At 63.7% G+C, this 49,016-nt stretch carries 59 protein-coding genes and 1 tRNA gene; 40 read left to right on the forward strand and 20 right to left on the reverse strand.

The annotated features are described in order from the left end of the window. Positions 1 to 43 precede the first annotated feature (43 nt). The 13 genes from AC1RQG_RS25640 to AC1RQG_RS25700 form a co-directional block, all read right to left on the reverse strand. Positions 44 to 529 carry a TadE/TadG family type IV pilus assembly protein gene (locus AC1RQG_RS25640; RefSeq protein WP_493135880.1) on the reverse strand — a complete coding sequence of 162 codons (486 nt, stop codon included), beginning with the start codon at positions 527 to 529 and terminating at the stop codon, positions 44 to 46. Continuing rightward, entirely contained in the window at positions 526 to 2,016 is a 1,491-nt protein-coding gene (locus AC1RQG_RS25645) for a pilus assembly protein TadG-related protein (RefSeq protein WP_493135882.1), read from the reverse strand. Before AC1RQG_RS25645 ends, AC1RQG_RS25640 begins: the two co-directional genes overlap by 4 nt. Positions 2,017 to 2,601: 585 nt before the next feature. Then, positions 2,602 to 3,711, reverse strand: a complete 1,110-nt coding sequence (locus tag AC1RQG_RS25650; RefSeq protein ID WP_493135884.1) for a tyrosine-type recombinase/integrase — start codon at positions 3,709 to 3,711, stop codon at positions 2,602 to 2,604. A 1-nt stretch (position 3,712) separates the two neighbouring features. Continuing rightward, a complete protein-coding gene (locus AC1RQG_RS25655) occupies positions 3,713 to 3,937 on the reverse strand; it encodes a DUF4224 domain-containing protein (protein ID WP_493135886.1) in 225 nt (74 codons plus the stop codon). Between the two features lie 24 nt (positions 3,938 to 3,961). Continuing rightward, complete coding sequence (locus AC1RQG_RS25660; RefSeq protein ID WP_493135888.1) at positions 3,962 to 4,174, reverse strand: hypothetical protein; 213 nt, start codon at positions 4,172 to 4,174, stop codon at positions 3,962 to 3,964. Next, a complete protein-coding gene (locus AC1RQG_RS25665) occupies positions 4,171 to 6,054 on the reverse strand; it encodes a DNA cytosine methyltransferase (protein WP_493135890.1) in 1,884 nt (627 codons plus the stop codon). Before AC1RQG_RS25665 ends, AC1RQG_RS25660 begins: the two co-directional genes overlap by 4 nt. Then, positions 6,051 to 6,947: a recombination-associated protein RdgC gene (locus AC1RQG_RS25670; protein ID WP_493135892.1), complete on the reverse strand. Its 897-nt coding sequence runs from the start codon at positions 6,945 to 6,947 to the stop codon at positions 6,051 to 6,053. The genes AC1RQG_RS25665 and AC1RQG_RS25670 overlap by 4 nt, the downstream gene beginning before the upstream one ends. A 15-nt stretch (positions 6,948 to 6,962) precedes the next feature. Next, positions 6,963 to 7,217, reverse strand: coding sequence for a hypothetical protein (locus AC1RQG_RS25675; protein ID WP_493135894.1), 255 nt, complete (start codon positions 7,215 to 7,217; stop codon positions 6,963 to 6,965). Positions 7,218 to 7,289: 72 nt separating this feature from the next. After that, the gene (locus AC1RQG_RS25680) at positions 7,290 to 7,499 is read right to left on the reverse strand and encodes a hypothetical protein (RefSeq protein WP_493135895.1); all 210 of its coding nucleotides are present in this window, start codon (positions 7,497 to 7,499) and stop codon (positions 7,290 to 7,292) included. Then, a complete protein-coding gene (locus AC1RQG_RS25685; protein ID WP_493135897.1) occupies positions 7,496 to 7,627 on the reverse strand; it encodes a hypothetical protein in 132 nt (43 codons plus the stop codon). Before AC1RQG_RS25685 ends, AC1RQG_RS25680 begins: the two co-directional genes overlap by 4 nt. Continuing rightward, a complete protein-coding gene (locus AC1RQG_RS25690) occupies positions 7,624 to 7,947 on the reverse strand; it encodes a hypothetical protein (RefSeq protein ID WP_493135899.1) in 324 nt (107 codons plus the stop codon). Before AC1RQG_RS25690 ends, AC1RQG_RS25685 begins: the two co-directional genes overlap by 4 nt. Before the next feature lie 160 nt (positions 7,948 to 8,107). Further along, the gene (locus tag AC1RQG_RS25695; RefSeq protein ID WP_493135901.1) at positions 8,108 to 8,506 is read right to left on the reverse strand and encodes a hypothetical protein; all 399 of its coding nucleotides are present in this window, start codon (positions 8,504 to 8,506) and stop codon (positions 8,108 to 8,110) included. A 10-nt stretch (positions 8,507 to 8,516) separates the two neighbouring features. Next, positions 8,517 to 9,212, reverse strand: coding sequence for a S24 family peptidase (locus AC1RQG_RS25700; protein WP_493135903.1), 696 nt, complete (start codon positions 9,210 to 9,212; stop codon positions 8,517 to 8,519). A gap of 83 nt (positions 9,213 to 9,295) precedes the next feature. On the opposite strand from AC1RQG_RS25700, the gene AC1RQG_RS25705 reads away from it, so the two are divergent. From AC1RQG_RS25705 to AC1RQG_RS25895, 39 genes are all read left to right on the forward strand, one after another. Beyond that, positions 9,296 to 9,538 carry a transcriptional regulator gene (locus tag AC1RQG_RS25705; RefSeq protein ID WP_493135905.1) on the forward strand — a complete coding sequence of 81 codons (243 nt, stop codon included), beginning with the start codon at positions 9,296 to 9,298 and terminating at the stop codon, positions 9,536 to 9,538. Positions 9,539 to 9,580: 42 nt separating this feature from the next. Continuing rightward, complete coding sequence (locus AC1RQG_RS25710) at positions 9,581 to 10,210, forward strand: toxin YdaT family protein (RefSeq protein WP_493135907.1); 630 nt, start codon at positions 9,581 to 9,583, stop codon at positions 10,208 to 10,210. A gap of 47 nt (positions 10,211 to 10,257) precedes the next feature. Beyond that, positions 10,258 to 10,413, forward strand: coding sequence for a hypothetical protein (locus AC1RQG_RS25715; protein ID WP_493135908.1), 156 nt, complete (start codon positions 10,258 to 10,260; stop codon positions 10,411 to 10,413). Positions 10,414 to 10,425: 12 nt separating this feature from the next. Next, complete coding sequence (locus AC1RQG_RS25720; RefSeq protein WP_493135910.1) at positions 10,426 to 10,812, forward strand: Gp49 family protein; 387 nt, start codon at positions 10,426 to 10,428, stop codon at positions 10,810 to 10,812. Positions 10,813 to 10,991: 179 nt separating this feature from the next. Then, the gene (locus AC1RQG_RS25725) at positions 10,992 to 11,357 is read left to right on the forward strand and encodes a hypothetical protein (protein WP_493135912.1); all 366 of its coding nucleotides are present in this window, start codon (positions 10,992 to 10,994) and stop codon (positions 11,355 to 11,357) included. A 1-nt stretch (position 11,358) separates the two neighbouring features. Then, positions 11,359 to 11,709 carry a hypothetical protein gene (locus AC1RQG_RS25730; RefSeq protein ID WP_493135914.1) on the forward strand — a complete coding sequence of 117 codons (351 nt, stop codon included), beginning with the start codon at positions 11,359 to 11,361 and terminating at the stop codon, positions 11,707 to 11,709. Beyond that, positions 11,709 to 12,002 carry a DUF4406 domain-containing protein gene (locus AC1RQG_RS25735; protein ID WP_493135916.1) on the forward strand — a complete coding sequence of 98 codons (294 nt, stop codon included), beginning with the start codon at positions 11,709 to 11,711 and terminating at the stop codon, positions 12,000 to 12,002. Before AC1RQG_RS25730 ends, AC1RQG_RS25735 begins: the two co-directional genes overlap by 1 nt. Further along, entirely contained in the window at positions 11,999 to 12,790 is a 792-nt protein-coding gene (locus AC1RQG_RS25740; RefSeq protein WP_493135918.1) for a helix-turn-helix domain-containing protein, read from the forward strand. Before AC1RQG_RS25735 ends, AC1RQG_RS25740 begins: the two co-directional genes overlap by 4 nt. A gap of 9 nt (positions 12,791 to 12,799) precedes the next feature. Continuing rightward, on the forward strand, positions 12,800 to 13,570 hold the full coding sequence (locus AC1RQG_RS25745) for an ATP-binding protein (RefSeq protein ID WP_493135920.1): 771 nt from the start codon (positions 12,800 to 12,802) through the stop codon (positions 13,568 to 13,570). Beyond that, positions 13,567 to 14,643, forward strand: coding sequence for a tyrosine-type recombinase/integrase (locus AC1RQG_RS25750; RefSeq protein ID WP_493135922.1), 1,077 nt, complete (start codon positions 13,567 to 13,569; stop codon positions 14,641 to 14,643). Before AC1RQG_RS25745 ends, AC1RQG_RS25750 begins: the two co-directional genes overlap by 4 nt. A gap of 51 nt (positions 14,644 to 14,694) precedes the next feature. Then, entirely contained in the window at positions 14,695 to 15,387 is a 693-nt protein-coding gene (locus AC1RQG_RS25755) for a hypothetical protein (RefSeq protein ID WP_493135924.1), read from the forward strand. Between the two features lie 14 nt (positions 15,388 to 15,401). After that, the gene (locus AC1RQG_RS25760; RefSeq protein WP_493135926.1) at positions 15,402 to 15,611 is read left to right on the forward strand and encodes a hypothetical protein; all 210 of its coding nucleotides are present in this window, start codon (positions 15,402 to 15,404) and stop codon (positions 15,609 to 15,611) included. A 138-nt stretch (positions 15,612 to 15,749) separates the two neighbouring features. Further along, positions 15,750 to 15,956 carry a hypothetical protein gene (locus AC1RQG_RS25765; RefSeq protein ID WP_493135927.1) on the forward strand — a complete coding sequence of 69 codons (207 nt, stop codon included), beginning with the start codon at positions 15,750 to 15,752 and terminating at the stop codon, positions 15,954 to 15,956. Positions 15,957 to 15,983: 27 nt separating this feature from the next. After that, positions 15,984 to 16,454, forward strand: coding sequence for a terminase small subunit-like protein (locus AC1RQG_RS25770; RefSeq protein ID WP_493135929.1), 471 nt, complete (start codon positions 15,984 to 15,986; stop codon positions 16,452 to 16,454). Continuing rightward, complete coding sequence (locus AC1RQG_RS25775; RefSeq protein WP_493135931.1) at positions 16,447 to 18,036, forward strand: terminase; 1,590 nt, start codon at positions 16,447 to 16,449, stop codon at positions 18,034 to 18,036. The genes AC1RQG_RS25770 and AC1RQG_RS25775 overlap by 8 nt, the downstream gene beginning before the upstream one ends. Positions 18,037 to 18,087: 51 nt before the next feature. Further along, positions 18,088 to 18,330, forward strand: coding sequence for a hypothetical protein (locus tag AC1RQG_RS25780; protein ID WP_493135933.1), 243 nt, complete (start codon positions 18,088 to 18,090; stop codon positions 18,328 to 18,330). 18 nt (positions 18,331 to 18,348) lie between these two features. Next, positions 18,349 to 18,747, forward strand: a complete 399-nt coding sequence (locus tag AC1RQG_RS25785) for a hypothetical protein (protein ID WP_493135935.1) — start codon at positions 18,349 to 18,351, stop codon at positions 18,745 to 18,747. After that, positions 18,737 to 19,474: a hypothetical protein gene (locus AC1RQG_RS25790; protein ID WP_493135937.1), complete on the forward strand. Its 738-nt coding sequence runs from the start codon at positions 18,737 to 18,739 to the stop codon at positions 19,472 to 19,474. The genes AC1RQG_RS25785 and AC1RQG_RS25790 overlap by 11 nt, the downstream gene beginning before the upstream one ends. After that, positions 19,474 to 21,153: a portal protein gene (locus AC1RQG_RS25795; RefSeq protein ID WP_493135939.1), complete on the forward strand. Its 1,680-nt coding sequence runs from the start codon at positions 19,474 to 19,476 to the stop codon at positions 21,151 to 21,153. The genes AC1RQG_RS25790 and AC1RQG_RS25795 overlap by 1 nt, the downstream gene beginning before the upstream one ends. A 1-nt stretch (position 21,154) precedes the next feature. Further along, positions 21,155 to 21,919 (forward strand): hypothetical protein, encoded by a 765-nt coding sequence (locus AC1RQG_RS25800; RefSeq protein ID WP_493135941.1) that lies wholly within the window; start codon positions 21,155 to 21,157, stop codon positions 21,917 to 21,919. A 4-nt stretch (positions 21,920 to 21,923) separates the two neighbouring features. Then, positions 21,924 to 22,247, forward strand: a complete 324-nt coding sequence (gene gp10, locus AC1RQG_RS25805; protein WP_493135943.1) for a capsid staple protein — start codon at positions 21,924 to 21,926, stop codon at positions 22,245 to 22,247. Between the two features lie 40 nt (positions 22,248 to 22,287). Beyond that, entirely contained in the window at positions 22,288 to 22,632 is a 345-nt protein-coding gene (locus tag AC1RQG_RS25810; protein WP_493135945.1) for a Bbp19 family protein, read from the forward strand. Beyond that, positions 22,586 to 23,266 (forward strand): protease, encoded by a 681-nt coding sequence (locus tag AC1RQG_RS25815; protein ID WP_493135947.1) that lies wholly within the window; start codon positions 22,586 to 22,588, stop codon positions 23,264 to 23,266. The genes AC1RQG_RS25810 and AC1RQG_RS25815 overlap by 47 nt, the downstream gene beginning before the upstream one ends. Positions 23,267 to 23,269: 3 nt before the next feature. Next, complete coding sequence (locus AC1RQG_RS25820; protein WP_493135949.1) at positions 23,270 to 24,292, forward strand: major capsid protein; 1,023 nt, start codon at positions 23,270 to 23,272, stop codon at positions 24,290 to 24,292. A 26-nt stretch (positions 24,293 to 24,318) separates the two neighbouring features. Beyond that, positions 24,319 to 24,786, forward strand: a complete 468-nt coding sequence (locus AC1RQG_RS25825) for a Bbp16 family capsid cement protein (protein ID WP_493135951.1) — start codon at positions 24,319 to 24,321, stop codon at positions 24,784 to 24,786. A gap of 12 nt (positions 24,787 to 24,798) precedes the next feature. Next, entirely contained in the window at positions 24,799 to 25,065 is a 267-nt protein-coding gene (locus AC1RQG_RS25830; RefSeq protein ID WP_493135953.1) for a hypothetical protein, read from the forward strand. Between the two features lie 64 nt (positions 25,066 to 25,129). Then, positions 25,130 to 25,780 (forward strand): phage connector family protein, encoded by a 651-nt coding sequence (locus AC1RQG_RS25835; RefSeq protein ID WP_493135955.1) that lies wholly within the window; start codon positions 25,130 to 25,132, stop codon positions 25,778 to 25,780. After that, positions 25,777 to 27,951 carry a phage tail protein gene (locus AC1RQG_RS25840; RefSeq protein ID WP_493135957.1) on the forward strand — a complete coding sequence of 725 codons (2,175 nt, stop codon included), beginning with the start codon at positions 25,777 to 25,779 and terminating at the stop codon, positions 27,949 to 27,951. The genes AC1RQG_RS25835 and AC1RQG_RS25840 overlap by 4 nt, the downstream gene beginning before the upstream one ends. Positions 27,952 to 27,953: 2 nt before the next feature. Further along, positions 27,954 to 29,111 carry a hypothetical protein gene (locus AC1RQG_RS25845; protein ID WP_493135959.1) on the forward strand — a complete coding sequence of 386 codons (1,158 nt, stop codon included), beginning with the start codon at positions 27,954 to 27,956 and terminating at the stop codon, positions 29,109 to 29,111. 6 nt (positions 29,112 to 29,117) lie between these two features. Beyond that, positions 29,118 to 31,292, forward strand: a complete 2,175-nt coding sequence (locus AC1RQG_RS25850; protein WP_493135961.1) for a transglycosylase SLT domain-containing protein — start codon at positions 29,118 to 29,120, stop codon at positions 31,290 to 31,292. Then, positions 31,292 to 37,543, forward strand: a complete 6,252-nt coding sequence (locus AC1RQG_RS25855) for a putative barnase/colicin E5 family endoribonuclease (protein ID WP_493135963.1) — start codon at positions 31,292 to 31,294, stop codon at positions 37,541 to 37,543. The genes AC1RQG_RS25850 and AC1RQG_RS25855 overlap by 1 nt, the downstream gene beginning before the upstream one ends. A gap of 57 nt (positions 37,544 to 37,600) precedes the next feature. Next, positions 37,601 to 39,892 (forward strand): autotransporter outer membrane beta-barrel domain-containing protein, encoded by a 2,292-nt coding sequence (locus AC1RQG_RS25860; protein ID WP_493135965.1) that lies wholly within the window; start codon positions 37,601 to 37,603, stop codon positions 39,890 to 39,892. Beyond that, the gene (locus tag AC1RQG_RS25865) at positions 39,889 to 40,176 is read left to right on the forward strand and encodes a hypothetical protein (protein WP_493135966.1); all 288 of its coding nucleotides are present in this window, start codon (positions 39,889 to 39,891) and stop codon (positions 40,174 to 40,176) included. Before AC1RQG_RS25860 ends, AC1RQG_RS25865 begins: the two co-directional genes overlap by 4 nt. After that, entirely contained in the window at positions 40,173 to 40,625 is a 453-nt protein-coding gene (locus tag AC1RQG_RS25870; RefSeq protein WP_493135968.1) for a hypothetical protein, read from the forward strand. The genes AC1RQG_RS25865 and AC1RQG_RS25870 overlap by 4 nt, the downstream gene beginning before the upstream one ends. A gap of 10 nt (positions 40,626 to 40,635) precedes the next feature. After that, complete coding sequence (locus tag AC1RQG_RS25875; RefSeq protein WP_493135970.1) at positions 40,636 to 40,920, forward strand: hypothetical protein; 285 nt, start codon at positions 40,636 to 40,638, stop codon at positions 40,918 to 40,920. 7 nt (positions 40,921 to 40,927) lie between these two features. Continuing rightward, positions 40,928 to 41,116 carry a DUF7940 domain-containing protein gene (locus AC1RQG_RS25880; RefSeq protein ID WP_493135972.1) on the forward strand — a complete coding sequence of 63 codons (189 nt, stop codon included), beginning with the start codon at positions 40,928 to 40,930 and terminating at the stop codon, positions 41,114 to 41,116. Further along, a complete protein-coding gene (locus AC1RQG_RS25885) occupies positions 41,113 to 41,586 on the forward strand; it encodes a lysozyme (protein ID WP_493135974.1) in 474 nt (157 codons plus the stop codon). The genes AC1RQG_RS25880 and AC1RQG_RS25885 overlap by 4 nt, the downstream gene beginning before the upstream one ends. 1 nt (position 41,587) lies before the next feature. Next, positions 41,588 to 42,145 carry a lysis system i-spanin subunit Rz gene (locus AC1RQG_RS25890; protein ID WP_493135976.1) on the forward strand — a complete coding sequence of 186 codons (558 nt, stop codon included), beginning with the start codon at positions 41,588 to 41,590 and terminating at the stop codon, positions 42,143 to 42,145. A 465-nt stretch (positions 42,146 to 42,610) separates the two neighbouring features. Further along, on the forward strand, positions 42,611 to 42,916 hold the full coding sequence (locus tag AC1RQG_RS25895) for a hypothetical protein (RefSeq protein WP_493135978.1): 306 nt from the start codon (positions 42,611 to 42,613) through the stop codon (positions 42,914 to 42,916). A gap of 125 nt (positions 42,917 to 43,041) precedes the next feature. Here the strand turns inward: AC1RQG_RS25895 and AC1RQG_RS25900 are convergent. Further along, a tRNA-Leu gene (locus AC1RQG_RS25900) sits at positions 43,042 to 43,126 on the reverse strand. Between the two features lie 200 nt (positions 43,127 to 43,326). Here AC1RQG_RS25900 and AC1RQG_RS25905 point away from each other — a divergent pair. Next, entirely contained in the window at positions 43,327 to 43,752 is a 426-nt protein-coding gene (locus AC1RQG_RS25905) for a hypothetical protein (RefSeq protein WP_493135979.1), read from the forward strand. Positions 43,753 to 43,785: 33 nt separating this feature from the next. Here AC1RQG_RS25905 and AC1RQG_RS25910 read toward each other — a convergent pair whose 3' ends face one another. The 6 genes from AC1RQG_RS25910 to AC1RQG_RS25935 form a co-directional block, all read right to left on the reverse strand. Then, positions 43,786 to 44,538: a substrate-binding periplasmic protein gene (locus AC1RQG_RS25910; protein ID WP_493135980.1), complete on the reverse strand. Its 753-nt coding sequence runs from the start codon at positions 44,536 to 44,538 to the stop codon at positions 43,786 to 43,788. Positions 44,539 to 44,681: 143 nt separating this feature from the next. Further along, positions 44,682 to 46,406 (reverse strand): ArnT family glycosyltransferase, encoded by a 1,725-nt coding sequence (locus AC1RQG_RS25915; protein ID WP_493135981.1) that lies wholly within the window; start codon positions 46,404 to 46,406, stop codon positions 44,682 to 44,684. A gap of 114 nt (positions 46,407 to 46,520) precedes the next feature. Continuing rightward, positions 46,521 to 46,790 (reverse strand): type B 50S ribosomal protein L31, encoded by a 270-nt coding sequence (locus AC1RQG_RS25920; RefSeq protein WP_493135982.1) that lies wholly within the window; start codon positions 46,788 to 46,790, stop codon positions 46,521 to 46,523. Between the two features lie 217 nt (positions 46,791 to 47,007). Then, a complete protein-coding gene (gene rho / locus AC1RQG_RS25925; protein WP_182154088.1) occupies positions 47,008 to 48,270 on the reverse strand; it encodes a transcription termination factor Rho in 1,263 nt (420 codons plus the stop codon). Positions 48,271 to 48,411: 141 nt separating this feature from the next. Further along, positions 48,412 to 48,738 (reverse strand): thioredoxin TrxA, encoded by a 327-nt coding sequence (gene trxA / locus AC1RQG_RS25930; protein WP_493135985.1) that lies wholly within the window; start codon positions 48,736 to 48,738, stop codon positions 48,412 to 48,414. An 80-nt stretch (positions 48,739 to 48,818) separates the two neighbouring features. Further along, a partial coding sequence (locus AC1RQG_RS25935) for a hypothetical protein (protein ID WP_493135987.1) occupies positions 48,819 to 49,016 on the reverse strand: 198 nt, incomplete at its 5' end.

Consider the following 49,016-nt stretch of genomic DNA (forward strand, 5'->3'; position numbering starts at 1 on the left):
CCGTTTGCCGCTCATACTCACTCCTTTAGCCTAGAATTATGGCTCAGGAGTGTCTACAAGAGTCGTGGCGATTCATAGTGATGTCGGCCGTCAGCAGCAATCCATTGTCACCGGTGATTGATGAGGTAAAGGACTGGAAAATTTCGTCAATCAGGTTAATGCGTATTGCCACCCGGATGGTGGAGGGGATGCTAAAACCGTCGCAGGGCAATCCGTCGCACTGGATCGCCACTGATGGGGCAGATGGACCTGGATTTAGCCCCGCCAGTTCCATCGCTACAATCGAGTTCGCCACCGCCACTTCACTGCTGGTCCTTGCCGAATTGCTCAGGGAGAGCTTCGGGACGGTTGACAGGTAAACGGCGGCATCGCGCGCCGCCTCGCGCGCCACTGCATAACAATAGAAGGCCCGTCCAAACAGCAGGGGAAACGCCAGCAGTATCATTATGAAGGGCAAGATGATGGCGAACTCGAGCGCGGCAATCCCCCGCTGGCGCGAGGTCGCTTTATATTGGTGCACCGTATTCATCTGCTTAGCTCCATGTCCCCGGCGAGAGATTGTTCCGGCACGGCACCCGCGAATTCCGCGCTAATGCTGGTTGCTGTGGCTGGCACCGTCATGAAGAATTTCCCAATCCCCAGAACGGTCGCCAAGGTGGCGGTGCCGGTCGCCACAGGGCAAGCCAACAACGGGATGTTCAATACGCGACGTCCACGCAAGCCAGGCTTATTGGACGTTGACGGTGCCAGGAAATTCGTCCCACTAGCCGCCATATACGGCGTCGGTGACGGATAGCTGCTGGCGATCGGGTTGCCAGGGTAGAGTGTCGACCAGTTCGTGGTCGCGAACGTCGTATAGCCGTTTGCAGGTTCCGGCGTGCCCGCGGAATACGCGGAAAATGGCACCGCCTTCGCATACGACCACAGTGGCCCGTACAAGTCGGCGGTGTTGGCGGGCATCATAGGTAGTGGGTCGGCGATGGTCCACAGCTTGTTGTTGTAGATTGTCGTTTGCGCGGCCTGGCCGTTGCGGGCGGTGGACATCCACGGAATGGCCGCGTTGTAGACGTACGGCTTGATGTTGAAATCAGGCGGCGCCGAATTCGGGCTGCACAAGCCGCCCGCGTATTGGTCGAAGCGGGAGTTGAGCTGTTGGAATAGTGCCGCGAGTGGAAACGGGCTTTGTACGGTGATAGGCGCGCCCATCACCCGTCCCATGGGCATGGTGCCGGTGCAGACGAATGGGCCGACGAGGGAAGTGTCCATGTTGGCGGACGAGCCCAGTGTGCCAAGTGGGTCTATGGGGTCGATCACGAAATTGACGGGCGTCGTCGCGTTTGGATTGAGCTGCATCAGGTCGTACGCGACACCTCGCCGGAAACCGAACTCGACGAGTTCAACGCTGGAGGCCGAATTGATGCGCGAAGCCGCCGGTGTCGCGGACAGTGCGCAGATGGCCAGCGGTGTGACGCGGATGTTCGACCGTCCGGCGATGGCCTGCCCGGATGTTGTCGATGCCGAACTCCCAGTGAGCAGCTGCATGAAAATGGAATTGACGGGGGGCATGGCTGGCGAAAGCGCCGCCGTATCCACCTTGGCGAACAACAGGCCGCTGGGCGAGGACTGTGCCGAGCCCGCGTCCAGCCATTCACCGTCCGCAGCAGAAGACGATGCGGCGAACTTGATCGCCGCGTCCGACCAGGTGACGGGTGTTGCGTTGTACTGGTACCGCATACTGGACGCTTCGGCGGCGGCTCGCGCCAATGCGCTGGTGACACCGGCCTGGGTGCCATTCAGCTCGTGGGCGGCGGCCAGAGCGACCCCGGTCGCCACGTCCTGCATCTCGTTGTGCCGGTTGTAGATTTGTGCCAGATCGAGTGCCAGACCGAACAGCCCAAGCAACAGAAGCGTCATTAGCGCAAACATGATCGCGACAGCACCACGCTGGGCGGACCGTTGGCCATCCGAGCTCAGCCGCATTGAGCCAAGGCGAGAAGTGAACAAGTTGCCGTTCATGTGTTTCGCGACGCCAGCCATGGATCACCCCTTTGTTCATCATTGCGGCCGAGAGTGCAGGCGGGAGGAGTTGTTCCCGCCGATCAATTCTAGCCAGCGGAAACCCGGAGGAATTGATGAGCGACAAACGAAGCCGGAACGGGATGGCTGGTGGCAACGGCTGGCGCCGGGCTCAAGGGATGTGCCGCAAACCTTGGTTGCGACGGCCGCCATGGCCAACGGGGAGACGAGACGAGGCATTTTGGCGGCACCCGTTGGAGCACGGCCGGTGCATGCCCCCTGCGATGTCCCTGAATTGGGTTGCCGTTAATTGGCAAACTTTGGCGGCACAGGCACAAAAAAGCCCCTAAGCTTTTGATTTCTTAGGGGCTTCTTGCCAAACTCTGGCAACGTTTGCTGTGTTCCTGGTGCCTCGGGCCGGAATCGAACCGGCACGCCTTGCGGCGGCGGATTTTGAGTCCAAAGCGTTACCTTTAAGAATCAATCACTTAGGGTTTAAAACTGTTCCGCAAAAGTTTCCGAGACAAGTTGTTTTCTCGGGGCTAGATCGCCGAGAGCGTCGCTTTTGCGGAACTAATCGCCGCGCTATTTCGTCGGCGGAACGAGCTTGCCACGGCGGTTCCGGACGTAATGCGAGGTCATCATCGGCGTCGAGTGACCGAGTTGCTCCTGCGCCGCCTCCATGCCGCGCTCGTCCTGGGTATCCGTGCCGGCCTTGGCCCGCAGGTCGCGCACCTGGTACTCCCGGATGCGGGCGTCCAGCAAGGGATTGGCCGCCGCCGCCGCGTCCCGCGCGCGGTCGAATGCGCCCCGCATTTGAGCATAGGTCATCGGCTGGCCGTCCTCGTTGTTGATCAGCATCAGGCTGCTCGACTTGCGCTCCTTGATGCGTTGCATGACGTCGGCCAGCTCTCCCTCGATGCGGAAGCGCACCTTCTTGTCCCCCTTGTTCTGTTTCACCAGCAGGGCGCCATCGCGCTCGTCGGCGCGCGTCATCTTGCGCACGTCGGCCGGGCGCTGGCCGGTGAGGTATGCGATCTCCAACAGGTCGCGCAGCGGCGCCTCGGCCACGGCCAGCACGGCATAGTAGACATCGTCCTCGACGTAGATATCGCGCCCGCTCTCCTTGTGCCCCTTGACGCCGGCGCACGGGTTGCTCTTGCTGGTCAGGCCATGGGCGCGCGCGGTGTTCCAGATGTGCGAAAACAGCGCCTTCTCGCGGTTTGCCCGGACATGGCCTTCATTGTCCGAGACTGGCACCAGCTTGCGGCCGCGCTTCTCCCGCGCGACGTTCTTTTCGTGCGCGGTGGCCACAGCCATCTTGACCCGCCAGCTGAGGTATTGGGTGATGTGGTACGGCTCGATGTCATCCAGCACCACGGGCGGGTCGTCGAAGAATTTGTACAGGAACTCGACCTCGCGCTGGTTGTCGATCTGCGTGCGGTGGGCCTTCTTTGGGACGACCTCGCGGAAGTAGAACTCCGCCGCGACGCGGAAGGTGACGATCTGCGCCACGCCCCGGCCGCTCATGGTCAGCTCGGCCCACTTCTGGACCGCCACCACGTAGTCTTTGCCGAGCGGGATTTCCTTGCGCGGCTTGGCGCCGGTGTCCAGGTAGTAGTGGACGCGGTCGCCGCGGTGCCGGGCGCGCATGCCTGGCGGCAGGTTGGTGTTGCGGCTTGCTTTGCGGCCCATGTCAATTCGCCTTCAGTACCTTGGGGACCCACGGCTGCTTCACAGGCGCGGCCGGCGCGGCCGCCATGCCGCGTCCCTCGATGGCGGCGCGCGCTACCACTGCGCGGCCGAGCGCGTTCACGAAGAACGGTATCCCCATGCGGCGCAACTGGTCCACCTGCAAGCTTTTGAACTTGCGGCCGGTGAGCACCGCGACTTCAGCATCTTCCAGAAACATCGTGGTCATACTTTCCATCCTATCACTTTAAATTCACTGCTCGCGCGGCGCCGTCATCAGCACGGAACGTTGGCCGCGCGGCACCGCGTCGCCCGCGCGCGTGGCGCCGGCTGGCATCTGCTCCGGTGCATCTAGCGTTCCGCACATCAGCGCGCCCAGCAGGCCGCTGTCCTGGTAGGTCCATGCCAGGCCGTCATAGACCTTCGACCGTGCGGCGCGGCCGCCGGTCACGGTGGTGGTGGTCATGCTGCACCGCCTTGCGAAGCCGCGATGGCGATTGCCACCGGCTGTACCCAGATTGGCATGGCGCTGAGCATGAACGTCTCGCCGGCGGCAGCCAGCAGCAGCGTGGTGCCCATTACGTTGGCGATCGCCTCAGCCGCGTCCGGAGGTACGGCGTTGCCGATGCGCTCGCGGTGCGCACTGTCGTTGGTGCCGTCGAAGCACAACACGCGGCCGGACTCGCCCGCGGCGCGGTCAATTTCGCGCTGGGTTTGCGGGTCCGACGACCAGTGTTCGTCCGGATCGATCAGGGACTGCAGGGCGGCCAGTTCCAGCGTGGTGAACGGCCGGTGCCAGGTGCCGTCCAGCGCGCGGATGATGGCCACCGTCTTGTCGTTGGGCGCGGGCAGCGCCGGCGCCTGGTCGATCCGTGGGTCAGCTATCGACCAGCGGCCGTTGTCGTAGCCCGCCGAGGCGCTGACGGCGCCGCTCTGGCCATCCCATGGCAGTACGCCGTAGTGGCCGCCGGTCAGGTAGGCATCGCCGGCCTTGCGGTTCAGCGTGCGCGGGTCGGCGACGGCGAACGCGCCCTGGCCGGTGGTGCTGCCTGCGATCACTGTGCCGGCCGGCCCGTCGAATGGCGTGACCAGGTACTTGCCTGAGCCTTCAAAGCCGCTGGCCGAGCGCGGATCCGCCACGGCATAGGCGCCCTGGTCGTCGCCCCCGATCACGGTGCCGGTGCGCTTGTCCCAGCGCGTGACGGCATACTTGCTGAACACTGGGCCTGCTGGTGGCCGAGGATCCGCGACCGAGTACCGGCCGCCCCCTGGTGCAGACTGCGCACTGATCACCCCGCTTGTCGCTTCCCACGGCATGACGCCGTATTGGCTATATTCGGCAGCGGTGTCCATGCGCGGGTCGGCGACCGAGTAGGCGCCAGTGGTCGGCGTGCCGCGTCCGGACACGGCGCCGGCATGCTCGTCCCAGCCATTCACGCCCAGGTAGTCGCCGAAGCGCTCGGGCAGGATCAGGTAATCGGCCAGGTGGCCGTTCTCGACGGCGAGCTTGTTCAGGGAGCGCCAGTCGCTGCCGGCCTCCACGAATGCCAGGCGCACCCAAGTTTTCCACTGCAGGCGCGGAATGCGGTGCATCGGGCCGCCGACGGCATCGCCGGGGAATGGCATGCGGCCGAGGACATCGCCCACGGCGCGCAGGCGCTTCTTCTGTGGCTCGTAGAGGAACGGCGGCACCTTCTCCATGTGGCGCGCCACCAGCAGAAAGCGCTTGCGGCTTTGGGCCAGGCCGCCCAGTTCGCCGCAGTCGTGCGTGGTTTCGGCTACCGCGTAGCCGAAGCTCTGCAACAGCTGGTTGATCTGGTCCAGCAGGTGCCGGCCGCGCGTCGCCAAGCGTGGTACGTTCTCGAAGACGATCAGGTCGACCGGGTCGGCGGCCCACGCCTCGGCCATCAGCCAGATGCAGCGCAGCGTCAGCTCGTTCAGCGCCTGGTACTTGGCCGTTTTGCTCAGCGACTCGCTCAGCAGGCCGGACGCGCCCTTGCACGGGGAGCTGATAAATACGACATTCGGCGCTTCGTTGCCGGCGGCGCGCCGGATGTCCACCGGCGTGGCTTCGCGCCAGCCAGCAGGTGGTTCCTTGCCGTGGAATGCCGTGTACTGCGCGCGCGTGAACAGGTCCATGACCGTGCCCGGGCGGCCGGGCCCGGCGTGGTCGAAGTCACGTATCGCCGCCGGGTCGTTGTCGATGCCGCCGATGCAGCGGAAGACGGCGGCCATGTTGCCGACCTGCGGCCGCGCCTTGTTGAATCCCTTTTTGCCGCCGCCCAGGCCACAGCAGAAATGGAAGTGGCGGATTTCCTTGGTGCTGGTGATGAGGTCGCGCTTCATGCCTTCGCCTCCCCGCCCAAGGCGTCGACCAAGTCGGCCAGCAGCTTGGCCAGCTCGCCCGACATCAGCGAAAAGTCGCCGTCGAAGCGCTCGCTGTCGTTGCGCGCGGGCGCGTCCTTCTCCCCCAGTACGTCCAACGGCTTGACCTGCTTGATGGCCAGAGCCTTGTCCAGCACGAAGCTGATCTTGCTGTCCCATGTCATGGCCATACGCGTGCACTGCTTGCCAGCCTTGATATGCCACAGGACGCTGGCTGGATCGAGCGTGTGACGCTTGTAGGCTACCTGCGCCTTGCTCTCGCCGACGGCGCGCAGCGTGGCGTCCATGTCGACGGTGAAGCCGGCCGGCGCGTCGTCCTGCTCCAGCCATTCCGTCATCATGGCGACCGGCGAGCGCTGCACGCGCAGGCTCTCCAGCGGTATGCGGTCCACGGCCTTGAGCAGGTGCTTGATCACTTCGTCGGCCTTGCTCGCACTGGCCGCATCCACCACCAGCCAACCGTTCTTTGGATCGATCCAGACGCGCGTGATGTTGCGGATGCTAAACGCGCGTGGCAGCAGCTCATCGGCCACGCGCTCCTTCAGCTCCTTCATGGCCTTCTTGCCCGGCGCGAAGCCCTGGGCTTCCTCCAGTTCGAAGGCGCGTGCCTTGGTGACCTGGTTGATCACGACCGCCGGCAGCAGTTTTTTCTCGGTTTCCAGCTGCAGCAGGAACTGGTCGCCGACGACGTGCACGAGTTCTCCGCCGGCGCATGGCGCCGACCAGCCCTGGCGCAGCAGCTCGTTGCTGCTGGCCGGCGTGAATGCGGCGCTGGTCAGGGCTGTGATCAGAGCCTCGGCGGTCATTGCCCACGGCACGGGCAGGCGATAGGGTTGCAGATTCTTGAAAAACATAAGGTCCTTGGATCGTTAGGTAATGTCGGGCGCCAGGGAAATTTCCTCTGGCGCGACGGGTTCAGGGCTGCCGGTAAGGTAGACATCGACGTCGACACCGCCGCCCGAGGCTTGGAAATTGAGGCACTGGATGAATCGATTGCGGCCTTGGTACACCACGGGGTGGGCAATCTGCAGGGCGTGCAGCAGCACGCGGTTGTGGCGCTCAGCGGCGTCACGCTTGCTGAGCGACAAGCTCGGTGCTGGTCCGCGCGCGCCCATGATCACCACCAGTTCCAGACGACCGCGACGGTGATGCCGCCGATGATCAGCACTTCGATCAGGGCGTCACGGCAGGATGGCTTAGCCATGGGCGACCTCCGCAGACAGCAGGCCGGCCTGCTGCAGCCGCAGCTCAGACTGGCGCTCAGCGAGCAGCGCGTCCAGCAGCTCGCGCCCGATGCTGACCTGCTGGTGATACAGCTGGCGGGTGCGCTCCACGCAGTGCTGGTGCTGGCGCAGCGCGTTCCACCGGCGCGCCGCGCGCCAGAGCAGATAGGCCCAGCAGATCATGGGATCACCCGATAGCTGATTCCCAGCGCGCCGTTGTCGTAGGCCGCATCCACCAGGGCGCCGATGTCGCCGATGGCCGGGTAGGTGCACTGCTCAACGGCGGTCTGGATGGTGATGAGGAACTTCATGACGCCACCCGGGCGGAAGCGGCATGTTCGCGCATGGCCTTGGCGCGCAGATGGTCGCGCCCATGGTGGCTCCACAGCTCGGGCGGCACGCCGGCCAGCCAGCGGCGGATGATCTCGCGGCCCAGCTTCTCGGCCAGCTCGCCGGCAGCCACGTCGCCGAAGTCCACTGGGTTCGCCTGGGCGATGTGCCACAGCGTCGCCAGATACTGGTCGGTGTAGTTGGTCAACGCGCCCGCGTCAGTGCGGATGTCGAAGGTGATGGTGTAGCTCGCAGAGCCATGCGCTTCGCGAATTGCGGGGTGTGGTACCGGTTCGGGCATCGTGTTCTCCTGTGCAAGCCATCACGGCGATGGCGACAGGAGAGAGATTACCAAACGGTAATTGATAGGTCAATACCAAACGGTAATGATGTGGCGCAGAGATAATATTTTTGTATTCTTGCGCCTGCTGTGGTCAACTGCTTGCCGAGGCTACGCGGCCCTACATCTCGAAAAAGCCGTATCCACTGAGACTTCGATCGAATAATGGGAGGCGCTCAAGGTGGCCATGCAGCTCTTCCTTTACAAGAGCTGCAATCTTGGGCCGCATTTTCCCGCGAGCTACCCATTCATCAATGCGAGAAATAGCGTGCGTTCCGAAGACTTGACGTGAGCTGTGGCTGATAAACGCGGAAGTGGGCAAATTGGAGAATTCCGAGGCGACGAAATATGCAGCTGCCTCGCAGGCGTTCATCTGCTTTCTTCGGTCGCGTTCAATTTCATAGAGCGTCCGACCACATAACGGATCGAGGCTTGGCGCATGGATTCCAAGATCCAGGAGGCGATTCGCAACCCTTGCGGCAAATATCCCGCACAAAATTGGCTCGAGAATATTTGCCATTGCCGGCTCCTTAGAAATGGTCGCCTTCGCGACGCACGATCCGACCGATGATTATGCACTCGGCGCCGCCGCACTGGCGCCTATAGAAGCGTCGCTGATCGGCGTTATCGGACATTAACCACCATTTCCCCATGTCCCGCGAAAGTCGCTTAATCACGGCTTCGCCGTCATAGTTGACCGCGAACACCGCATTGTCCATGGGCTTGGTGTCGGCTAGGTTTATGACGACCGTATCCCCTTCGTAGAAAGTAGGCTCCATGCTTTCTCCGCGAACTCCCATCGAGATAAGTCTGTTCGGGTCCAGTCCTTTTCGCTCGACCCAGCTACGGGATAAGCCAAGTGAGCCGCCGTCAATCATGTCCGGTTCGGTTTGAAAACCGGTAACACCCGCTTGGAGTCGCAGTTTTACACGAGGAATTTGGTAGAGAGCGGGGGAATCGTCGTCCAGAACCACCACCGGCTTTGCCCCTTTGATTGCCGCTAAGTCGACCATTGCCTCATCAGAAGGCGCATCGAGCCAACCGGCAGGCAAGCCGCACTGTTCCTCAATGCGCCGCGCCTTTTTTTCCCCGAATGATTTGGTCTTTAGTAACGCTGATACCTCACCCTGGTTTTGCCCAGTGGAGGCAACAAAGTCTGCCTGAGACTTGTATCGCGTTTCAATAAGTTCCGCCAGCCGGGCGCGTCTGATGTCTTGAATTTCCATCCTCCGATTGTCCAGTTAAATTACCTTCCGGTAAATCACCAAATGGTATTGACCTTACCATTACCATTCAGTAATATCTCGACATGCACAAACTTCTCGCCTACCTGAACAGCCTGCCAAAGGAATCCCGCGCAGCCTTCACGTCCCAATGCGGAACCACTGAAGGCTATCTGCGCAAAGCCATCAGCACTCACCAGCGGCATGACGCCAAGCTCTGCATCAACATCGAGCGCGAGTCCAAAGGTGTCGTGCGATGTGAGGATTTGCGCCCGGACTGCGACTGGGCGTACATCCGGGGAACTGCTCGGCCATCAGTCGGGTATTGAAGCCTCCATGTTTCAAGAATAACCATTTCAAAAAGGAAGCGCATGCGGAACGAATCACACCAAACCATGGTCGGCACCATCCGGGAGCACGTCATTGCCTGGCGCAAGCACGAGGGCTGGAGCCGCGAAGCCGTTGTTCAAGTGATCGTGGAGGCGCATGAGCGCATCGAGGGGCCGGCCACCACCGGCATCGTGTTCGACCCCACTACGCAGGATCTGTTCGAGCGCCAGAAGGTGAACGCGGAGCGCGTATTTCGCTGGCTGGACGACGAGACCAAGGAATCGAACCTGCTGCCGGTGAACTTCATCCACTCGATCTGGGCGGCCATGCCGATGGATGTGCGCCTGCCATGCATTGCTGACTGCGTGCGCCCGGTCGGCGTGGTGGCCTCCAGCGCCGACGCCATCGACGACGACGAATTCGACTGCCAGCAGCACCTTCGCCACCTGGTGAAGGTGTCGGCCGAAGCGCACCTCGCGCTGATCAACGCGCATCCCGGCGCCGGCCTGACCGAGCTGGAGCAGGCCCGCAAGCAGATCGAGGACGTGCACGAGGCCACCAGCCGCACGCGCCGCGCGCTTGCCGGTGCGATCGCGCGTTTGCGCGCCGGCGCGGCCAAGGTTCGTGCGCTGCGCCCGCTGCAGATGATGCGCCGCAAGCGTCAAGGGTAGCCGGGCCACCGCGCCCCGATCCGCGCGGCATTCAATCAGGACCCACCATGAAATTTGCGATCCAGATCGCCGCCGGCGCCGTGTTGCTGATGGCGACCGAATACACCGTGGCCTATTACGCCATCAGCGCCGCGCCAGCACTGCTGAGCGCGGCCGCACCCAGCAGCAACCAATCCGCGCCGGCCGGCCGCCGGCCCCATTAGGAGCATTTACCCATGGATGACCATGCAATCGAAACGGCAATTCAGACCAAAGGCCTGACCGCACCGCGCATCATGCCAGCCGACGTGCTGGCTGCCATCGCCAGCGAACACTACTTCACCGCCGACGAAGGTGTGATCGGCGCCCGCTGGCACGTCGCCGACAGTGACGAAGCCATGATCCAGCTGGACAACGACATCCCGGAGCCGCTGCAGCTCTTGACGTTCTGCGTGCTGGTCCTGCAGAACGGCTTCACCGTCACCGGCGAATCGGCCTGCGCCAGCCCGGAAAACTTCGACGCCGAGATCGGCCGCCAGGTGGCGCGCCAGAACGCCATCAACAAGATCTGGCCGCTGCTGGGCTACCAGCTTAAAGAGCGTTTGGCGGGTGCATCTGCATGACGGCGGCGTACCAAACGCAGCAGCAAGCGCCGTCGAACATCCCGTTCTACCCCGGCCACGTCATGACCCGCCAGCACTACGAACGCCTGGCCAGCGAAGCAGCCGGCCAGAAATAGAAAAAGCCCGCGGTCGAGGCGGGCTTCAGGTAACGCAACATCAAACTTCAGGAGCAATTATATATGAAACTCCCCATCAAGAACTCGCGCGGCCGCGCCGTGTTGGAAGTGCTGTGCGACGGGCCAGCGACGGTCCACCAAGGCATCGAGCGACATGGCGACCTGGGCATCAGCCTCATCGCCATGCGCCGTCTGTACGTCGGCCTCGAGCTCACCAACTGCTGCTCGAGCAACGGGCTGGTGTACACCATCACGCATCAGGCGCTGAACATGCTACGGCCTTCGGAGTCGGTCGAGCCGGCCGCATCCAACGTCACGCCGCCGCGCTATCAGGGCGACTGGCAGGGGCCGGCGCTGACCGCCAGCTCGGCCCAGCGCGCCGGCAGCGCCTTCGGCTTCTCCCGCGACGTGATCGCGGCGCGGGGCTGACATGGGCGCGTTCTGCGTATTCGGCATCAGCCGCAGCTTCTGTAAGGAGCAAGCGGCGCGCAAGCTGCCCACCTACGACATGACCATCGACGAATGGAGCGCGCGCCGCGACGAGCTGGCCGCCAAGCTGTTCGAGGAAGGTGAAAAGCCCGTCCGCATCAGTCCGGAATTCGACTCGCCGCAGTTCTGCGCGGACTGGATGGCAGTTACCCCGGCCGAGATCCGCCTGGCCAAGGTCATGGTGCGCGGCCCCAAGTTCGACAAGGGGGGGGCGCCACTCAAGCGCAATGGCGTGCAGGTGATGACCTGGCACGAGTTTACGGACGTCCATCAATTCAATAAGGGCCGCTGATGAAGAAAATCTACATTGCCGGTCCTATGACTGGCCTGCCACAACTGAACTTCCCAGCCTTCCACACCGCAGCTGCTGAGCTGCGCGCCAAGGGTCACGACGTCATCAACCCCGCTGAGATCAACCCGGACCCCACTGCGAAGTGGTGCGACTGCATGAAGGCCGATATCGCCCAGCTGGTCACCTGCGACGCGATCTACCTGCTGCCAGGCTGGGAGCGCTCGCGCGGCGCCACGCTGGAGCACCATATTGCCAGCGAGATCGGAATCCGGGTCGTGAAAGCGACGGCATGAGTATCGCCCTGATGACCCTCGCCTGGAAGATGGACCTGCCGACGCATCCGAAAATGGTGCTTCTGGCGCTGTGCGACAACGCGAACGACCAGGGCGAGTGTTACCCGTCGGTTGCCATGCTGGCGGAGAAGTGCAGCATGGCTGAGCGCAGCGTCCAAAAGCACATCGCCGACATGGAGAAGGTCGGCATCATCACGCGCTCCTATCGCAACGGCCGCAGCACGGTTTACCAGATTGACCCCCGCAAATTGTGCACCCCTGCAGCAGATGCACCCCCGCAGCATATGCACCCCACCCCCGCAACTGGTGCACCCCCACCCCCGCAACCGGTGCACCCCACCCCCGCAACCGGTGCACCCATAACCATCATAGAACCATCAATAGAACCATCAAGTAAACAAAAGCGCCGGCAGGGCGGCGTGGATGCGTTCTGCGCGAAGACCGCGCTGCTGGCCGAGGGCGTGTCGGAGCAGGTGGCCGACGACTGGATCCTGGTGAGGAAAGCCCACCGGGCGCCGCTGACCGCGACCGCTCTGACCCAGGTGAAGCGGGAAGCGGAAAAGGCGGGCATGAGCCTGGACTCGGTAGCGGCGCTCTGCTGCGCGCGCAACTGGCGCGGATTCCAGGCGGAGTGGGTGCTGCAGCCAAGTCGCGGCGCCCAAGCCGGACAGCTGGGCGGCAAGTTCGCTGTCGGCGGGAAGGACCACAGCAGCAGCCGCAAGGCGATGCAGGAATCCATGGACCGGCGCGGTATCACCGTCGCCGATGACGACGATCAACCCTTGTAGGAGAACTGGATGGAAGGTATCTCGAATCTGCTGGGCGCCGCCAGCGTGCTCAGCACGCTGCGGGAAGTAGCAGGGTCTTGCGAGCAACACGGGGAAAGCGTGGCCCTGCTGCCGAAGAACCCGCGCGCGGGCCGGACGGAATGGTACTGCGCGGCGTGCGCCGAGGAAAAGCGCGGTGCCGACGACCGCGCCGCCTGGCTGCGCGATCGCAATGAAACCCTGAATCGCATAGCCGGCCTGCCGCCACGGTATCAAGGCAAGACGTTTGCCGCCGGCACCGAGCAGCAAAAGCAGGTCCGGGCGACGGTCCGCGCCTTCCGTGATGCGATCACGACCGAGCGGCGCTGGGCGGTTCTGGCCCTGGTGGGTGAAACGGGGACCGGGAAGACCCTGCTGGTCTGTGAGCTGGCTCAGTCGTTGATCGACAAGTGCTCGATGTCGGTTCGCTACTGCACGGCCAGCCAGATGATTTCGGAGATTCAGGCGACGTATGGGCGTGAAGGGAAGTCAGAAGAGCAGGAGGTGGCCCGCTTCGCCCAGTTCGACCTGCTGGTGCTGGATGAGCTGGACGCCATTCGCTCGACTGAGAACGCCGCCTTGCTGCTGACCGAGGTCATCAACCGGCGCTACAACGCCGAGCGCCCGGTGGCCGTGATCAGCAACCAGCCGCTGCCGCTGCTGCGGAAGTACGTCGGCGATCGAGTCTTCAGCCGCCTGCAAGAGAACGCGCTCGTATGCGCACACGACTGGGAAGATCAGCGCCCGGCGATTGCCGCATGAGCGTTTCGCTGTTCAAGGTCGGGCGGACCTGGCACTACCGGTTCCAGCTTCGCCCGTTCGGGCGGGTGCAGCGCAGCACCCGCGAGCACAACCGGGCCCGCGCCGAGCGGGTCGCCCACAAGGCCTACGATGACGCGGTCGACCGCGCCAACGGCGGCGAGCCGATCCCCACGCTCAAGCAGCTGATCGCCGAATGGTTCGAGCTCCGGGCGCCGCACTCGAGCGACGACCATGTGCGCAGCGTCGACGTGTTCAAGCGCCTGCACCTGTACGAGCTGGGCGACATGCTGGTGAGCGAGATCGACACAACAGCAGTGGAGCGCGCCCGCAGCGAGCACCTGAAAACCCACAACTTCGCGTCCGCCAACCACTGGCTGCGCATCCTCAAGCTGCTGGTCAACTGGGCCGTCAAGCGCGAGATCCTGCCGCGCCTGCCCTGGGCCGTGGCCATGCTCAAGGTGCAAAAGCGCCCGCGCGCCATCCTGCCGGTCGCGACTGCCACCAGCTGGTTCGACGCCATCGATCGCGCCGCGGTGCGCACGCCGCCGGTCAGCATCGCCGTGCGCCTGATGCTCCTGCTGGGCCTGCGTGAGTCGGAGGCAATCACGGCGCGCTGGGAGTGGTTCGATTGGGAGCGTCGCACCTACACGCCCGGCAAGACCAAGGGGCGCGAGGCCGATCCGCTTCCGCTGTTCGATGCCCTGATCGACTACCTGGCGCCGCTCCGCCGCCCCGAAGGCCTGGTGGTCTGCCAGCAGGACGGCAGCGAGTTCGGCCCCGGCTTCGCGCGCGCCCACATCCGGGCCGCCAACACCGCGACCTCCGTCAAGGGCATCACCCCGCACCGCCTGCGCGGCACCATCGCCACGCTGATGAGCGAGGCCGGCGCGCCGGTGCAGGACGTGCAGGCCTACCTGCGCCACAAGGACGTGCGCACCACCATGACCTACCTGGAGCGCAACATGGTTCGCATCACCACGGCGCAAGCCGAAATCGCCGCGAAAACTGGTTTCCAGTGGCGGAAAAGTGGCGAAGTCCCAGAAAGCAGCCTTAGTGAAATAAGCACCTCATGATTATTGAGGATCATCAGATTTTTACCGACCAACCAGCAGAAGGATAAGAAAATGACAATCGAAATCGACGCCATTTTGGCGCTGATCCAGAGGCGCCCGAACATCCGTACCGTCGAAATCGCGGACATCATCGACTGCGACCCTGACCAGGTTGAGCCGGCGCTGCAGGGCCACATCGCCAGCGGCGCCATCACCGTCATCCCGGTCACGGCGCCCAATGGCCGCCCTGCGAACGCCTTTGTGTCCAACGCACCAGCATGCGGTGAGCCAGTCGTCAAGGTTCCCCGCTTCGCCGAGCAGGCCGTGACACCATCGGCGAGCAAGGTGGATGCCGCCGTGCGCTACGTGAAGGCCAACGGGTCCGCCAGTTCGATCGAGCTGCGTCGCGTTATGGAATTGACGGGCACGCAAAACCCGTTGTCCTATCTCAGCGCAGCGCTGAAGGATGGGCGCCTGAGAAAGCATGGCGTCAACTACTACCCGGCTGCCGCGCCCGCAGGCCGGGCCGAGGTAAGCGGCGGTGCGGCGCCGGCCACCGACGTCGCGCCGGCGCGCCGGAAACCGATCGTTCGCCGCCAGAAGGCGCAAGGCCCTGATGCCGCCGTGCCAAAGCCGTTCCGCTGCGCCATCTGGTCCGATGGCGAGATGGAGCTGCGCCGTGACGGCGCGACCTTCGCCACCCTTACCCAGGCCGAACTGGCCATCGTCGTCAAAGAAGCCGCTGCGCGCGGCATCCAACCCTAGAAAGGAAATAGCCCATGGCAATGATTGTCCTGACCCTGCAAGACCTCCCCGATGGCACCGTTGATGTGAAGATGAACTTGGAGCCGCCGGTGCCGTCGGATGACCAGAACCAGCTCACCATGGCTCAGCGCCTGGCTGCGACGGCGCTGAACGCGATCCACTCGACCATCCAGGAGGAGCCGCCGCGTCTCCAGCTGGTCGGCGCTGACGAGATGCCGCACTGATGCTGCCGCGCGAACTCGCTGAGAGGCTAAAGCGGGCCGCGCGCACGCCGGTCGTCGATGGCGACGACCGGCCTCGCCGGATCGCCATCGACCGCGTGACGGCCTGGGGCCACCTTCACTACCCCGAATATTTCAAGGATGAACAAAATGACAGGACGCCACCCCCGCCTTTGCGTCGGGGAAGACCACCCAAAGGCTGAGTTGACGGACAAGGAAGTGGAGCGTGTGCGCGAGCTGCGCGAGGCAGGCTGGAGCTATCGCCAGCTGGCCGCCGCCTTCCGGCAGAGTAAGGGCGGCATCGTCAAGATCTGCCTCTACCAGCGCCGCGCAGTGGTTCCCATGTAACGAAAAAGCAAGCCTATTATCGGATTTATGGGACGAGTTACCACATACACGGACAAGATCGCCGCACAGATCTGCAACCGCATCGCAGAGGGTGAACCGCTGCGAGTTATCTGCCGTGAGAAGGGCATGCCGGCCTGGCGAACGGTGTACGGGTGGATGGAATCCGACCCCGATTTTGCCGCACGCATCGCGCACGCGCGCGAAATGGGCTTCGATGCCATTGCCGAGGACACCATCGAGATCATCGACAAGAAGCCGGCGCGGACTGAAACCCAGTTTGGGAGCAAGGTCGATGCGGGCGACGTCCAGTGGCAGAAAAACCGCGTCGAGCAGCGCCTGAAGCTGCTGGCCAAGTGGTCGCCCACCAAATACGGCGACCGCCAGGCCATCGACCTGAACGGCCGCCTGTCGGTCAGCGAGATGACGGACGAGGAAATCGCGGAAGAACTGGCGCAGCTCACCGGCGCCTTCTCGGCTAGCAAGGGGCAGGATGGCTGACCGTTCGAAGCTCTCCCGCGCGCTGGAGCTGGCGCGCGAGCTGCGCCGCCGACTGCCTTGGCGCCCGCTGCCCGGCCCGCAGACCATGGCCTACGAGTCGGAGGCCGACATCATCGGGTACGGCGGCGCCGCTGGCGGCGGCAAGACCGACCTGATCGCGGGCCTGGCCATCACGAAGCACAAGCGGGCTTTGATCGTGCGCCGCGAGAAGGCGCAGACCGAGGGCGTCATCCAGCGCCTGGGCGAGATCGTCGGCAACACGCTCGGCTTCAATGGCCAGAAGGCGATCTGGAAGGTTCCAGTCGGCACCGGCCCGCTGATCGAGTTCGGCGGCCTCGACATTCTGGGCGACGAGCGCCGCTGGCAGGGCCGCCCGCACGACCTGAAGGCATTCGATGAGGCCACCGAGCAGCGCGAGGCGCAGGTGCGCTTCATCATGGGCTGGACTCGAAGCCCGGACCCGAAGCAGAAATGCCGCGTGCTGATGACGTTCAACCCGCCCACCACGGCCGAGGGCCGCTGGGTGATCGCCTTCTTCGCGCCGTGGCTCGACCGGAACCACCCGAACCCGGCCAAGCCCGGCGAGCTGCGCTGGTTCACCACCATCGCGGGCAAGGACGTGGAGGTGCCGGATCGGCGCCCGTTCGTGCTCGCTGCCGACGGCAGCTACATCTACGACTTCGATCCCAAAGATCACCGCGCCGAGGACGTCATCGTGCCGAAGAGCCGCACGTTCATCCCCGCGCGCATCACCGACAACAGCTACTACATGGCGAGCGGCTACATGACGACACTGCAATCCCTTCCCGAGCCGCTGCGCTCGCAGATGCTGTACGGCGACTTCCAGGCGGGCATCAAGGATGACCCGTGGCAGGTCATCCCCACCGCTTGGGTGGAAGCCGCCATGGCGCGCTGGTCGCGGCCAGTCAAGCTTCCAGCGATGGACAGTATGGGCGTGGACGTCGCGCGCGGCGGCGCCGACCAGACCGAGCTGGCGCGCCGCCACGGCATGTGGTTCGATGAGCCGCTTTCGTACCCGGGCGCCGAAACGCCGAACGGGCCCGCCGTGGCTGGCCTGGTGATGGCCGCGATGCGCGACCGCGCGCCCATCCACATCGACGTGATCGGCGTCGGCTCCAGCCCCTACGACTTCCTCAGCGAGGCGCGCCAGCAGGTTCTGGGCATCAACGTGTCCGAGAAGTCCTTCGCCACCGACAAGTCCGGGCGCCTGGGCTTCTTCAACCAGCGCAGCGAATACTGGTGGAAGATGCGCGAGGCGCTGGACCCGGCCAACAACACGGGTATCTGCTTGCCGCCTTCGAAGGAGCTGCTGGCCGACCTGTGCGCGCCACGCTGGGAGCCGCGCGGCGCCGTGATCAAGGTCGAGGCCCGCGACGAGATCGTCAAGCGCCTCGGGCGCTCGCCGGACAAGGGCAGCGCCTACATCCTGGCGCTGATCGACACGCCGAAGCGCTCCGCCATGTTGCAGACGGTGGCGGGTATGATGCGCCATGGCGGCCACGACCCCTACTCAAACGGTTCCCAAGGTTGCGGCAATCGCGACTACGATCCGTACGCCTGAGCTGTGCGGCCGACTGGCGGCGCGGCTCTCCTTCAATTTCAGGAGATCACCATGACCGCCATGCGCGCCAAATTCATCATCAATCGTATCGAGAAATTCGGCTCCAGCGAGAAGCTGCACATGAACGCCGTCGCGAAGTCCGGCGCCTATCCGGTCGACGGCTCGGACGAGGACAACACCTACGCCAAGTTCAGCCCCGATGGCCAGCTGGGCATCCAGATCGCCAATCCGGCCCTGATCGGCAAGTTCGAAGTCGGCCAGAAGTACTACCTGGACTTCACCCCGGCCGAATAACGCGAGCGGGCGGCGGCGGTGAGCAATCTGCGCGAGTGGCTGGTAAAGCGGCGTGGCAAATTCTACGAAGGAGCGGCGCTGCAGGAGGCCGTTGACGCCTTCTTGGCCATGGTCGATGGCGGCGCAGTGGTGCACGAGCACCCCGGTGCGATCATCGTCCTGGAGCACATCACGGAGGTGGACGGCTATCCCGCCCCGCCCGGCATTGTTCGCGCTTGGCTGCTGTTCGACCGCTTCACGAAGGCCACGGTGACCGCCATGCAGACGGTCACCCGCGAGTTTTCCGGGCGCGCCATCGTCGCCGAAACCCACGACCCACGCATGTGCGAACTTCTTGCCAAGATCGGATTTGTGCTCATCTACCACGACGGGCAGGACTACTACCTGATTCACAAAGGAGCCAGCCATGGGCTGTAGTTTCGTTTCCGGCGTCCAGCACACGCTGGGCAACATCGCTTCCAACCCGCTTGCGGGTGCTGCGCTCGGCGCCGGCCTTGCTTTCCTCACCGGCGGCACATCTCTCGCGGTAGGTGCTGGCCTTGGCGGGGCGGCAAGCACTGTGCTGGGCGCCCAGCGCCAAGCCGCTGACGCCCTCGACGAGCAGAAGAACGCCGACGCCGCCGCCCAAAAGACCGCGCAGGACTCGCTCGAGTTGCAGCAGCAGTCGATCGACAACGCCAAGGCGGCGGCGCAGGCCCAGATGGAGCAACAGAAGGCGGCCGACCAGGCGAAGATCGACCAGGCGAATGCCGCACTGCTGGAGCAGAAGAACGAATTTGCAACGACGCAGGCCACCCAACAGAAACAATTCCAAGACTCGCTCGCCTCGTCCGCCGCGCAGTTCCAGCAGCAGCTGACTGAGAAGCAGGCTTCGGACGCGGCGTCCCTCGCGATCGCGCAATCCGCAGCGGCGCAGCAAAAGGCGTCTATGGACGCGCAGGTGATGGCCGCACAAAGGTTGTACCAGCAGCAGGAGGAGCAGATCAATCGCGCGAACCAGAAGGCGCCCGACACCGCCGCAATTACCGGCAACAACCTGCAGCAGGCCAAGTCGGGCCAGTCCGGCACCATGCTGACTGGTGCGGGTGGTGTTGACCTGTCGGCGCTGATGCTGGGCAAGAACACGTTGCTGGGCGGTGGCTGATGAGCGAATTCCGCCGCCAAGATCTTCTCACGCGCTACGGCATGCTCCAGACGGAGCGCGCCAGCTGGTACGGTCACTGGAAAGAGATCTCGATGTACCTGCTGCCGCGCTCCGGGCGCTTCACGCTGCAGGACCGCAATCGTGGGCAGAAGCGCCACAACGCGATCTACGACAACACCGGCACGCGCGCGCTGCGCGTGCTGGCCGCCGGCATGATGTCCGGGATGACGTCGCCCGCGCGTCCGTGGTTCCGCCTGACGGTGGAAGACCCTGAGCTGGCGAAGTCGGGCCCGGTGAAAATCTGGCTGGACCAGGCCACCAACATCATGCGCCAGGTGTTCGGCAAGTCGAACACCTACCGCGCGTTCCATTCCATGTACGAGGAACTGGGCGCGTTCGGCACGGCCACGTCCATTATCATGGATGACTTCAGCGATGTGATCCGCCACTACCCGGTTCCGACGGGCGAATACTGCCTGGCGACCAACTATCGCGGCGAGGTCAACACCATCTACCGCGAATTTCAGAAGACCGTGGCGGAGCTGGTGGGCGAGTTCGGGCGCGACAAGTGCAGCACCGCCGTGCAGAACATGTACGACCGTGGCCAGCTGGACAGCTGGGTGACGATCGTACACGCCATCGAGCCGCGCGCCGACCGCGACCCGAGCAAGCGCGACAACAAGAACATGCCATGGCGCTCGGTGTATTTCGAGATCGGCGGCAACCCCGACGTCTTCCTGCGGGAATCCGGCTTCCAGAATTTCCCGGCACTGACGCCGCGCTGGAATGCCAATTCGGGCGACATCTATGGCAACAGCCCGGGTATGGAGGCGCTGGGCGACATCAAGCAGCTTCAGCAGGAGCAGCTGCGCAAGGGGCAGGGCATCGACTACATGACGAAGCCTCCCCTGCAAGTTCCGGCCTCTCTGAAGAACCGCGACGTGGACACGCTGCCCGGCGGCATCACGTACATCGACACCAGTGTGAATGCAGGCATCCGCACCCAGTTTGAGGTGAAGATCGATTTGAATCACCTGCTGGCCGACATCCAAGACGTGCGCGGCCGCATCAACTCCTCGTTCTACGCCGACATGTTCCTGATGCTTGCCAACGGCAACGATCCGAAGATGACCGCAACCGAAGTCGCGGAGCGGCACGAGGAAAAGCTGCTGATGCTCGGCCCTGTGCTGGAACGCCTGCACAACGAAATGCTGGACCCGATCATCGACATCACCTTTGCCCGCATGCTGGCCGCCGGCGTGGTGCCCGCACCGCCGCCTGAGCTGCAAGGGCAAGACTTGAAGGTCGAGTATATGAGCATGCTGGCGCAGGCCCAGCGCGCCATCGGGACAAACGGCGTGGACCGCTTCGTGGGCAACATGGGCATGATCGCCCAGTACAAGCCCGACGTGCTGGATAAGTTCGATTCCGACTACTGGGCGGACGCCTACGCCGATATGTTGGGGATCGATCCGCAGCTGATCAAGCCGGGCGACCAGGTCGCATTGATCCGTCAGCAGCGCGCGCAATCGCAGGCCCAGCAGCAGGCCGCAGAGCAGGCCCCCCAGCAGGCGCAGGCCGCCCAGGCCATGAGCCAGGTCGATCCCAACCAGCTGCGCGACGTGATGAGCATGTTCTCCGGCTACAGCACCCCACAACAAACGCAAACAGGAGTCTGAAATGGCATCCCGCTTCTCGAAGGGTCCGAACGACCAGTTGATTGATCCAATCTCGGGCCGCCCGGTCGGATTCCGAGACCAGGCAGGGAACGAGTACATCGTCCCAACCGTGATTGCGCAGAGCGCCGTCCCCATCATCCTGCTGTCGTCCGCGACAAACATCAGTGCCACGGGCGCCATTACCGGGCTGACCGCGTTGCCCTATGTCCCTTCTGGCGTGGTGCGCGTCTACTGCTACGCGCAACCCGGACTCGCCGCCGGCCTCTACTTCGCCACGTTCAGCAGTGCTTCCGCATGCCAGCTGTATATCGATGCAGCGTGCACCATCACTCCGGCGGGGATTACGCCCGGTGCCTATGCCTCCGCGACCACGACATACGCTCCGCTGACGCAGGTCTTGGTCCCCGGTGGTGTCATGGGGCCAAATGGTGCGCTGCGGATCACGTATCTCACAGGGAGGAATGCAGGAGGAACCTCGGCGGTCAACCATGGTGCGTTCATTTCAGGCAGTGATATATCCAGCTTCAGCGCCCAATCCGTTGCCAACGTGCAAGGCGGGTTGTTCAAAACGTTGCGAAATCGTGGCGTACAAAACCTGCAAGTATGTACCGACTTCGCGAACGATGGGGGTGGCGGGACGCTTGCCCCTTCGCGCTTTAGCTTCGACATGAGTGTCGACAAATTCGTCCAGATCACCGGTACCCTGGTGACCGCGACTGATTGTCTGATCATCGAAGGCTACACCATTGAAGTTCTCCCGGGATAACGCCATGGCCCTGATCAACATGATGCAATCGGCTGAAGAAGCCAAAGAATCCAACGGCTGCAGCGCCCCCGATGCGAGCGACGCGCCGCGCTATCCCTGGGGCCTGGAGCTTTCGCTCAACGAAGAAGACTTGGCCAAGCTGGGGATCACCACACCGCCCGCGCCTGGCGCCGAAATGATGATCACGGCCAAGGTGCTGGTCACGTCGGCCAGCCAGCGGCAGACGCAGGGTGGCGAGGCCGAAATGTCCAGCTGCTGGCAGATCACCGACATGGAAATTTCGCCCACCGAGCGGCCGGACCCGGCGCAAGTCCTCTACGGCCAATAACGGTTCCCAAGGCTGGAATCTTTCGAGCGATGATCCGCGCATGAATCATCACGACCCTTCTGATATCGACGGAAATGAGCAGACGCAGCGCGAGCGGCAAAAGCAGCTCCGCAGCGCGGCCTACTTGGAAGACGACGATATGAAGTGGCTGATGGGATCGAAGCGCGGCCGCCGCATCATGTGGCGCCTTCTCGATCGTGCCGGGGTGTATCGCAGCAGCTTCACCGGCAATTCAGAAACGTACTTCCGCGAGGGGGAGCGCAACGTCGGGTTGATGCTGTTGAAGCAGATCCTTCGTGCCTGCCCTGATTCCTTCACGCAGATGATGAAAGACCAGAATGAGCGAAGCAGCTCCGACTCCAGCAGCGCCGCCGGCACCAACTGACACTGCGCCGGCCGCACCGCCAGCAGCGGCACCCGCGCCAGCACCAGCACCAGCACCGGCCGCCGCGCCAGCGCCAGAAGCTGCCGCGCAGGCACCTGCCAATGCAACCGCAGCCAATCCGGGCACCGCGCCCACCGATGGCGGCGAACAGCAGCAACAGCAGTCCCAGTCCAAGGCACCGGAAAGCTATCAGTTCAAGGCCCCTGAAGGCTATGCGCTGGATAACGCCATTACCGGCGAATTTTCCACCCTCGCGAAGGAAATGAACCTGAGCCAGGAGCAGGCGCAGAAGCTGCTCGACCTCGACATCAAGCGCGGTCAGGAAGCGGCGGCGGTGGCCAAGGCTGAGCGCGATGGCTGGATTCAATCCCTGCCGAACGACAAGGAAATCGGCGGCGCCAAGTTCCAGGAGAACATCGCCATCGCCCGAAAGGCCATGGACGCCTTCGGCACGCCGGAACTGCGGGAGCTGCTGGACAAAACGCAGCTGGGCAACCATCCGGAATTGGTCCGGGCGTTTTATCGCGCCGGCCTGCAGATCAGCCAGGACAACCGCTTTGTCGCGGGTGGTACCGGCAACCTGCCAGTGAAACGCGACCCAGCAACCACCCTGTACAAAAACCAAGGAGCGTAAAACATGGCAACCAACCAATCCAACTTCCTGACCCTGGCGGACTGGGCGAAACGCCTGGATCCCGACGGCTCGGTCCCGACCGTCGTCGAACTGCTGTCCCAGACCAACGAGATTCTGGAAGACGCCATTTTCGCCGAGGGCAACCTCCCGACTGGCCACCGCGTCACCATCCGCACCGGCCTGCCGACCGTCTACTGGCGCTCGATCAACCAGGGCGTGCCGCGCTCGAAGTCGCTCACTGCGCAGGTGGACGAATCCTGCGGCCTGCTGGAAGCCTACAGCGCGGTCGACAAGGACCTGGCCCTGCTGAACGGCAACACCGCTGAATTCCGCCTGTCGGAAGACTCCGCGTTCATCGAAGCCATGAACCAGGCGCAAGCCCAAACGCTGTTCTACGGCAATCCCGCGACCGATCCGCGCCAGTATCTGGGCCTGGCTGCCCGCTACGGCGCCATCTCCGGCGCCGGCAACGCGCAGAACATCCTGGACGCTGGCGGCACCGGTTCGAACAACACCTCGATCTGGCTGGCGGTGTGGGGCAAGAACACCATTTTCTGCCCGTTCCCGAAAGGTTCGAAGGCTGGCCTCCAGCATACCGACCAGGGCGAGCTGGTCGTCTACGATGCGAACCAGAACCCTTACCAGGCTTTCCAGTCGCACTACCAGTGGAAGAACGGCCTGGTGCTGAAGGACTGGCGCTACGTGGTCCGCATCTGCAACATCAACGTGACCGACCTGGCCACCCAAGCCAACACCCAGGCGGCCGGCGCCGCCACTGCCATCATCAACATGATGTCCCGCGCGCTGGACCGCATCCCGAATCTGGCGATGGGCAAGGCGGCCTTCTATATGAACCGCACGGTGTTCTCGATGCTGCGCATCGCCGCCCTGAACAAATCCAACAACGCGCTCTCGATCACGGAAGCGATGTCCCAGTTCGGCACCCCGCAGAAGTGGCTGACCTTCCTGGGCGTGCCGATGCGCAAGGTCGATCAGCTGCTCAACACCGAAGCGCGCGTCGTTTAAGCGCCTACACCTGAAAGGAACTGACCATGTACGTCGACAACAACCTGATCGTCTCCGGCGGCGTCACCGCTGCGGGCGTCGTCTCCTTCCAGACGGTGACTGGCGCCTCTGCCGTCCTGTCGTCCAACACCATCGATCTGGGCACCAACCGCGACATCGGCGGCGGCAGTGACCTGGTTAAACTGCGCGCGCTGATCGGCACGGCGTTCGCCGGCTTGACCTCGCTGACCATGGACATCATCGCCGCAGACGACGCGGCGCTGTCCTCCAACGTCACCGTGATCGGCTCCACCGGCGCAGTGCCGGTGGCCAGCCTGTCTGCCGGCGCGCGCCTCGAGGCGGAGATCAATACCCGCATCCTGTCCAAGGGCCAGCGTTACCTGGGCGTCCGCTATACGCCGGCCGGTACCGGTACGGCGGGCACGGTGTTCGCGGACTTCGGCGACGGCATCGAAGACTTCAAGACCTACCCGGTCGGCTTCGCCGTCGTGTAAGGAGGGTGAATCATGCCTAAATACCTGATCAACGAACTGTCCTTCATCGACAACAAGCTGGTCCAGCCCGGCACCGAGATCGACAGCGACGAAACGCCGGCGCCGCACTGGACGGCGCTGGACAAGCCCGCGAAGAAGGCTGCGGAAGCCGAAGCCGCAGCCGAAGCGGAACGCCAGAAGGCGGCCGAGGCTGATGCAGCCGCCAAGGCGCTGCAGGACAACCCTGCCAACCTGACCCCGGCGCCGCCGCAGGAAATCGCCGCGTTGCCCGCCGAGTAAGGCGGCATCCATCCATGTGACCTGAGATGGGCTTCGCGCCCCTCTCATTTTGAAGCACTACGCCATGTCCACCGACGTCGATATCTGCAACCTCGCGCTGGCCCGCCTTGGCGATGAAGCCACGGTATCCGCAATCGATCCGCCTGACGGATCCGCGCAGGCGACCCACTGCGCACGGTTCTACCCGATGGCGCTCAGCACGATCCTGGACTACAGCTTTTGGTCGTTCGCCACCACGCGCGGCGCTCTGAACCAGCTTTCGGTCACGCCGAAGTCAGGCTGGCTGTACGCGTACGCGCAGCCCAGCACTGCCATGAATATCGTGGCACTGTTCCTTACCGGCTCGATCAACGACTCCAATCCTCAGGATTTTGAATGTGAGGTCCTCGAAGACGGGACTCCGGTCATTTACGCGAACATCCTGGATCCGATCTGCATGTACACCCTTCGTACGGTCGACGCGGCGCGCTTCCAGCCGATGTTCACCGAGGCCCTGGTGCTGCTGCTGATGTCCTTTCTCGCCGGCCCGATCCTCAAGGGCAACGAAGGCATCAAGATGTCGCAGAACTGCTACCAGACCTATGCTGTCATCGTGGCCCGCGCCGCAGCTTCGGACGCCCAGCAGCGCAAGGTCGAGGTTGTCCACAAGCCAGATTTTCTTGCTATCCGCGACATGCTGCCGCAGCAGACCGACCTGGGAGGTTGGCCACGATGAGTGTGCGCACGCTGCAACGCTCGTTCAGCGGTGGTGAGGTAACGCCGGAATTCTGGTCCCGCATCGATGATGCCCGGTACCAGTCCGGCCTTGCCGTTTGCCGCAACTTCCTGATCAAGCCGCAGGGTGCTGCGGAAAACCGCCCTGGCACGCAGTTCGACCATGAGGTCAAGAATTCGGCCAACGCGACACGGGTGATCCCATTCACGTACAGCACCAGCCAGACCATGGTGCTGGAACTTGGCGCGGGCTACTTCCGATTCCATACCATTGGCGCGGTCTTGCTGGCGGGCGCGCAGGCTGCCTACTCCGCGGCGACCGCCTACACCCAGGGCGACATGTGCAGCAGCGCCGGGACGACCTACTACTGCATCAAGCCGACGACGGGCAATGCCCCGCCGAATGCCACGTACTGGTACCCGCTCCCGGCCACCGGGGAATACGAGATCCCAAATCCGTACGCCGCCGCAGACCTGATGGATATCCACTACGTCCAGTCCGCCGACGTCCTCACGCTGACCCACACCGGCTACCCTGTGATGGAGCTGCGCCGCCAGGGCGCGACCAGGTGGGTATTGACGCCGCCTGCATTCCAGTCCAGCCTCCTTCCGCCAGCGGGCGTCACTGCGACGCCAAGCGGCGGCACCGGCTATTCGTTCGACTACCGCGTGACGAGCGTTGGCGCGCTCAATACGGACGAGTCGCTGGTATCGCTCAGCGCCACGTGTACGGGAAACCTGTTTGCCACCGGGAACACAAACACGATCAGCTGGACGGCAGCGGCCGGCGCCAGCCGGTACTTCGTCTACAAGAAGTCTGCCGGCCTGTGGGGCTACATCGGCCAGACCGACTCGACCAGCTTTGTGGACGACAACATCGCGGCGGACATGAGCCGCACGCCGCCGATCGCGCAGCCGCTGTTCGCTGCCGCGGGCGACTACCCGGGGGCCGTCAGTTACTTCGAGCAGCGCCGCTGCTTCGCCGGGACGCTCAACAAGCCGCAGAACCTGTGGATGACGAAAAGCGGTACCGAGAGCAACATGAACTACTGCCTGCCGATCCGCGACGACGACAGCATCCAGTTCCGTGTGGCCGCGCGCGAAGCCAACACCATCCGCCACATCGTGCCCCTGACTTCGCTGGTGCTCCTGACTTCGGGCGCCGAGTGGCGCGTCACGTCGGTCAACAGCGATGCGGTCACCCCGTCGACGGTCTCCGTGATCCCGCAGAGCTACGTCGGCGCCTCCATGGTGCAGCCGGCCATCATCGCCAACAACATCGTCTACGTCGCCGCTCGAGGCGGCCATGTGCGCGAGATGGCCTACCAGTACCAGGCAAACGGCTATGTGACTGGCGACCTGTGCCTGCGCGCGCCGCACCTGTTCGACACCTTCGACATCAAGGATATGGCCTACCGCAAGGCGCCATACCCCATCATCTGGTGCGTCAGCAGCAGCGGCAAGCTGCTGGGCCTGACCTATATCCCCGAGCAGCAGATCGGGGCTTGGCACCAGCACGACACCGATGGTGTATTCGAATCGTGCTGCGTGGTAGCCGAGGGCGCGGAAGATGTGCTCTACGTGGTGGTGCGGCGCACCATCAACGGCGCGACCAAGCGCTATATCGAGTGCCTGCACACGCGGCAATTCGCAACGCCAGCAGACGCATTTTTCGTGGACTGCGGCCTGACCTATTCCGGCACGCCGACGACGACTATTTCCGGCCTCGGCCACTTGGAGGGGAAAACCGTCAGTGTGTTGGGCGATGGGGCTGTGATGCCCGCCTGTGTCGTCACCGGTGGCGCGATCACGCTGCCGCAGCCAGTCAGCAAGGCGCAGATCGGCCTGCCCATCACCGCTGATCTGCAGACCTTGCCGGTTGCTATCGACATGATGGGCTACGGTCAGGGCCGGCCAAAAAATGTGAACCGTGTCTGGCTGCGCGTATACCAATCCGGCGGCATCTTTGCCGGCCCGAGTTTTACCAAGATGACGGAATTCAAACAGCGAACGACAGAGGCCTGGGGCAGCGCGCCGTCGCTCAAGACCGACGAGGTCGAGATCGACATTCCGCAGTCCTGGAGCGCGAACGGGCAGGTATCCGTGCGCCAGAGTGCGCCGCTGCCGTTGACCGTCACCGGCATGTCGCTCGACGTCGTTTTAGGAGGATAACAATGGCCGCCGCTGCACCATCAACACCACTATTCGCAGGCCTCCAGATCCTGGGCGCATGGGCTTCGGCAAACGGCGCGCGCGCCGCGGCGGCCGCCCAGAAGGAAGCCATCTCTTCGCAGGCCCAGCTGGAGCTGATCAATGCCCGCTCCAGTGCCATTTCGATGAACGGCCAGGCCGACATCGACCTGATCAACACCAAGTCTGCGTTGGAAAGCAAGTCCTTCGATGCGGAGCTCAACCAGGCGAACACGGACGCCCAGGCGTTCTCCAACGAGGCCAACGCCTCGCTGAACCTGCAGCAGACCGAGCACACCGCCGCCATGGGCACCTTTCGCGCGGAGAACCAGGCTGCGGCGGGAGTGGAAGGGGCGCAGGCCCAGGCTGCTGCTGACAGCATCCGCGCCGGGAGTCAGGCCGAAAGCCTGCGCGCCGGCGCGGCGATGGACAACCTGAATGCGGGCCTGTACGAGATGCAGGCCCAGTCGGCGCTGCTGCACGGCCAGTACCAGGAGCAGGACACCCGCATGCAGTACGCCCAGGCCAAGAGCCACGCCATCACCACCATGGCACGAGGCGGTGTCGACATGAGCGAAGGCACATCCCTGATGGTGCGCACTGGCATCGACGTCATGGCAGAACGGGCCGCCATCGAAGTGCAGCAGAGCGCGCTGACAGCCGCCTTCGGCGCGCGCGCGCAGGAGGCCGGCGCCATGGTGAGCGCGGCATCCAAGAGCACGCAGGCCGATTCGCTGGTGTCGATGTCGAAGCTCAGCAGCAGCCTGAACATGGACGCCGCGCGCTTCTCCGGCGAGCGCGCCGTTGCGGACGCTGAGCTGTCTGGCGGCCAGGCCGTGTCGACCGCGAAGATGAACAGCGCGCTGACCGCGATCAGCGACAGCTACCAGCAGAAGCTGGCCGGCGCGCAAACCGACTGGACGACTGCGATGGTCAAGGCCGGGCTGGCAAGCGCGGAAGCGACCGCCGCCTACAAGAAAACGATGGCCCAGATCGGCCTCAATAACGCCAGTGCGGCCTTCAAGGTCAAGATGGCCGGCGCCGACGGCATCTCGCCATCCGCCGCATTCAACAACTCGCTGCTGGGCAGCGCCGGGCAGGTCGCCGGCAGCTGGTACCAGTATGGAAAATCCACCGGTTAAACGCCCATGCCACGTATTCCTGCCGACAACTTCATCCCGCAAGTCGACTCCGGCGCGCTGCAGCCGTTCCGCACCGATGCCTCAGCTGCGTCGGCCGGCCTGGCCGCTGTGCCAGGTCAGCAAGAACAGCAGACCGGCCAAGCGCTTCTGGGCCTGGGCACCGAGGCTCAGCGCATCGCAACGGATATGCAGGATCAGGTCAACCAAGCCCGCGTCCTCGACGCCCGCAACCAGCTGCTGCAGTACAAGAGCGTGCTGGCCGATGACCCGAAGGACGGCTACCTGAGCAAGACGGGCCTGGCCGCCCTGAAGCCGGAGGACGGCAAGAGCCTCCCCGATGTCTACCTGCAGCGCTATTCTGATCAGCAAGCTCAGGTAATGGCGGGCCTGGACAACGACCGCCAGCGCAAGATGCTGACGCCGCATGCGGCCGACATCGGCCTGTCGATCCAGCAGGAGACCCAGCGGCACGCGATGGAGCAGTTCCGTTCATACCAGATGAGCAATCTGAACGGCCAGCTGCGCCTGGCCGCCGATAGCGCCGAGCGCAGTTGGCAGGAGCCTGACCAGGTGACGAAGAACGTCATGGAAGCCCAGACCGCTGTGGCCAATGCCGGCGCGCTGCAGGGCAAGGCCCCGACGGAAATTGCCGCCGACGTGAAGGCGGCAGCCAGCACCGTGCACACCAAGGTCATCGAGGCGGCGCTGGCCAACAGCAACCCGACCTACGCCAACCTGTATTTCCAGTCGCATAAGGACGCGCGCTATGACGACAAGGGCAACCTGCTCGATGGCGGCATGAGCGCGGACGACATCCTGCGCGTCAACGGCACCCTGAACCGCCACCTGGACGGCCAGATCGCGCTGCAGTCTGTGGCGGCCACGGTGAAGAAATACTCGACCCAGTTCGCGCCTTCGAACATGGACCAGCTGCAGAGCATCGTCCAGAGCATTGAATCGGGCGGCCACGACTACGACAAGGGCGGTGTACCGGTCACCAGTCCCAAGGGGGCGATGTATTCGATGCAGGTGATGCCCGCCACGGCCGCAAACCCGGGCTTTGGCATCAAGCCTGCCGCCGACAACTCTCCGGCCGAATACAACCGCGTCGGTCAGCAGCTGCTTGGCAAGATGGTGGAGAAGTACGGGAATGTGCCGCAGGCGCTGGCTGCCTACAACGCAGGGCCCGGCGCCGTTGACGCCGCCATCAAGAGCAACGGCGCGAACTGGCTGGCCGCGCTGCCCAGCGAGACGCAGGGATATGTCCGCAAGGGGGCTCAGATGTTTGCCGCCGGCGCGGCGCCGATCCAGATGCCGACCGAGCAGGAATTCACGGCCGATGCGATCGCGCGCCTGGGGCCATCGCCGCGCCCGGAGCAGATCCAGCTGGTCCAGCAGCAGTCCGAGCACCAGTACGGTGTCATCACGAAGTCGCTGCAACTGCAGGCGGATCAGTCATACAACAACGTCCTGCGCACCTTGGTGGCCAACGGTGGCGACTTCTCGCAGGTCGATCCGGCGCTGAAAATGGAGCTTGCGCGCCGCAATCCGGACAAGTACGACGACACGATCAAGGTGGCCCACCGCATCTCCAATGAGCTGAAGGAGGCAGATCCGGCGGCCAGTAACACGTCGATTTTTCATCCCGAACGCCTGGCCGCGATGAGCGACCCGGAGTTTCTGAAGTGGCAGGTCGACAACTTCCCGCGCGGCGAATGGGACGCGATCGCCAAGCGCCGCCAGGACGCCATCGATGGAACCGTGGACCTGAGCACCGGCGGCATCAATCACAAGGTGCTGGACCGCGTCATCAACGAGCGCATGATCAATATCGGCGTCGACCCGGCCAAGGCTAACAAGGACCCGCAGACCAAGTTTCAGATGAATGCTGTCCAATCCTATTTGAGCCAGCTGGTGCTCAACCAACAGCAGCAGCTCGACCGCCGGATGACGGAGAACGAGATCACCAAGCTGGTGGACACCACGTTCGCCAAGGACGTCAACTTCACGAGCACGTTCATGGAGATCAATACTGGCTCGAGCTCGCAAAAGATGCTGTCGATGACCGTCAAGGATATCCCGAGCGACGCCTACAACGGCATCAAGCGCGCCTTCATTGCCAACGGCAATAAGAGCCCGACCGACGGCGACATCCTCCAACAATACTGGAAAATGCACTGATGAGCGACAACTCCGACCCATGGTTTTCCGCAGCCAAGGCCAGCATGGAAGCCGGCCAGGCCGCCCAGATCCGCAACAACCTGCAGTTCTCGCTCGAGGCCAACCCGCAGAAGGAAGCCGGCTACCGGCAGCTGTACAACGCCACCGGCGTGCCCGTCGACGCGATCCGCGACGACGAGCAGGCGGTGCGCACGGCGGCTACCTTGCGCCAGTTCGATGCCAACGGCCTGGTGGTAGGCGCGCCGGCTACGGCCCGCCTGCTCACGGACCAGAACAACACCCGCCTGCTGCACGACGCGATCCCCAACACGATGGCCGTGGAGAAGGCCGCCTCTCTCCCGCCGGCCACGGTGGGCCAATCCCTGGCAAACGGCCTGCACGGCTTTGCGAACTGGCTGGGCAGCTCGGCGACTGAGTTAGGTCACGGCATGGCCGAATGGACCAACAAGGTGGCTGGCGACGTGAACCTGGTGCTGGGCGGGATTCCCGCCGTCGTGGATAAGGTGGCTGGCACGCACAGCGCCGACTGGTGGAACGAGCATATGGTCAAGCCCCGGATGGATGCCGCCGAGGATTACGCGCTCAAGCCGGACGCCGGGTTCAATGCCAAGCTGATGCACGGGCTGGGTAGTTTCGTGCCAATGATTGCCTCCATTGTTGGCTCCGGCGGAACCAGCGCTGCGCCGGAAGCGGCTGGCGCCGCCGCAGAGAGTGTGTCGGCGCTGCCGGCCGTTGGCAAGGCCGTCCAGCACGCCGTTCAGACGATGTGGTTCCCGGCAGTCAATGACGCGGTCAGCACCGGCCAGAAGGTCTACGAGGCCACAGGCGACGGCCAGAAGGCATTGGCCGCTGCCCAGGCCCAGTATGTGGCCAGCACGGGCATGGGGGTGATTCCGCTGTCGGTAGCTGGCGGCGCCGCCGCCCGCGCCGCATCCGCCTTCGTCGGGCAGGTTGCCGCAGGCGAGGCATCCCGCCAGTTCATGAATTCGGCCCTGCCCGACTCCATGCACACCGAATTCAACTGGGAGGACGCCTTCGTCAACGGCACCATCGGTTCGCTGATGGGCGTTACGATGGGGCCGCGCGCCGGCGGGACCGACGCAAGGGCCGTCCGGCAGACCTATCTGGATGCCGCGAAGTCGGACGCAGCCAAGGCTGATTTTGACCGTCTGAACGTGGTGTCGAAGATGTCGGCCGCCTCCGCGCTGCGCGAGCGCGATCCTGCGCTGTTCCAGCGCTTCGTCTCCGATGTGACCGAGGGGCGGAGCGTGCCGGACCTGTACATCGACGCGCACGAGATGGACCGCGCGCTGGCCCAATCCGGCGTTACGCCAGATGAATTGGCCCGCACCATGCCGGACCTGGCCGCCCAGCTGCCCGAGGCGCGGGCGACCAAGGGCATGGTACGGATCCCGATGGCGGACTACGCAACCCATCTTGCCGGGACCGAGATCGACAAGTCCATCCTTCCGAATGTCCGCACCGATCCGGAAGGCATGACCTACCAGGAGAGCCAGGTGTTTCACCAGACGCAGGTGGAGCAGATGCGGGCTGCGGCGGCCAAGGAGGCGGCCGCCAAGGTATCGAACGGCGAGCGCACGGCGTCCAGGCAGCAGGTTGAGGATGACGTCCGCCAGCAGCTGCTGGGCACCGGCCGGGTGCGCGAGGACGTGGCCGATGCTTACGCGGCGCTGCATGGCAGTTTCTTCGACAGCCTGGCCGAGAAGATGGGCGTTTCGCCCGACGTCGCCTACCGCGACCTGGGTGGCGCGCGGATTGTTGGCGATGCGGTAGGGCAGGATGGCGGCCAGGCGAAGCCGGCCGGCGGCCAGCAGGACGGCGCATTGCATCAGGAAGATCCAACCGTTGGGCCGTTCGGGCCAATCTCGCATGACTTCAAGGGCGACGCCGCAGGCGCCATCAAGCACTTGATGGAACAGAAGGACGGCGAAGCGATCGCCGCGCTACACCATCCCGACATCGGTGACATCGATCTGGTATGGGGTGAGCCGGGCGACCCCAACCGCAGCTACGTGGGCGGTTATGGGCTGGCCAAGATTGCCGCTAAGCATCCAGAGGTACTGGGCGACCTGCAGGGCATTCTGGCATCGATGAGCGTGGTGAAGCGTGGCGAAAACCGTGTTCGGCTGGAGTCGGACGACCACGAGGGAGCGGTGCGTCTTCAATGGGATGGGGAGGCGAAGAAGTGGCTGATGACAGCCTATGAGAAAACCGGGAGGAGTAGCGCCGAACCGAGGACGGACATGCTCGACGTCAGGAAGGATGACTCGCCTTCCGCTGCTCCCGAGGACAGTGTAGCGCAAAAACTGGACAAGTTCTACCAGGGAAAGCGCGAGCAACGCGGGGCCTACGACCCGGCGGCGCGCACGATTGCTCTGATGAAGAATGCGGACCTATCGACATTCCTGCACGAGTCGGGCCACTTCTTCCTGGATACTTATCAGCGCGTCGCCGCCGACGGCGCGGCGCCGGAATCGGTGAAGGCCGACTTTGACGCGCTGTTGCAGTCCTTCGGCGTCGAGGGTGAGAGCCCCGACGCGCGCCTGAAAAACTGGTCGGCGCGCGACTTGGACGGCCAGCGCGCCGGCCACGAGCAGTTTGCCCGGGCATTTGAGAAGTACCTCATGGAGGGCAAGGCCCCGTCCACCGAGCTGGCTGGCCTGTTCGCCCGCTTCCGCGCATGGCTGCTGAACGTCTACAAATCGGCGAGCGGCCTGCGCGCCGATCTGGCGCCGGAGGTGCGTGAAGTGATGGACCGTATGCTGGCCACCGATGAGACGATCAAGGCGACCGAGGCAGCGCGCGCGTTCGATCCGCTGTTCCACTCCGCGGAGAGCGCTGGCATGTCGCCGTCGGAGTGGGAGGAATACCTGTCCCTGGGTCACGAGGCGACGCAGCACGCGGCTGACGAGCTGCAAACGCGCGCCATTCGCGACCTGAAGTGGATGGCCGAAGCCAAGGGCCGGACCATTCGCGCCATGCAGCAGGATGCCGCCCGGCGCCGCGCCAACGTGCGCGATGGCGTCATCCGGGATATCGATACCGAGCCCGTGGAGCTCGCCCGCAATTCGCTGGAGTCCGGCCGGATGGTGGACAAGGATGGCCGCCCTGCCGAAGGCCCTATGCACGATGGCGCCGATCTGAAACTGAGCAAGGCGGCTGTGCGCGAGATGTACCCACACGATATGCCGAACCGCCCGGACATTGACCGGCTGACGCCCTTCAGCGCGGCCGACGGGCTGCATCCGGACATGCTAGCCGAGATGTTTGGCTTCCCGTCCGGACGCGACCTGGTCGACGCATTGCTGGGTGCGGGCGATCGCAATGCCAAGATCGAAGCCATGACCGATCAGCGCATGCTCGAGCGCTATGGCGACCTTGCCACGCCGGAGGCGATCAACGAGGCCGCCGAGCTGGCGGTCCGCAACGACATCCGGGCGCGCATGATCGCCACCGAACTGAAGGTCGCCACCAAGGCCGATACCAGTCCGACCGCGATCGCCCGCGCCGCGCGCGAGGCGGCCGAGCGTGCGATCGAGCAGAAGCCCGTCGGCGACATCCGGCCCGGCATGTATTCCGCCGCCGAGACGCGCGCCGCGCGCAACGCGATCAAGGCATTGCATGTCAACGATATCGGCGCTGTCGCGGACGAGAAGCGCGCCCAGCTGCTCAACAACCGCCTCGCCAAGGCCGCGCAGGATGCCGAATTCGAAGTGGAGAATGGCCGCCGGTACCTGAAGAAATTCTCCAAGGCGTCCGTGGCGCAGAAGCTGGGGGCAAATTACATGGACCGCATCCTGGGCCTGCTGGAACAGTTTGGCCTGGCGCCGCGCGCGCCGGATACGGAAATGCCGCTGCGCGACTGGATGCACTCGGAGTTTGAGCGCACCGGCACCATGCCCATGGTAGCCGACTCCCTGATCGACCAGCGCCAGAGCTGGAGCCGGCTTAGCCTGACGGACTTCCGGGCTCTGATCGAATCCATCAAGAGCATCGAACACGTCGCGCGAGAGCAGGGTGTCTTGACGCTCGAGGGCAAGCGCGTGGAGCTGGATAGCCTGGTGGATGAGGCCAAGCAGGCCATGGCCTCGCTGAAGCACGCGGACCCGGTTGATCTGCAGCCGCACCTGCGGCATGCCAAGGGGCTGGATAAGGTCAGCACCAAGTTCCTGAACCTCAAGAGCAAAATCCGCGCCGCCGATGCGGCCCTGCTGAAGATGGAACAGTTGTTCCAGTGGTTCGACAGCGGCAGCAGGTCGGGCCTCGATGACGATAAGGTCGGGGCGTTCGCCAAGATCTTCAAACGCATTTCGCAGGCCGAAGCCCAAGAGCGCAGTCTGCGCGCCGAGTCGGTCGCCGCGCTGCGCGAGATCGGCGAGAAACTGCGTGACTCCGGCGTCAAGACGCAGGAAAGCCTGTCAGTGGAGCTTCCGCGCCCCGGCCGTGGCACGCAGTGGTACCGCGAAGAGCTGTTGGCGGCCGCGCTGAACGTGGGCAACGAGTCGAACATGCGCAAGCTGACGCAGGGCTACGGCTGGACCGAGGCGCAGCTAATGAGCGCGCTGGACCACCACCTGTCGGCTCCGGAGTGGGAGTTCGTCCAAGGCGTCTGGGACGCGATCGGAAAGCACGGCCCGCAGATCGAAGCGCTGCAGCGCCGCCAGACCGGCGTGACGCCGGACATGATCGAGCCGCGCGCCGTGCGCACCCGCCACGGGAATTTCAAGGGCGGCTACTACCCGGTGGTGTTCGATGCCTTCCAGGACCGCAACGCCGAGACTAAACTGGCACGGCAGGCCGACATGCTGTTCGAGAACCAGTGGGCCAAGCCCACCACGAACAAGGGACATACCGTCGAGCGTACCGGCTACGTCGGGCCGCTGCACCTAAGCTTGAGCGTGATCTCGCGCCACCTCGACCAGGTTTCCCACGACCTGGCCTATCGCGAGGCGATCATCGACGCCAACAAGTTCCTGAACGACCCCCGCATCAAGAACGAGATCGACCAGACCTTCGGTCGCGAATACACAGCGCAGCTGCGGCCGTGGCTGCAGGCGATCGCAAACGACAAGGTGTTCAATACCTCAGGTGACAGCGCCTGGGAGAATTTCTACCGCAAGGCGCGCTCCAATGTCACCATCATGGGCCTGGGCTACCGCTTCAGCACCATGCAAATCCACGGCCTGTCGGCGCTCTCGACCTCGTTTGGCGAGGTCGGCGCGAAGTGGATGGCGAAGGGCGTCGCCCAGTTCGCCGGCCCGGATCGCTGGAAGAATGCCAGGGACTTCGTGTTCGAACGCTCGCCTGAGATGCTGAACCGCTCGAACGAGTTTGACCGTAACGTCGCCGAAGCGATCAATGAGATTAACGCGCACAAGTCATCCCTGGCGCCGGTCAGCGCCGCCCAGAAGGCCGTGGATGCCGGCAAGCGCTATGCCTTCTACGGCGTGGCGATGCTGGATATGGCCTCGGCCATGCCGACCTGGTACGGGGCCTATCTCAAGGGGATGGCGCGCAAGGCGGAAGGAGGTCTGGATATGAGCGAGGAAGCCGCCATCGAGTATGCAAACCGCGCGGTGCGCAATGCCCACGGCGGAGGTGGCGTCAAGGATCTGGCTGCGATCCAGCGGGACAAGGGCGCAGTCTCAATGGCAACGATGTTCTATTCGTTCTGGAATCACATGTACAACCGCCAGCGCGACTTGGCAAAGGGCTATGCCAACCTGCCGGAATCCTTCGCGCAGGGCCATGGCACCCGTGATTTTGCCCGACTGCTGGCGCGGTCCTGGTGGTATTTCGTGGTGCCGCAGATGGTCCATGCGATGCTCAAGCCGTCGGATCAGAAAGACAGGGACGGCAGCCTCGCTGGAACCATGCTTCATATGGCCGAGGAGGTTGCACTCGGTGCTGTCTCTGGAGTGCCGTTCCTTCGCGACGTGGCGAACTCGGTGATAAGTGGCCGGTCCTATACCATCACCCCACTGGAGAGCGCGGGGAAGGCAATTGTTACGGTGGCCGAGGACGCATCAAAGGTGGCTCATGGCGATCCGGTTCCGCCACGAATTGTAAAGGACTCTATCCAGGCTGTCGGCTATAGGTATGGACTACCCCTCGGCCAGGCATCGACAACCGGACAGTTCTTGTGGGATGTCGTGGACGGCCAGCAGCACCCGCAGGACCTGGCCGATTGGTGGCGCGGCATCCAGCACGGCGACATGAACAGGCACTGATTATCGGTTCCCATCGCCGGGGCGCGATCGCTGAGAATGCCGTGAAAAGGAGCATTCATGGCTGTCGCGTCCAACCTCTCGAAATCCGGCCCATACACCTGCAACGGCGTCACGACCACCTTTGCCTTCGGCTTTGCCTGCCAGGCTCAGACCGATGTCGTCGTCATCAGAACCGACACGGCCGCCGCCGACACCTCGCTCGTCTATACGACCGACTATTCGGTCGCCCTGAACGCCGATCAGACCGTTTCCCCTGGAGGGACAGTCACGCTCGCCGCGGCGCCGGCCACCGGCTTCCAGGTAACCGTTCTGCGCAATGTCAGCATGACGCAGGGCGCCAGCCTTCCGAATCAGGGTGGCTGGTACCCGAAGGTGGTGGAGAACGCGCTGGACAAGCTGACGATGATGGTCCAGCAGATCAACGAGCGGCAGTCGCGCTCTATCACTTTGGGCGTGACTCAAAGTGATCCGACGGCGCTGATCAACTCCGTCACCTCAAGTGCAGCCGCCGCATCAGCCAGCGCAACGGCAGCGGCCGGCAGCGCAACCGCTGCCGCCGGCAGTGCAACGGCGGCGGCCGGTAGCGCGACGGCGGCGGCTGGCAGCGCGACGACGGCTGCGGGTAGCGCGACAGCGGCTGCTGGCAGCGCCACCCAAGCTAGCGTCAATGCAAACACGAGCCTTCCGTGGGTGAGCGGCGCGACCTACGCGATCGGCGACCGACGCTACAGCCTGCTCAGCGGGCAGTCCTTCCGTCGGCTCACCGTTGGTGGCGGCACGCTGGATCCGGCGCTTGATGGGGCCAACTGGGTGCAGGAGGCTGGCAACTGCTTCCAGACCTATTTGGGCTCGATTTACCAATACGGCTACAACGCATTCATGAATACGGCCGGCCCAGTAGCGCTGCCTGACTTGACGAGCATCTCGAATAGTTTCGGCCTCTGCACGCTTTCGAATAGCGTTGCCGCCCCGTCCACGCTGACCACCTCCGATGGCTGGTCGATTACGACCGGATTCTCCGCTGGAACGTTCAAGGCGCTCGCCCCGCTCGTTACCGGGACACCGCATGCATTTTGGGGCGGCCAGGGGATGACGCCGCCAAACCTCGGCACTTCGTCGGCGGTTGGCTCCGCTACATTGACGGTACTGGCCAGCGTCGCCCTGTCGGCAACCTGCCACGTGTACGCATTAAGTGACAGTGCCGGTACCTACGTCATTGCCCTGGACCCGACCACGGGCCTTTGGGGCGCTCCGGTAACGCTAATCGCATCTACCACCAACCCTGGCTACCTGTATGCAGTCTCCGCTACCTCATTCCTATTCGTCGGCGGCGCGACTGCGGTGGCCGGCAGCCTGTCCGGGTTAACGATCACGAAAGGGACGAATCTGGCCTTGACCGGCAGCGTGACCGATGCCCCTGTGCAGCTCACGGCGACGACATTCTTCTTGCGCCAAGCGCTGACCTCCGCCGACTTGATGGTATTGACGGTTTCCGGTACGACCTGCTCGCTCGGGACCGGGGTGTCATCCGGCATGTCGGCGGCGGTCTACAGTTGTGCCCGACTGGCTCCGATCTCCGCCACGGCCGTGCTAATTGTTTTCGCCACATCGAATACGGCCTCGTCCACTCTGACAGTACGCGTCGCGACGATTAGCGGAACCACGATCACACTGAACGCGGCCGTAGTTAGCGGCACCGCAGCGGTGATTGGCAATACAAATACATCAAGTTTCGGCGCGCTCATCTCGCTTAGCGCATCCGCATTCATGTTCTGCGGAACTAGCGCTGCGAATAGCGCGGATAGCGTCTGGTATGGGATCACCGTGAGCGGCACGACTGTTACGCTTGGAGTGGTGCAGACAGCTGCCGGGACGCAGGTGACTGGCTACCAGCGCTCTACTTTCGTATGGCGATCCATAGTGGTGGCTGCCGGGAACGCGGGATGGCACCGGGCCATTGCAGTGAACGTCACCACCGCTGTGTTTGTTGTTCAAGGCGGCCTTATGGCGGTGTCAATCAGCGGGACGACGCTGACATTCGGCGCGGTGTTCAGTACGAGCGCACCAACGGCTCTACTCGCGGATATTGCCACCGGGTTGAATCTCTACGGGGTCGGCGGATCCAGTTATTCGAAGCTATCCGTATCGGGTGTCACCATCACGGCGGTATACACAGTCGCGAATAGCCCGCTGGCGATCTTCTCCGACACGCTCACGGACAAGGCGGTGAGCTACTCCGCCACCTGGTACAGCTGGACCGGCCTGCCAACCCTGTTCTTCCCCATCGCGCTCGACAAGTATGCCGGCGTTTCATCCAACGTTCTGAAATCCTACGGGAGCTTCGCATGAGCGATGCAGTGATTTACCCATTGGGTTGGGTAAGCCCAGTCCCAGAATCGGTCGCCATGTGGCAGGCCCGCGACGAGCTGATCGAGCGCGGCCTGCTGGATACCATCAACGGCGCACTCGCGGCGATTCCAGATCCGACCGAGCGCCTACGAGCCCAGTCCAAGTTCGAATATTCGAGCACGCTGCGCCGTGATGATCCGCTGTTGGTCCAGATGAAGGCCGGGCTCGGCTGGACCGATGACTTTCTGGACCAGATGTTTATTTCCGCCGGAGGACGCAAATGAGCACCATCACCTTGGTTTTTACCACCCGCCGCTGGAATCCGATCTCGTGGCTGATCCGCTGGGCAGTGCCCCGCTCGCGCTTCGCGTTGTCCCGCTCGTCGCATTGCATGATCGAGTGCGACAGCGTCATCTACGAAGCCAACATGGTTCATGGCGTTCGCTGCGCGCCCCGTGGCGAGGTCCTTGCGGGCTGCGTGGTGGTTTCCCGGGTTGCGTTCACCGTTCCGGATGCAAACGCCGGCCTGGACTGGGCGAAGGCGCAGTGCGGCAAGCCCTACGACTGGCGCGCGGCGCTGGGCCTGGGCCTGTCGCCCTATCGCAACTGGAAAGAGGATGACCGCTGGTATTGCTACGAGCTGGCCGCCGGCGCCCTGCGCGCCGCCGGTCGGGATGAATTTGCCAACCTGCAGCACGTCGGCGAGACGGCGCTGATGGCGATCAAACCGTAAAGGAGCCTCTGTGCCCGAGAAATTCAAGGACACCATCAACCTGCCCGTGGCCATTCCGGCCTGGGGCCTCTTGAGCATTCTCGCCGGCTCGATTTTTACCGCAGGTGTCATGTTCCAGAAGATGGATACCCTGATCGAGGCGTCGCGCACCAGCGATACCAAGATCGCAGCGATTCAGGAGAAGCAGCTGGCCAGCCAGGCTGCGATCACGATCCTGCAAAACCAGGTGCAGAACCATGACGCGCGCCTCGGCGTGATGGAGCGCGCCACTTTCGAAGTAACGGCAAAGCGATAGGAATTCTATGAAATTGATTGACGACTGGAAGAAAGCGCACAACCTGTGGAGCGTGCGCCTGACGGCAGCCCTGACCTTCGTTTCCACCCTGGCATGGGCATTGCCACAGGCCGCCGAGATTCTACCGCACTGGGCTTACGCGGCCTTCTCCGGCGGCATCCTGGTGGCCCGCATGATCAAGCAGGAATCGAAGTGAAGACAGCCCGCCAAAAGGCGGCAGCCGCTGCCATCGCGGCCACGATCGCCGTTCCTTGTGAGGGACTGCGCCAGATCGCCTATTACGATCCGCCCGGCATCCTTACCGTGTGCCGTGGCCATACCGGCTCCGATGTGGTGAAGAACCGATGGTACAGCCCTGCTGAGTGCGACGCCTTCATGAACAACGACATGCGCAAGGCCGTCGACCAAGTCGATCGCTGCGCGTCAGATGCGCCAGTCAGCGTGCTGGCAGCGTTCGCGGATGCGACCTACAACGCTGGACCGGCGGTCGCTTGCGATATCCGGAGCTCGACGGCCGCCCGTCATCTGCATGCCCACAGCTGGCGCGATGCCTGCCTGGAGCTGCCAAAGTGGAATAAGGCCCGGATCATGGGCGTGTTGGTACCGCTGCCTGGGCTGACCCGTCGCCGGCAGCTGGAGCTGGACGTTTGCCTGAAGGACGTATGACATGCAATTCACCCTATTAGAAAAGCTGGGCGCCATCCTCTTGCTGGTGCTGACGCTGGCAGGCGCAGAGCAGGCCTACGAGCACCACATCTATGAGGAGGGCGTCACTGCCGAGAGCCAGCGGCGCGATGTGATCGACGCGAAGAACCGGGCGGCCGTGCAGCGCGAGCTGGCACGCTTGGAGGATCTGCTGGCCGATGCCAAGGCCAAGCTGGCCGAAGCCGTGGCGAGCCTGGAAAAACAACGAAAGGAGCTTGATGATGCGAACACCCGCAATGCTGGGCTGCAGTCTGATCTTGTCGCTGGCCGTCGCAGCCTGCGTACCCTTGTCCACCCCGGTACCTCAATTTGTGAAGCCGTCCACCCTGACGGCGCCGCCGCTGGGCGACTGGATCACGACGCCGTCGTTGCAGCCGACCTTGACGGATCGGTTGCCGCAGGTCTTGCAGGGCTCACCAGCGAAGGCGACGCCGCCATCCGGCGCCTCAACGCCTGCATCGTCCAGTACGACGCGCTGAAGGATGCCGTCAACGCTGCTGGCGACCACGGCGCACCGTAGATTGCGCAACATTCGTTGCGTAACAACAACAGAAATGTAATATTTATCGATGTTGTATTGGTGGACAAATATCCTTTTTGAGGTAACAAATACCTTTTTGTGTTAACGAAACAGCCCCTTTTCCATTGATTAAATACATCATCTTGATACCCAATATATAGCATCTTGGGGTATTCAATACTCTTTGTAATTCCTCAATTCAAAAGATATTTGCTTAAAAATCAATGGGTTGTAAGGTGGCTGGTAGCTAACTGGTATCTTCTTGATTCCTAACAGATATCCAATGGAAATCCGGTGTTAAGCACCCGTGATTTTTGATGGTCTCGTATGGTTGCGAGAGACGGCGGGGAATTGGTATTCTTTACTTAGCGACACCAAGTCGCAAAAGAAAAACCCCATCAACGGACTTTCTCAGGGCACGTTAATGGGGTTAATTTCCCAACCTATTCAAGCAAGGAAACTCCTTTGGATAATACGTCTCACATGGTTGACGGTCAACCTTTTCGCCCCCAGGCCGCCCTCTTAAACGATATCGAGCTGTTGTGCGAACTCATCCAGTTCCTACGCGCCTGGTGGGAGCAGTTCCAGGACGTAGTGCGCCAGCTCGATCGTGCGGCAGCCGCGAAGGCTCATGATGCTTTTGTCGAGGGCAACCTGCTCGCGCGCCGGCTGGCCCGCAGCTTTGACTTCGTGATACCGGATTTTTCCAGCGTTGATTGGAGCGAATCCCCGCGTCCAGCCGGGCATGATGCCAGCTCCGAGGATCTGTAGAAAGGGTGTTGGGCAGCAGCGCTTTCATCGGCGCTGCGCCATTTTGCGGAACTGTTCGTTTTTTGCGGAACTTTTTAAGATCGCTTCCGCAACCTAAAACGGCTTGAAACCCGCATAAATCCTAATGGTGCCTCGGGCCGGAATCGAACCGGCACGCCTTGCGGCGGCGGATTTTGAGTCCGCTGCGTCTACCAATTTCACCACCGAGGCAACGCGACAGGCATTATCACTGATTTGCAACAGCAGGGCAACCCTGCAGGCCGATAATCTCGCGGCCCGCCCTCCGTTGGCTCCCGCGGCCCGTCAATTCCGGCTAGGAAAAGCGCCGCCGGCTGCTACCATGAAACATGCGCCGCGCGCGTGCGCGGCAGGCCCGGCGGTAGCGGGCGGCATTGTTCGGAGGCGATATCATGCACGCGAAAATCATCACCGGCGCCCTGGCCTGCGTCCTGCTGGCCGGCCCCGCCAGCGCGCAACAGCAAACACCGGCCGCGGCCGGCGACGGCGTCCAGGTCAGGATCAGCAAGAATGTCACGGCCACCACGCCGTACAAACTGGCGCCCCAGGAATTCGGCGCCTATGCCCAGCCCTATCTGCTGGAAACGGGACTGGTGCTGATGTTCGAGCAGCGCCGCCACCGCTATTTCACCCGGATACGCAATGAGGCCAGGGTGGAAATCTTCCCGCTGGCGGCCGGCGTGTTCACCTCCGGCGACGGCACGCTGTTCGTGTTCCGCGACGACGGCGACACGATCGCGGTCAGCCATCTGGAGCGCATGCCGTTCGCGCAGCACGCGCGCATCGACCCGGGACGGGTGTACGTGGCGGCCCGCTGACGGGTGGCGGCTGGCGGACGGCCGTGGCCGGCGCTATGGCGTCGGCTGCCAGTGCGCGTAGTGCCGTTCTATCTTGCCGAACGTCCCGTCGCGCCGCAGCGCGGGCAGCGCCGTGTTGAGCCGTTCCACCAGCTGGTCCGGCACGGCCCGGTTGCAGGCCAGGTAGACCTGCACCTGGTGGAACACGAGCAGCGGGCCGAGCACGCCTTGCCAGTCCGGCCGCTCGGGGCCCGGACTGCCGGCGCGCCTGCCCACGGCCCACAGGTCGATGCGCTTGAGCAGCAGTTTCCGCGGATTGTCGAGGTCGTTCGTGGTGGCCTCGACCTGGAAGCCACGGCTGCGCAGGTAGTCGTCGCGCGCGTCGCCGTTGTAGGTGCCGATGCGCAACGGGCGGGCGTCCTCCAGCGTGCGCAGGGGGAAGCGGTGGTCGAGCCGGCCATAGAACACCCAGTCGGCCTGGTCGGTCGGCCCCACCCATTTGAACCGCGCTTCGCGCTCGGGCGTGCGCGAGGTGGAAAAGACGCAGGTGGCCGGCTGGGTCAGCGCCATGTGGTAGGCCCGCTTCCAGGGCAGCACGTCGAGCCGGTACCGGGTGCCGGTGCGGTCCATGAGCGCGCGGATCTTGTCCGTCTCCCGCCCCGTCACCTGGCCGTGCTCGAGCATGCTGGCCGGCGGCGCGTGCTCGGTCAGCAGCGTCAGCGTGTCGTCGCAGCGGGCCGGGCCGGCGCGCAGCAGCAGCAGCGCGGCGGCCAGCGCCGCCGCCGGGCGGAGTGGTCGGAGGGGCATGGCGGACGAGTTGGGCGCCGGGCGGAAAGCGCCCGGTCTGTGCGTCTAGCATAGCAGCAAGCGGCGGGCCTTGTCGTGGCGCCGGACTTGCCTCGCCTCAAGCGCGGGCGCGGTACCGCCTCAAGCGCGGGCGCGGCGCCGCCTCAATCGGCCCGGCGGTACAGGCGGAAACGTTCCTCGCGGTCGGCCGGACGCCGGCCTTCCCACAGCAATTGCCATTGCCGGCCCCGGTGTTGCGGCGCGATTTCCTTGTCGTCGCGCACGCGGATGCTGTCTTGCAGCAGCAACAGCTGGCAGCGTCCGCCCGTCATGCCCGTGAACGGCAGGTGGGCGTAGTAGGCGAACGAGGCGCGCTGGGCCGGTCCCACGTTGGTTTCGATGCAATCGACGCCCGGCGGCAGCTTGTCGGCGATCTGGCGCGCCACGCCGGCGTAGCTCTTGCTGTAGTTCATGTCGGGCAGGAACAGCGTCATCAGCAGGATCCAGATCAGGATCAGGCCGCCGGACGACAGCACCACGGCCCGCCACAGCACGGCCGGCTGGCGCGACACGCGCCAGTGCACGAGGGCGATCCAGCCGCAGCTGGCGGCGGCGGCCACGAGGAAGGCGGCCAGCCCCAGTTCGGGCTTGAAGCCGGGCACCAGCTTGAGCGCGTTCTTGGCGGCCTGGGCCGGCCAGCCCGTCAGCTTGGCGCACCAGAAGATCCAGATCACGGCCGCGCACAGCGTCAGCACCATCACCGAGAACCAGTCGATGGCGTTGATGGCGCCGCGCTTCATGGTCAGCAGGCCGAACGCGGCCATGATGGACAGGGCCGGCAGCAGCACCAGCAGCTGGCCTTGCTCGGGATGGGGGTGGAACAGGGCCAGCAGCGCGCCCATGGCGACGAAGGTGACGGGCACCACGATGTGCAGCACGTGGCGCTGGCGGCGCCAGGCGTACACGGCCCAGCCGGCGAACGGCCAGGCCGGCCAGAAGAACCACAGGCCGACGCGGAAGCAGAATTTCAGCGAGCGCACGGTGGGCAGGGCCAGCTGCGTTTCATTCCACGCCATCCAGCCCGGCACGGGGCTGCCGCCATACGGTTGCAGCCACTGGGCCGGCAGCAGCCAGACGGCGGCGATGGCGGCGGCCACGGCCACGGCCAGCAGCAGGTCGCGCAGGCTGCGCGCGGCCGGCAGTTCCAGGAAGCGCGTGCACAGGAACAGGGCCAGCGTGAGGAAGGCCGGCGTCATCCAGCCACGGTTCAGGGTGAGCAGGCCCAGCGCCAGGCCCGTCATGGCCGCGTTGCGCAGCGACGGCAGTTCCATGTAGCGCACGGCGCGGTACAGCAGCAGCGCCACCAGCGACACCTGCAGCGCCTCCGACGTGGTCTCGTGGCTGTGCAGCAACAAGCCAAGGCAGCCGAGGTAGATCAGCATGGCCGCGTCGGCCAGCGTGCGGCCGAAATCCTTCGGTTCGGGCTGGCCGCCGAAGGCCAGCCGCAGCGGCTGGGCGTCCTGCCGGCGGCCCAGGTTGAAGGTGGCGTACCACAGCGAACCGACTCCCAGCAGGAACACGGCCACCGTGGCCACGCGCGCGCCGAGCACGTCGCCCAGCAGCCAGCCGAACAGCTTGATGCCGATGGCGCCCAGCCAGAACGCCAGCGGCCCCTCGTCGGGCATCGACAGGCCGGCGATGTTGGGCCACAGCCAGTCCTGCCAGCCGCCCTGGGCCATCGTCCACATCACGCCGAAGCTGGCCGCGTCGTCGTTCTTCCATGGTTCGCGGCCGATCAGGCCGGGCAGGATGTACAGCAAGCCCAGCGCGAACAGGGCCCAGCGTGGCAACGCGAGGGTGGCGGCGGCGGGAAGGCGGACAGGCTTCATCTGTGGCGGTGCGAAATAAAAGGTAGACGGGAGTATGCAGGAAAACCGCGCGGGCGACGGGGCGGAAAACAAAAAAAGGCAGCCGTGGCTGCCTTTCTTGTGGTCGCTGCGGAATTAACCGTTGGCGACGGAAGTTTTGGAACCGACGGAACCGAACTTCTGACGGAATTTCTCGACGCGGCCGGCGGTGTCGACGATCTTGTGCTTGCCGGTGTAGAACGGGTGCGATTCAGCCGACACCTCGATCTTGACCAGAGGGTATTCTTTACCTTCGTGGGTGATCGTTTCGCGGGTCTGGATGGTCGAACGGGTCACGAACTTGAAGTCGCACGACAGGTCGTGGAACACAACTTCGCGGTAATCTGGATGGATATCAGTTTTCATTTATTGCCTCGGTATGGGTAGGTAGCCAAACAGCACTTCGTCGGTCGGCTTGCTTCTTGACCCGATTGCCGCTCACTTGCCAGTGGTTGAATTAATGCAACCGAAGATTATACAGTCGTTCGGCAAGGCCGGCAAGGATCAAAAAAAGGGGACGGACTCCAGTTTCCACCATGTGGAAATTGGAGTCCGGCCCCTTTTGTGCTGTTTCGTGGTGGCGTTAGCCGCCGCGGCGCATCATGTCGAAGAACTCGGCGTTGGTCTTGGTCGCCTTCATCTTGTCGAGGATGAACTCCATCGCCTCGATCTCGTCCATCGAGTACAGCAGCTTGCGCAGGATCCAGATCTTCTGCAGCTGGTCCGGCTTGATCAGCAACTCCTCGCGGCGCGTGCCCGATTTGTTCAGGTTGATGGCCGGGTACACGCGTTTCTCCGCCAGGCGGCGCTCCAGGTGCACCTCCATGTTGCCGGTGCCCTTGAATTCCTCGTAGATCACATCATCCATGCGCGAACCGGTCTCGATCAGGGCGGTGGCGATGATGGTCAGCGAGCCGCCCTCCTCGATGTTGCGGGCGGCGCCGAAGAAGCGCTTGGGGCGCTGCAGGGCGTTGGCGTCCACACCGCCGGTCAGCACCTTGCCCGAGGCCGGGATCACGGTGTTGTAGGCGCGCGCCAGGCGGGTGATCGAGTCCAGCAGGATCACCACGTCCTTCTTCATCTCGACCAGGCGCTTGGCCTTCTCCAGCACCATCTCGGCCACCTGCACGTGGCGCGTGGCCGGCTCGTCGAAGGTGGAGGCCACCACTTCGCCGCGCACCGAGCGTTGCATCTCCGTCACCTCCTCGGGACGTTCGTCGATCAAGAGCACGATCAGGGTCACGTCCGGGTGGTTGGCCGTGATGGCGTGCGCGATGTGCTGCAGCATGACCGATTTGCCGGATTTCGGCGACGCCACCAGCAGGCCGCGCTGGCCCTTGCCGATCGGCGAGATCAGGTCGACGATGCGGCCGGTGATGTTCTCCTGGCCGTTCATCTCCCGTTCCAGGCGCAGCGGCTCGTTCGGGTGCAGCGGCGTCAGGTTCTCGAACAATATGCGGTGTTTCGACGCCTCCGGCGATTCGCCGTTGACCTTGTCTACCTTGACCAGCGCGAAATAGCGTTCGCCATCCTTGGGCGTGCGCACTTCGCCTTCGATCGAATCGCCCGTGTGCAGATTGAAACGGCGGATCTGGGACGGGGAGATGTAGATATCGTCGGTCGAGGCCATGTAGCTGGCGTCGGGCGAGCGCAGGAAGCCGAAGCCGTCGGGCAGCACTTCCAGCGCGCCGTCGCCGAAGATCTGCTCGCCGGACTTGGCGCGCTTCTTCAGGATCGCGAACATCAGTTCCTGTTTGCGCAGCCGGGCCGCGTTGTCGATATCCAGGCCGATCGCCATCTCCAGCAGCGCCGAGACGTGTAAGGCCTTCAATTCAGATAGATGCATATGTGTTGAGTGTCCCGTGACGGGAAAGTAAAGGGTGGGGGAGGGGATTGCGTGGGGTTAATCACATGGACGCCGCCATCGGACGTCCTGCCAGTCGCGGCGGCGTCGCGAACGCGGCGCCGCCGGTGGGCTGCATGATACTTAGATATTGCTGTCGATGAAAGAGGTCAGCTGGCCTTTCGCCATGGCGCCCACCTTCTGGGCCGCCGCCACGCCGTTCTTGAACAGGATCAGGGTCGGGATGCCACGGATGCCGAACTTGGCCGGCACGGCCTGGTTGGCGTCCACGTCCATCTTGGCGATCAGGATCTTGCCGTCGTATTCCTTGGCCACTTCCTCCAGGATCGGGGCGATGCTCTTGCAGGGACCGCACCATTCGGCCCAGAAGTCGACCAGCACGGGGCGGTCCGATTTCAGTACGTCGGTGTCGAAGGAGGCATCGCTGATGTGTTTGATATTTTCGCTCATGTTTTCCTCAGTCAGAGGGTCAAAGTGGGATTAGTTTTACGCCTGTGGCTCAGCCATTCCTGGCCATCGACGCTGCCGGACTACAACGGGCACGTGGAGGCGGTCTGCTGGAATTCAATCTGCGGAAAGGGGTGGCAAGATAGGTCGGCAGGCGGGGATGGCTGAAATAATAACCCATTTTTCAGGAAAGGGGGCGGATTGCCTGAAATGTTTGAATGACCCTTCGGGCCAGCCATCGCGGCGCCGCGCGCCGCGCCGCCGGCCGCGGCGGTCCGGGC

Source organism: Rugamonas sp. GW822-FHT03B10, assembly GCF_058801745.1.

Excerpts from the sequence above, each read along its gene's own strand:
- AC1RQG_RS25700 (WP_493135903.1), bottom strand. The coding sequence starts at position 9,212 with ATGGAAATTCAAGACATCAGACGCGCCCGGCTGGCGGAACTTATTGAA.
- AC1RQG_RS25790 (WP_493135937.1), top strand. The coding sequence starts at position 18,737 with ATGGGCTGTAGTTTCGTTTCCGGCGTCCAGCACACGCTGGGCAACATC.
- AC1RQG_RS25870 (WP_493135968.1), top strand. The coding sequence starts at position 40,173 with ATGAGCACCATCACCTTGGTTTTTACCACCCGCCGCTGGAATCCGATC.
- AC1RQG_RS25670 (WP_493135892.1), bottom strand. The coding sequence starts at position 6,947 with ATGTTTTTCAAGAATCTGCAACCCTATCGCCTGCCCGTGCCGTGGGCA.
- AC1RQG_RS25820 (WP_493135949.1), top strand. The coding sequence starts at position 23,270 with ATGGCAACCAACCAATCCAACTTCCTGACCCTGGCGGACTGGGCGAAA.
- AC1RQG_RS25905 (WP_493135979.1), top strand. The coding sequence starts at position 43,327 with ATGCACGCGAAAATCATCACCGGCGCCCTGGCCTGCGTCCTGCTGGCC.
- AC1RQG_RS25650 (WP_493135884.1), bottom strand. The coding sequence starts at position 3,711 with ATGGGCCGCAAAGCAAGCCGCAACACCAACCTGCCGCCAGGCATGCGC.
- AC1RQG_RS25725 (WP_493135912.1), top strand. The coding sequence starts at position 10,992 with ATGAAACTCCCCATCAAGAACTCGCGCGGCCGCGCCGTGTTGGAAGTG.
- trxA (WP_493135985.1), bottom strand. The coding sequence starts at position 48,738 with ATGAGCGAAAATATCAAACACATCAGCGATGCCTCCTTCGACACCGAC.
- AC1RQG_RS25750 (WP_493135922.1), top strand. The coding sequence starts at position 13,567 with ATGAGCGTTTCGCTGTTCAAGGTCGGGCGGACCTGGCACTACCGGTTC.
- AC1RQG_RS25660 (WP_493135888.1), bottom strand. The coding sequence starts at position 4,174 with ATGACCACCACCACCGTGACCGGCGGCCGCGCCGCACGGTCGAAGGTC.
- AC1RQG_RS25825 (WP_493135951.1), top strand. The coding sequence starts at position 24,319 with ATGTACGTCGACAACAACCTGATCGTCTCCGGCGGCGTCACCGCTGCG.
- AC1RQG_RS25640 (WP_493135880.1), bottom strand. The coding sequence starts at position 529 with ATGAATACGGTGCACCAATATAAAGCGACCTCGCGCCAGCGGGGGATT.
- AC1RQG_RS25835 (WP_493135955.1), top strand. The coding sequence starts at position 25,130 with ATGTCCACCGACGTCGATATCTGCAACCTCGCGCTGGCCCGCCTTGGC.
- AC1RQG_RS25850 (WP_493135961.1), top strand. The coding sequence starts at position 29,118 with ATGCCACGTATTCCTGCCGACAACTTCATCCCGCAAGTCGACTCCGGC.
- AC1RQG_RS25860 (WP_493135965.1), top strand. The coding sequence starts at position 37,601 with ATGGCTGTCGCGTCCAACCTCTCGAAATCCGGCCCATACACCTGCAAC.
- AC1RQG_RS25880 (WP_493135972.1), top strand. The coding sequence starts at position 40,928 with ATGAAATTGATTGACGACTGGAAGAAAGCGCACAACCTGTGGAGCGTG.
- AC1RQG_RS25855 (WP_493135963.1), top strand. The coding sequence starts at position 31,292 with ATGAGCGACAACTCCGACCCATGGTTTTCCGCAGCCAAGGCCAGCATG.
- AC1RQG_RS25765 (WP_493135927.1), top strand. The coding sequence starts at position 15,750 with ATGAACAAAATGACAGGACGCCACCCCCGCCTTTGCGTCGGGGAAGAC.
- AC1RQG_RS25735 (WP_493135916.1), top strand. The coding sequence starts at position 11,709 with ATGAAGAAAATCTACATTGCCGGTCCTATGACTGGCCTGCCACAACTG.
- AC1RQG_RS25730 (WP_493135914.1), top strand. The coding sequence starts at position 11,359 with ATGGGCGCGTTCTGCGTATTCGGCATCAGCCGCAGCTTCTGTAAGGAG.
- AC1RQG_RS25865 (WP_493135966.1), top strand. The coding sequence starts at position 39,889 with ATGAGCGATGCAGTGATTTACCCATTGGGTTGGGTAAGCCCAGTCCCA.
- AC1RQG_RS25665 (WP_493135890.1), bottom strand. The coding sequence starts at position 6,054 with ATGAAGCGCGACCTCATCACCAGCACCAAGGAAATCCGCCACTTCCAT.
- AC1RQG_RS25705 (WP_493135905.1), top strand. The coding sequence starts at position 9,296 with ATGCACAAACTTCTCGCCTACCTGAACAGCCTGCCAAAGGAATCCCGC.
- AC1RQG_RS25815 (WP_493135947.1), top strand. The coding sequence starts at position 22,586 with ATGAGCGAAGCAGCTCCGACTCCAGCAGCGCCGCCGGCACCAACTGAC.
- AC1RQG_RS25720 (WP_493135910.1), top strand. The coding sequence starts at position 10,426 with ATGGATGACCATGCAATCGAAACGGCAATTCAGACCAAAGGCCTGACC.
- AC1RQG_RS25770 (WP_493135929.1), top strand. The coding sequence starts at position 15,984 with ATGGGACGAGTTACCACATACACGGACAAGATCGCCGCACAGATCTGC.
- AC1RQG_RS25685 (WP_493135897.1), bottom strand. The coding sequence starts at position 7,627 with ATGAAGTTCCTCATCACCATCCAGACCGCCGTTGAGCAGTGCACCTAC.
- AC1RQG_RS25915 (WP_493135981.1), bottom strand. The coding sequence starts at position 46,406 with ATGAAGCCTGTCCGCCTTCCCGCCGCCGCCACCCTCGCGTTGCCACGC.
- AC1RQG_RS25655 (WP_493135886.1), bottom strand. The coding sequence starts at position 3,937 with ATGACCACGATGTTTCTGGAAGATGCTGAAGTCGCGGTGCTCACCGGC.
- AC1RQG_RS25920 (WP_493135982.1), bottom strand. The coding sequence starts at position 46,790 with ATGAAAACTGATATCCATCCAGATTACCGCGAAGTTGTGTTCCACGAC.
- AC1RQG_RS25690 (WP_493135899.1), bottom strand. The coding sequence starts at position 7,947 with ATGCCCGAACCGGTACCACACCCCGCAATTCGCGAAGCGCATGGCTCT.
- AC1RQG_RS25845 (WP_493135959.1), top strand. The coding sequence starts at position 27,954 with ATGGCCGCCGCTGCACCATCAACACCACTATTCGCAGGCCTCCAGATC.
- AC1RQG_RS25740 (WP_493135918.1), top strand. The coding sequence starts at position 11,999 with ATGAGTATCGCCCTGATGACCCTCGCCTGGAAGATGGACCTGCCGACG.
- AC1RQG_RS25830 (WP_493135953.1), top strand. The coding sequence starts at position 24,799 with ATGCCTAAATACCTGATCAACGAACTGTCCTTCATCGACAACAAGCTG.
- AC1RQG_RS25800 (WP_493135941.1), top strand. The coding sequence starts at position 21,155 with ATGGCATCCCGCTTCTCGAAGGGTCCGAACGACCAGTTGATTGATCCA.
- AC1RQG_RS25755 (WP_493135924.1), top strand. The coding sequence starts at position 14,695 with ATGACAATCGAAATCGACGCCATTTTGGCGCTGATCCAGAGGCGCCCG.
- AC1RQG_RS25715 (WP_493135908.1), top strand. The coding sequence starts at position 10,258 with ATGAAATTTGCGATCCAGATCGCCGCCGGCGCCGTGTTGCTGATGGCG.
- AC1RQG_RS25645 (WP_493135882.1), bottom strand. The coding sequence starts at position 2,016 with ATGAACGGCAACTTGTTCACTTCTCGCCTTGGCTCAATGCGGCTGAGC.
- AC1RQG_RS25760 (WP_493135926.1), top strand. The coding sequence starts at position 15,402 with ATGGCAATGATTGTCCTGACCCTGCAAGACCTCCCCGATGGCACCGTT.
- AC1RQG_RS25780 (WP_493135933.1), top strand. The coding sequence starts at position 18,088 with ATGACCGCCATGCGCGCCAAATTCATCATCAATCGTATCGAGAAATTC.
- AC1RQG_RS25840 (WP_493135957.1), top strand. The coding sequence starts at position 25,777 with ATGAGTGTGCGCACGCTGCAACGCTCGTTCAGCGGTGGTGAGGTAACG.
- AC1RQG_RS25695 (WP_493135901.1), bottom strand. The coding sequence starts at position 8,506 with ATGGCAAATATTCTCGAGCCAATTTTGTGCGGGATATTTGCCGCAAGG.
- AC1RQG_RS25795 (WP_493135939.1), top strand. The coding sequence starts at position 19,474 with ATGAGCGAATTCCGCCGCCAAGATCTTCTCACGCGCTACGGCATGCTC.
- AC1RQG_RS25890 (WP_493135976.1), top strand. The coding sequence starts at position 41,588 with ATGCAATTCACCCTATTAGAAAAGCTGGGCGCCATCCTCTTGCTGGTG.
- gp10 (WP_493135943.1), top strand. The coding sequence starts at position 21,924 with ATGGCCCTGATCAACATGATGCAATCGGCTGAAGAAGCCAAAGAATCC.
- AC1RQG_RS25810 (WP_493135945.1), top strand. The coding sequence starts at position 22,288 with ATGAATCATCACGACCCTTCTGATATCGACGGAAATGAGCAGACGCAG.
- AC1RQG_RS25910 (WP_493135980.1), bottom strand. The coding sequence starts at position 44,538 with ATGCCCCTCCGACCACTCCGCCCGGCGGCGGCGCTGGCCGCCGCGCTG.
- AC1RQG_RS25680 (WP_493135895.1), bottom strand. The coding sequence starts at position 7,499 with ATGATCTGCTGGGCCTATCTGCTCTGGCGCGCGGCGCGCCGGTGGAAC.
- AC1RQG_RS25710 (WP_493135907.1), top strand. The coding sequence starts at position 9,581 with ATGCGGAACGAATCACACCAAACCATGGTCGGCACCATCCGGGAGCAC.
- AC1RQG_RS25775 (WP_493135931.1), top strand. The coding sequence starts at position 16,447 with ATGGCTGACCGTTCGAAGCTCTCCCGCGCGCTGGAGCTGGCGCGCGAG.
- AC1RQG_RS25745 (WP_493135920.1), top strand. The coding sequence starts at position 12,800 with ATGGAAGGTATCTCGAATCTGCTGGGCGCCGCCAGCGTGCTCAGCACG.
- rho (WP_182154088.1), bottom strand. The coding sequence starts at position 48,270 with ATGCATCTATCTGAATTGAAGGCCTTACACGTCTCGGCGCTGCTGGAG.